This is a genomic window from Leucobacter sp. cx-328 (genome assembly GCF_014530035.1).
GTDB lineage: Bacteria > Actinomycetota > Actinomycetes > Actinomycetales > Microbacteriaceae > Leucobacter.
The window spans coordinates 402,440-458,921 of record NZ_JACVMX010000002.1; the positions used below are offsets into that span (position 1 = coordinate 402,440).

The 56,482-nt window shown below is 60.7% G+C and carries 57 protein-coding genes and 1 tRNA gene (2 of these 58 cut by a window edge); 35 read left to right on the forward strand and 23 right to left on the reverse strand.

Translation table 11 applies throughout. The features are described 5' to 3' along the window. Both ICL81_RS04440 and ICL81_RS04445 read left to right on the forward strand, forming a co-directional pair. Positions 1-577 carry the 3' portion of a GNAT family N-acetyltransferase gene (locus ICL81_RS04440; protein WP_188033743.1) on the forward strand. It extends 29 nt beyond the left edge of the window, so 577 of the gene's 606 nt are visible here — the last part of the coding sequence; its start codon lies beyond the left edge, outside the window; the stop codon is at positions 575-577. A 94-nt stretch (positions 578-671) separates the two neighbouring features. Then, positions 672-1,730 carry a hypothetical protein gene (locus tag ICL81_RS04445; RefSeq protein ID WP_188033744.1) on the forward strand — a complete coding sequence of 353 codons (1,059 nt, stop codon included), beginning with the start codon at positions 672-674 and terminating at the stop codon, positions 1,728-1,730. 509 nt (positions 1,731-2,239) lie between these two features. Here the strand turns inward: ICL81_RS04445 and ICL81_RS04450 are convergent. Continuing rightward, positions 2,240-3,742, reverse strand: a complete 1,503-nt coding sequence (locus ICL81_RS04450) for a hypothetical protein (protein ID WP_188033745.1) — start codon at positions 3,740-3,742, stop codon at positions 2,240-2,242. A gap of 94 nt (positions 3,743-3,836) precedes the next feature. On the opposite strand from ICL81_RS04450, the gene ICL81_RS04455 reads away from it, so the two are divergent. Further along, positions 3,837-4,457, forward strand: a complete 621-nt coding sequence (locus tag ICL81_RS04455; RefSeq protein WP_188033746.1) for a LysE family transporter — start codon at positions 3,837-3,839, stop codon at positions 4,455-4,457. Between the two features lie 35 nt (positions 4,458-4,492). On the opposite strand, the gene ICL81_RS04460 is transcribed toward ICL81_RS04455, so the two are convergent. Next, complete coding sequence (locus ICL81_RS04460) at positions 4,493-5,302, reverse strand: MOSC N-terminal beta barrel domain-containing protein (protein ID WP_188033747.1); 810 nt, start codon at positions 5,300-5,302, stop codon at positions 4,493-4,495. Between the two features lie 133 nt (positions 5,303-5,435). Between ICL81_RS04460 and ICL81_RS04465 the strand changes: the two genes are divergently transcribed. Then, positions 5,436-5,780, forward strand: a complete 345-nt coding sequence (locus ICL81_RS04465; protein ID WP_188033748.1) for a hypothetical protein — start codon at positions 5,436-5,438, stop codon at positions 5,778-5,780. 13 nt (positions 5,781-5,793) lie between these two features. Here the strand turns inward: ICL81_RS04465 and ICL81_RS04470 are convergent, their stop codons facing one another. Beyond that, positions 5,794-6,918 carry an FAD-dependent oxidoreductase gene (locus tag ICL81_RS04470; protein WP_188033749.1) on the reverse strand — a complete coding sequence of 375 codons (1,125 nt, stop codon included), beginning with the start codon at positions 6,916-6,918 and terminating at the stop codon, positions 5,794-5,796. 91 nt (positions 6,919-7,009) lie between these two features. On the opposite strand from ICL81_RS04470, the gene ICL81_RS04475 reads away from it, so the two are divergent. Next, positions 7,010-7,084 (forward strand) — tRNA-Lys (locus ICL81_RS04475). Between the two features lie 78 nt (positions 7,085-7,162). On the opposite strand, the gene ICL81_RS04480 is transcribed toward ICL81_RS04475, so the two are convergent. Next, positions 7,163-8,290, reverse strand: a complete 1,128-nt coding sequence (locus ICL81_RS04480) for a site-specific integrase (protein WP_188033750.1) — start codon at positions 8,288-8,290, stop codon at positions 7,163-7,165. 4 nt (positions 8,291-8,294) lie between these two features. Continuing rightward, positions 8,295-9,032: a hypothetical protein gene (locus ICL81_RS04485; protein ID WP_188033751.1), complete on the reverse strand. Its 738-nt coding sequence runs from the start codon at positions 9,030-9,032 to the stop codon at positions 8,295-8,297. A gap of 150 nt (positions 9,033-9,182) precedes the next feature. On the opposite strand from ICL81_RS04485, the gene ICL81_RS04490 reads away from it, so the two are divergent. From ICL81_RS04490 to ICL81_RS04545, 12 genes are all read left to right on the forward strand, one after another. Continuing rightward, the gene (locus ICL81_RS04490) at positions 9,183-9,380 is read left to right on the forward strand and encodes a helix-turn-helix domain-containing protein (protein ID WP_188033752.1); all 198 of its coding nucleotides are present in this window, start codon (positions 9,183-9,185) and stop codon (positions 9,378-9,380) included. A gap of 97 nt (positions 9,381-9,477) precedes the next feature. Further along, complete coding sequence (locus tag ICL81_RS04495) at positions 9,478-9,714, forward strand: hypothetical protein (protein WP_188033753.1); 237 nt, start codon at positions 9,478-9,480, stop codon at positions 9,712-9,714. Then, positions 9,714-9,995: a hypothetical protein gene (locus tag ICL81_RS04500; protein WP_188033754.1), complete on the forward strand. Its 282-nt coding sequence runs from the start codon at positions 9,714-9,716 to the stop codon at positions 9,993-9,995. Before ICL81_RS04495 ends, ICL81_RS04500 begins: the two co-directional genes overlap by 1 nt. After that, positions 9,995-10,399, forward strand: coding sequence for a hypothetical protein (locus ICL81_RS04505; protein ID WP_188033755.1), 405 nt, complete (start codon positions 9,995-9,997; stop codon positions 10,397-10,399). The genes ICL81_RS04500 and ICL81_RS04505 overlap by 1 nt, the downstream gene beginning before the upstream one ends. Positions 10,400-10,405: 6 nt before the next feature. Beyond that, the gene (locus ICL81_RS04510; RefSeq protein ID WP_188033756.1) at positions 10,406-10,732 is read left to right on the forward strand and encodes a hypothetical protein; all 327 of its coding nucleotides are present in this window, start codon (positions 10,406-10,408) and stop codon (positions 10,730-10,732) included. Beyond that, positions 10,729-11,727, forward strand: coding sequence for an AAA family ATPase (locus ICL81_RS04515; protein WP_188033757.1), 999 nt, complete (start codon positions 10,729-10,731; stop codon positions 11,725-11,727). The genes ICL81_RS04510 and ICL81_RS04515 overlap by 4 nt, the downstream gene beginning before the upstream one ends. Positions 11,728-11,914: 187 nt before the next feature. Beyond that, the gene (locus ICL81_RS04520; RefSeq protein ID WP_188033758.1) at positions 11,915-12,076 is read left to right on the forward strand and encodes a hypothetical protein; all 162 of its coding nucleotides are present in this window, start codon (positions 11,915-11,917) and stop codon (positions 12,074-12,076) included. Then, the gene (locus ICL81_RS04525; RefSeq protein WP_188033759.1) at positions 12,076-12,339 is read left to right on the forward strand and encodes a hypothetical protein; all 264 of its coding nucleotides are present in this window, start codon (positions 12,076-12,078) and stop codon (positions 12,337-12,339) included. The genes ICL81_RS04520 and ICL81_RS04525 overlap by 1 nt, the downstream gene beginning before the upstream one ends. Continuing rightward, positions 12,332-12,580, forward strand: coding sequence for a hypothetical protein (locus tag ICL81_RS04530; protein ID WP_188033760.1), 249 nt, complete (start codon positions 12,332-12,334; stop codon positions 12,578-12,580). The genes ICL81_RS04525 and ICL81_RS04530 overlap by 8 nt, the downstream gene beginning before the upstream one ends. A gap of 104 nt (positions 12,581-12,684) precedes the next feature. After that, a complete protein-coding gene (locus ICL81_RS04535; protein ID WP_188033761.1) occupies positions 12,685-12,900 on the forward strand; it encodes a hypothetical protein in 216 nt (71 codons plus the stop codon). A 2-nt stretch (positions 12,901-12,902) separates the two neighbouring features. Then, on the forward strand, positions 12,903-13,370 hold the full coding sequence (locus tag ICL81_RS04540) for a hypothetical protein (protein WP_188033762.1): 468 nt from the start codon (positions 12,903-12,905) through the stop codon (positions 13,368-13,370). A 735-nt stretch (positions 13,371-14,105) separates the two neighbouring features. Then, the gene (locus tag ICL81_RS04545) at positions 14,106-14,300 is read left to right on the forward strand and encodes a hypothetical protein (RefSeq protein ID WP_188033763.1); all 195 of its coding nucleotides are present in this window, start codon (positions 14,106-14,108) and stop codon (positions 14,298-14,300) included. A gap of 39 nt (positions 14,301-14,339) precedes the next feature. Here ICL81_RS04545 and ICL81_RS04550 read toward each other — a convergent pair whose 3' ends face one another. Continuing rightward, on the reverse strand, positions 14,340-15,287 hold the full coding sequence (locus ICL81_RS04550; protein WP_188033764.1) for a DUF2971 domain-containing protein: 948 nt from the start codon (positions 15,285-15,287) through the stop codon (positions 14,340-14,342). Positions 15,288-15,504: 217 nt separating this feature from the next. Between ICL81_RS04550 and ICL81_RS04555 the strand changes: the two genes are divergently transcribed. The 6 genes from ICL81_RS04555 (at position 15,505) to ICL81_RS04580 (ending at position 23,569) form a co-directional block, all read left to right on the forward strand. Further along, positions 15,505-15,885, forward strand: a complete 381-nt coding sequence (locus tag ICL81_RS04555) for a hypothetical protein (RefSeq protein ID WP_188033765.1) — start codon at positions 15,505-15,507, stop codon at positions 15,883-15,885. Between the two features lie 670 nt (positions 15,886-16,555). Then, the gene (locus tag ICL81_RS04560) at positions 16,556-17,185 is read left to right on the forward strand and encodes a hypothetical protein (RefSeq protein ID WP_188033766.1); all 630 of its coding nucleotides are present in this window, start codon (positions 16,556-16,558) and stop codon (positions 17,183-17,185) included. A 287-nt stretch (positions 17,186-17,472) separates the two neighbouring features. Further along, on the forward strand, positions 17,473-19,452 hold the full coding sequence (locus ICL81_RS04565; protein WP_188033767.1) for a hypothetical protein: 1,980 nt from the start codon (positions 17,473-17,475) through the stop codon (positions 19,450-19,452). A gap of 219 nt (positions 19,453-19,671) precedes the next feature. Further along, complete coding sequence (locus ICL81_RS04570; RefSeq protein WP_188033768.1) at positions 19,672-20,028, forward strand: hypothetical protein; 357 nt, start codon at positions 19,672-19,674, stop codon at positions 20,026-20,028. A 124-nt stretch (positions 20,029-20,152) separates the two neighbouring features. Continuing rightward, the gene (locus ICL81_RS04575) at positions 20,153-21,592 is read left to right on the forward strand and encodes a hypothetical protein (RefSeq protein ID WP_188033837.1); all 1,440 of its coding nucleotides are present in this window, start codon (positions 20,153-20,155) and stop codon (positions 21,590-21,592) included. 48 nt (positions 21,593-21,640) lie between these two features. Next, entirely contained in the window at positions 21,641-23,569 is a 1,929-nt protein-coding gene (locus ICL81_RS04580; RefSeq protein WP_188033838.1) for a hypothetical protein, read from the forward strand. A 79-nt stretch (positions 23,570-23,648) separates the two neighbouring features. Here ICL81_RS04580 and pstB read toward each other — a convergent pair whose 3' ends face one another. The 7 genes from pstB to mshD all read right to left on the reverse strand — a co-directional run bounded on the left by pstB (position 23,649) and on the right by mshD (position 31,892). Next, positions 23,649-24,428: a phosphate ABC transporter ATP-binding protein PstB gene (pstB, locus tag ICL81_RS04585; RefSeq protein ID WP_188033769.1), complete on the reverse strand. Its 780-nt coding sequence runs from the start codon at positions 24,426-24,428 to the stop codon at positions 23,649-23,651. Between the two features lie 35 nt (positions 24,429-24,463). Next, complete coding sequence (gene pstA, locus ICL81_RS04590) at positions 24,464-25,543, reverse strand: phosphate ABC transporter permease PstA (RefSeq protein ID WP_188033770.1); 1,080 nt, start codon at positions 25,541-25,543, stop codon at positions 24,464-24,466. Positions 25,544-25,545: 2 nt separating this feature from the next. Next, entirely contained in the window at positions 25,546-26,484 is a 939-nt protein-coding gene (gene pstC / locus ICL81_RS04595) for a phosphate ABC transporter permease subunit PstC (protein WP_188033771.1), read from the reverse strand. 144 nt (positions 26,485-26,628) lie between these two features. After that, positions 26,629-27,720, reverse strand: a complete 1,092-nt coding sequence (pstS, locus tag ICL81_RS04600; protein WP_188033772.1) for a phosphate ABC transporter substrate-binding protein PstS — start codon at positions 27,718-27,720, stop codon at positions 26,629-26,631. 166 nt (positions 27,721-27,886) lie between these two features. Continuing rightward, on the reverse strand, positions 27,887-28,849 hold the full coding sequence (locus ICL81_RS04605; protein ID WP_188033773.1) for an NUDIX domain-containing protein: 963 nt from the start codon (positions 28,847-28,849) through the stop codon (positions 27,887-27,889). Next, positions 28,846-30,972 (reverse strand): RNA degradosome polyphosphate kinase, encoded by a 2,127-nt coding sequence (locus ICL81_RS04610; RefSeq protein WP_251381748.1) that lies wholly within the window; start codon positions 30,970-30,972, stop codon positions 28,846-28,848. Before ICL81_RS04610 ends, ICL81_RS04605 begins: the two co-directional genes overlap by 4 nt. A gap of 17 nt (positions 30,973-30,989) precedes the next feature. Then, positions 30,990-31,892, reverse strand: a complete 903-nt coding sequence (gene mshD, locus ICL81_RS04615) for a mycothiol synthase (RefSeq protein ID WP_188033775.1) — start codon at positions 31,890-31,892, stop codon at positions 30,990-30,992. 133 nt (positions 31,893-32,025) lie between these two features. Between mshD and ICL81_RS04620 the strand changes: the two genes are divergently transcribed. The 3 genes from ICL81_RS04620 to ICL81_RS04630 all read left to right on the forward strand — a co-directional run bounded on the left by ICL81_RS04620 (position 32,026) and on the right by ICL81_RS04630 (position 34,418). Next, the gene (locus ICL81_RS04620; RefSeq protein WP_188033776.1) at positions 32,026-32,319 is read left to right on the forward strand and encodes a hypothetical protein; all 294 of its coding nucleotides are present in this window, start codon (positions 32,026-32,028) and stop codon (positions 32,317-32,319) included. A gap of 219 nt (positions 32,320-32,538) precedes the next feature. After that, positions 32,539-33,657: a folate-binding protein YgfZ gene (locus ICL81_RS04625; RefSeq protein WP_188033830.1), complete on the forward strand. Its 1,119-nt coding sequence runs from the start codon at positions 32,539-32,541 to the stop codon at positions 33,655-33,657. Positions 33,658-33,674: 17 nt separating this feature from the next. After that, positions 33,675-34,418: a phosphoglyceromutase gene (locus ICL81_RS04630; RefSeq protein WP_188033777.1), complete on the forward strand. Its 744-nt coding sequence runs from the start codon at positions 33,675-33,677 to the stop codon at positions 34,416-34,418. Positions 34,419-34,729: 311 nt separating this feature from the next. On the opposite strand, the gene ICL81_RS04635 is transcribed toward ICL81_RS04630, so the two are convergent. Continuing rightward, positions 34,730-34,918, reverse strand: coding sequence for a DUF3073 domain-containing protein (locus tag ICL81_RS04635; RefSeq protein ID WP_188023316.1), 189 nt, complete (start codon positions 34,916-34,918; stop codon positions 34,730-34,732). A gap of 172 nt (positions 34,919-35,090) precedes the next feature. On the opposite strand from ICL81_RS04635, the gene ICL81_RS04640 reads away from it, so the two are divergent. Continuing rightward, positions 35,091-35,735: a hypothetical protein gene (locus tag ICL81_RS04640; protein ID WP_188033778.1), complete on the forward strand. Its 645-nt coding sequence runs from the start codon at positions 35,091-35,093 to the stop codon at positions 35,733-35,735. Between the two features lie 43 nt (positions 35,736-35,778). Here the strand turns inward: ICL81_RS04640 and ICL81_RS04645 are convergent, their stop codons facing one another. Beyond that, positions 35,779-37,083, reverse strand: a complete 1,305-nt coding sequence (locus tag ICL81_RS04645) for a DUF445 domain-containing protein (RefSeq protein ID WP_251381750.1) — start codon at positions 37,081-37,083, stop codon at positions 35,779-35,781. 92 nt (positions 37,084-37,175) lie between these two features. On the opposite strand from ICL81_RS04645, the gene ICL81_RS04650 reads away from it, so the two are divergent. After that, positions 37,176-41,558, forward strand: coding sequence for an efflux RND transporter permease subunit (locus ICL81_RS04650; RefSeq protein WP_188033779.1), 4,383 nt, complete (start codon positions 37,176-37,178; stop codon positions 41,556-41,558). Beyond that, positions 41,559-43,208, forward strand: a complete 1,650-nt coding sequence (locus ICL81_RS04655) for a DEAD/DEAH box helicase (RefSeq protein ID WP_188033780.1) — start codon at positions 41,559-41,561, stop codon at positions 43,206-43,208. It abuts the gene before it with no gap. A gap of 226 nt (positions 43,209-43,434) precedes the next feature. Here ICL81_RS04655 and ICL81_RS04660 read toward each other — a convergent pair whose 3' ends face one another. From ICL81_RS04660 to ICL81_RS04670, 3 genes are all read right to left on the reverse strand, one after another. Then, positions 43,435-43,899, reverse strand: a complete 465-nt coding sequence (locus tag ICL81_RS04660; protein WP_188033781.1) for a dual specificity protein phosphatase — start codon at positions 43,897-43,899, stop codon at positions 43,435-43,437. Between the two features lie 4 nt (positions 43,900-43,903). Beyond that, positions 43,904-44,905, reverse strand: coding sequence for a hypothetical protein (locus ICL81_RS04665; RefSeq protein ID WP_188033782.1), 1,002 nt, complete (start codon positions 44,903-44,905; stop codon positions 43,904-43,906). A 78-nt stretch (positions 44,906-44,983) separates the two neighbouring features. Continuing rightward, on the reverse strand, positions 44,984-45,760 hold the full coding sequence (locus ICL81_RS04670; RefSeq protein WP_188033783.1) for a hypothetical protein: 777 nt from the start codon (positions 45,758-45,760) through the stop codon (positions 44,984-44,986). Positions 45,761-46,367: 607 nt separating this feature from the next. Between ICL81_RS04670 and ICL81_RS04675 the strand changes: the two genes are divergently transcribed. Then, a complete protein-coding gene (locus tag ICL81_RS04675; RefSeq protein ID WP_188033784.1) occupies positions 46,368-48,503 on the forward strand; it encodes an acyl-CoA dehydrogenase in 2,136 nt (711 codons plus the stop codon). 71 nt (positions 48,504-48,574) lie between these two features. On the opposite strand, the gene ICL81_RS04680 is transcribed toward ICL81_RS04675, so the two are convergent. Next, positions 48,575-49,048 (reverse strand): hypothetical protein, encoded by a 474-nt coding sequence (locus ICL81_RS04680; protein WP_188033785.1) that lies wholly within the window; start codon positions 49,046-49,048, stop codon positions 48,575-48,577. Positions 49,049-49,289: 241 nt separating this feature from the next. On the opposite strand from ICL81_RS04680, the gene ICL81_RS04685 reads away from it, so the two are divergent. From ICL81_RS04685 to pip, 3 genes are read left to right on the forward strand one after another with little or no spacing between them, the layout of a single operon-like run. After that, complete coding sequence (locus tag ICL81_RS04685) at positions 49,290-50,549, forward strand: sensor histidine kinase (RefSeq protein WP_188033786.1); 1,260 nt, start codon at positions 49,290-49,292, stop codon at positions 50,547-50,549. Next, positions 50,546-51,172: a response regulator transcription factor gene (locus ICL81_RS04690; RefSeq protein WP_188033787.1), complete on the forward strand. Its 627-nt coding sequence runs from the start codon at positions 50,546-50,548 to the stop codon at positions 51,170-51,172. Before ICL81_RS04685 ends, ICL81_RS04690 begins: the two co-directional genes overlap by 4 nt. A gap of 9 nt (positions 51,173-51,181) precedes the next feature. Next, positions 51,182-52,150 carry a prolyl aminopeptidase gene (gene pip / locus ICL81_RS04695; RefSeq protein WP_215394744.1) on the forward strand — a complete coding sequence of 323 codons (969 nt, stop codon included), beginning with the start codon at positions 51,182-51,184 and terminating at the stop codon, positions 52,148-52,150. Positions 52,151-52,233: 83 nt separating this feature from the next. On the opposite strand, the gene ICL81_RS04700 is transcribed toward pip, so the two are convergent. The 3 genes from ICL81_RS04700 to ICL81_RS04710 form a co-directional block, all read right to left on the reverse strand. Next, positions 52,234-53,136: a LysR substrate-binding domain-containing protein gene (locus ICL81_RS04700; RefSeq protein WP_188033788.1), complete on the reverse strand. Its 903-nt coding sequence runs from the start codon at positions 53,134-53,136 to the stop codon at positions 52,234-52,236. After that, positions 53,133-53,468, reverse strand: a complete 336-nt coding sequence (locus tag ICL81_RS04705) for an MGMT family protein (protein ID WP_188033789.1) — start codon at positions 53,466-53,468, stop codon at positions 53,133-53,135. Before ICL81_RS04705 ends, ICL81_RS04700 begins: the two co-directional genes overlap by 4 nt. A gap of 75 nt (positions 53,469-53,543) precedes the next feature. Continuing rightward, positions 53,544-54,266 (reverse strand): VIT1/CCC1 transporter family protein, encoded by a 723-nt coding sequence (locus ICL81_RS04710; protein WP_188033790.1) that lies wholly within the window; start codon positions 54,264-54,266, stop codon positions 53,544-53,546. A 295-nt stretch (positions 54,267-54,561) separates the two neighbouring features. On the opposite strand from ICL81_RS04710, the gene ICL81_RS04715 reads away from it, so the two are divergent. Continuing rightward, positions 54,562-55,008 carry an SRPBCC family protein gene (locus ICL81_RS04715; RefSeq protein ID WP_251381752.1) on the forward strand — a complete coding sequence of 149 codons (447 nt, stop codon included), beginning with the start codon at positions 54,562-54,564 and terminating at the stop codon, positions 55,006-55,008. Positions 55,009-55,040: 32 nt separating this feature from the next. Next, positions 55,041-56,243: a chromate efflux transporter gene (chrA, locus tag ICL81_RS04720; RefSeq protein WP_188033792.1), complete on the forward strand. Its 1,203-nt coding sequence runs from the start codon at positions 55,041-55,043 to the stop codon at positions 56,241-56,243. A 4-nt stretch (positions 56,244-56,247) separates the two neighbouring features. Here chrA and ICL81_RS04725 read toward each other — a convergent pair whose 3' ends face one another. After that, positions 56,248-56,482 carry the 3' portion of a M23 family metallopeptidase gene (locus tag ICL81_RS04725; RefSeq protein ID WP_215394745.1) on the reverse strand. It continues 614 nt past the right edge of the window, so 235 of the gene's 849 nt are visible here — the last part of the coding sequence; its start codon lies off the right edge, out of view; the stop codon is at positions 56,248-56,250.

Sequence of the window (56,482 nt, forward strand, 5' to 3'; positions counted from 1 at the left end):
GCACAGGCTCTACGCGGGGTCGGTTGGTTTGCGGGTGATCCGCCCCCGTGACGCTGCGCGGATGGGGGAACTGCTGCGCGGGAACCGGTCGTGGCTGCAGGAGTGGGAGGCCACGCATCCCGACGGTTATTCTGTGGCACCGGGCTCGACGCCCTATGGGCCGGTGATCAAATCGATGCGGCAGAACCTGAAGGCCGGCACCGGAATCCCGTGGGTGATCACCTACAACGACGAGGTTGTCGGACAGCTCAACGCGGCAGAACTCAGTGGAGGAGCATTGCGCTCTGGCCAGCTCGGATATTGGATCGCTGAGGGGTATGCAGGCAAAGGCATCGTGCCTACTGCGGTCGCCCTCGCAATCGACTACCTGTTTGACTACGTACACCTGCACCGGGTCGAGATCTGTATCCGACCAGAAAACGCAGCCTCGCTGCGCGTCGTCGAGAAACTCGGTATGCGTTATGAGGGATGCAGGCGCGCGTATATTCACATCGGCGGCCAGTGGCGCGACCATGAATGCTTCGCAATTACCCGCGAAGAACGCGAGACCACCATGCTCGAACGCCTCCGCCGATAATTCTTCAGCGGCGAAGGGGAGTGACGCGCCGATCAGCGAATATTCCTCGGCGCGCCACGAGACACGCCGTCAGGAATCGGCATATGGTTAGCCCATGAGTAGCGGCGCGCTTGGCGGGGGAATGATCTTCGTGGTCATTGCCGTGCTGTGGGGTGCCATTCTTGTTCCCGGCTGGAACCGCCGACGCGAGTTCAAAGCGGCTGAGCGGAATGCATTCCGTCTGCAGCGCACGCTCCGCGTCCTGGCAGAGACCATGGAAATGCCGGAAGAGATGCGTCTCGAAGCCACCGCAAAGGAAGCGCTCGCGCACGAGAAGATCCTGCGCTCTGAGAAGAAACGTGAAGAAGCCGAACGTTCGGCGGATCTCGCAGAGGCTCGGGCCGCACAGGTGCGTGCCGAGATCCGCGCCCAGCAGATGCAGCGGAAGCAGGCAGCGACTCAGCGCGCTGCGCGTCTGAGCAAGCCAGGCATTCGTCGAGTGCGGTCAATCGCCGCGCTCGTGACGTTGCTTGGCGTCGTCGCAGCATTCGTGAGCATCGGCCTGCTGTTTGCTGGCGCCGGTGCTGGGCCGCTCATCTGGTCACTGCTTGGTCTGTCTGCCGGTGCTGGCACGCTCGTGCTACTGGCTCCCGGTCGCGCAAAGCTTGAGCCGATTGCCGACGAGGTGCTTCCTGAAGAAGCTGTGGCGCCTGCTGCAGAGTCTGCTGTTGCAGAGCTCTCGGAAGTTGAGATCGAGGACGGGGCTGCCACTGCCGCGCACAACGCGGCACAGCGGGCAGCAGCCGAGCGCATCGCTCGCGCCCGTGCAATGGCCCGCGCCCGCGCCCGCGCATCACGTGCTGGATCGCAGCCGCGCATGGAAAACCAGCCCGACTCGATGCTGCTGCGCGAAGCTCGCGAGCAGGTCGCGCGTGAGCAGGGTCTGGCGCGAGCTGGCGCGGTTGTCCCGGATGAGCGTCCGGTGACCGCACAGATCGCCGAGCAGAAGTCCGAGGAGGCCGCTGCCGACTCGATGTTTGCGCGGTACGAGCAGAAGGCTGGCGGTGCTGGCCGCAAGAAGGTGAGCCCCTTCAGCGAGATGGGGCGCGTCGGTGACACCACCGAAGGCATGCCTGACCTTGACGACGTGCTGCGCCGTCGCCGCATTGGCTAAGTAGTCGTCTGGCGCTTGGCGCTTGGCGCTTGGCGCTTGGGCTGGGTCTGGGCTTTGGCGCTTGCCCCTGGCCGTCACTGCGGCGGGTGCTCGTGTGATTGGTCGGTCGATTTGCCGTAGATATGTAATCGGCCGCCAATATGCTGAATTGGCCGCAGAATCGCATTTTGTAGGCGAATCGCATATTTACGGGGAGTGTCTGCCGTCGCTGTTGTGAGGCTGCCGCGGGCGGCCTTGCAGCCGCCCTTGCCTGTGGCATGGTTACCTGCGGTGTTTGCCCTGGGGAGCGATGAATGGGGCGCATTGGGGAGTTTTGAACTCGCGCTGAGGTGCTTTGGCGCGCTGTCTGCTTCGTGGTCGCAGATGGCAGCGGATGATGCTCGCGTGGGTAGCAAAGAGGCCCTTCGGCCAGATGATTCCTGGGGAATTAATCTGACCGAAGGGCCTTTTGCATACCGAGGCTAACGCCGGGGTCGGGCAGCCTAGCGCCCTGGGCTGGACCCAACGCGCTAGGGGGTGAGCTCCGTGGTTTCGGTGAGGTCCGCGGTGTTGAGGTGTGCCGAGAGCTTCTTGGTATCAGCGAGCGCCTCGGCGGCAGCGGGAGCTTCGCTCTCGGCGGCAGCGGGCACCGCGTCGGGCTCAAGCGCATCGGCTGGGGCGGGATCCGCCGAATCGCGCTTCACCACCTCCAGCACCACAAGGAACACGACGAGCAAGATCACTGCGGTCCAAATGCTCGATCCGCGCACCGGGCGGTCCATAAAGACCGCGACGGTAGCCACCAACACCGCAACGATGTACAGCGCAGTGTGCCACTGGTTCACGAACAGGCCGAAGCCGCGGGTGTGCAGGCCGTGGCGATCCATGCTCTTGCGAATCCCGCTGAAGCCAGCATCGAGCAGGCTGCGGAGCTTGCGTGCGAACTTAGCCCCGCTTGCGAACCAGGCACCGACGGCGATGATCACGCTGAGCATGACGAGCGCCATGGTGGTCGACGAGATGAACGTGGTGACCTGCGTAAAGACGGCCTGTGCCGTCGTAGCTGGCATGACCGAGGGCGCCAGGGTCGCGATGAAGACTTCACGTCCGATGCCGATGCCTGCGGCCAAGGTGAGGAAGGAGATCGCGAGTCCGACGCCGGCCCATGCGAGCGCGCGCATGCGATGTCGGGCAAGGACGACACCCGCCAGCAGGCCGATGAGGATGACCCATGGGAACCAGTTTCCGCCGATGACGGTGATGTTGTAGAGGGTGCGGATCGTCACCAACGAATCTGCCGAGAACAGCGGAATGGACTGGTCTACCGTCGGAATGGCTGAGGCGAAACTGAAGCCCTGATCGATGAGGACAGTCTTCACCTCGGCGATGACCTCGTTGAGGCTGATCGCGAGGGTGCCATCTTCCTGCAGCTGCAGCATCGCGTTCGGATCACTCTGGATGAGCGCGATCGCCTGCTTATGGCTTTGTGTGAGCGTTGCCTCAAAGATCTGCGTGAACTGGTCGGAGCGGATCACCTCGGTGACGCCAGTACGCAGCATCGACCGGATGCCGTCTGCCGCGGGACCGCTCAGCAGCGGGATGATGACCTTGGTCTGCTCAGGCAGTCCAAGATCTGCGACACCGGTGAATACATCCTTGACCATGCCGTCGATATCAACGTTCGCCTCAACACCCTCCATGACCTTGTCGGTGATGAAGGACTGCACGTGCGGGTTATCCGCGAGGGGAGCAAAGGTTGCCGTGAAGCGTTCGGTATCGACGAGCTGCGAGCGGGCCCAGGTGTTGAGCAGGGCGACAGGGGCGAAGACGACGCTCAGTACGATGAGGATCGCGGAGAGCGCGCTGAGTCCGCGGCGGGCGGCCTTACCAGCGCCAGAACCGGTCTTGCCGGCGCCATCGCCGGTCACCTGTGCGGACTTCTTGAGGAGCTGCTGGTTCTCGGTTTCGAGATCCGCGACCCTGGCGCGTAGCGCCTGAAGTTCGCTGTCTGCGGCCGTGAGTTGCTGTGACATCTGGTGCCTTCCTGCGCCGCGATGCAACGCCTATGTATTAATAATGACCTAGTTCGGTCATGCTCGGTAGCGCCGACGGGAATACACTTGATTGGTGACGTTGAACGTATGGCTATCCTTGCTCGCTGCTGTGATCGTCATTAGTCTGACCCCCGGGGCAGGCGCGATCAACACGATGGCCAACTCAATGCGCGTCGGTTGGCGCGGCGCGGTCTGGGGCGTCATTGGCCAGCAGGTTGCGTTGCTTGTGCACGTCATTATCGTGGCCGCTGGCGTCGGACTCATCGTCGCGAACTCGCCAGTGTTGTTCACAGTGATTCGGTACGCCGGTGCCGCATACCTCGCGTACCTCGGCATTCGTTCGATTCTCACGAAGCCTGTCGTCACGGGCGAGGCCAAGACACAGGCCGCGATCACTCGCCGTGCGATGATCTGGCAGGGATTCTGGGTCAACATCTTGAACCCCAAGGCCATCGTGTTCTTCCTTGCCTTCATTCCACAGTTTGTGCGCGCGGATCAGCCCCAGCTCCTGCAATATGCCATCATCATTGGCACGTGCGTCCTCGTCGATGTCTGCGTCATGTGGGGGTTCTTTGCGACGGTGGCGAAGCCGTTCAGTCGGTTCTCGCGCACGCTCAAGGGGCAGCGCGTGCTGAATACGGTGTTCGGCGCGCTGTTTGTTGGCGTTGCTGTGTTGTTGCTGTTCTTGCACTAGGCCCGCGGTGCGTGTGGCGCCGGGCTGCTCATGCGCTAGAAGCTGACGTCGTCACCCACGCGGATCACACCGCCGGTCGTCGTCACACCCGGTTCGCCCACCGGCAGCAGGAAGCGACCGAGCGTCGGTTCCGCCATGCCGAGCTGCTGGGTGAATGCGGTGAGGAGCTTGGCATCGCGCACGCCGGTATCCGGGTTGCAGTGGGTAGCCAAGCAGCGCACGATGTTCTTGTCGGTCTTGAACGTGACGTCGCCGATCCGCACTTCGCCGTCCCAGCTGAGTTCGGTGCGCGGATCGACCCCCGCAATCACCACATTTGAGCGGAAGCGTCGGTCATCGACGTCGGGCTCAACGCAGGCCGCGATCTCGGCGACGCTCGCCTCGCTGTGCACAGAGATGTAGCCGCGTGAACTGTCTTGGAAACGAGAGGTTTCGCCATCGCCGACAAGCGCGAGGGGGAGACGGCCCGGCTTTGTGAGGCGACGGGCCTCCGGCGAGGCAAGCACGAAGTCCGTGATGGCCGCGGTCAGGTCGTCGCGGCCCTGGGCGTCGAGGCCAGCATCGACGAGGAGGGCGTTGCCTTCGGTGATCCGCATCCGCTTGGCCTGTTCGTCGTATGACAGTGAGAGGCGTGCGAGCGTGGGGAAGTCTTGCAGCGAGAGGCCCTTGCTCTTGGACCAGTACTCGCGGCCGTTCTTGTGCTCGGGCTCAGTTGCGTCCCCGAAACGGAACGTGAGGACGCGATCGCCCGCGATACGGCCGTCGGGCTGGACGGTGAGCTCTGACAAATTTTCAGCGGTGAAACCTTTGACAGGGAATCGGTAGAGCGCGACGACTTTGGGCATGGGTTCATCTTGTCATGAATGGAATGACTGAGGGGTCTTGCCAAAGCAACGTCTGGGTGAAGTCCTCGACAAATCCGCAGACCCGAGGCAGAATCACAGCATGGCCGTAGACAGCCGGCCTTTGAGGAGAGCGATGACATATTTCGGAGTGAATCCCGGGCCTGAGCCAGCACCCGCGCCTACGCCGCCAGCGCCGTCAGCGACGCTGTCGTGGATTGCGCTCGGACTTGGGCTGGGAAGCGTCGGTCTGTTCGCCGTGTTCTTTGGCTGGGCTGACTCGGGGATGGGGATGCTGCTTACTGCGATGGTGGTCAGTGTTGCCGCCGTCGTGGTCGGGATCATCGCCCTCGTGAAACGTCAGCGCCGTGACGTCGCGCTGATCGGGCTGATCGTTGGCGCGCTCGTTCTCCTGGTGACGGCCGGTCTCTTGTTGTTTGCGCTCTTGTTTGTTGGTGCGCTGCTTGGGGCGCATCCGTAAGTAGGGGAGATCGTTACTCGGGGAGACGGAATGCCGGCGCTGCTGTGCCCGTACCGAGCGCGATGTCAGCGAGCGTCTTGCCGATTGCCGGGACGAACTTGAAGCCCTCACCGGCGAAGCCGGCGCCGATGGTGATTGTGCCGCGACGATCGAGGATGAAATCACCCTGCGCCGAGGTGGTGTAGGTGCAGCTGATCTCTTCGGCGGAGTCGGCATCGAGCCCAGGGAAGAACTGGCTGACGTGCGCACGCAGGGCGTCACGGTTGGTGTCACTGCCACGGAACGCACGAGCATCAGGGTCTACTTCAGCACCGGTGCAGTGGAAGCCAACCTTCACACCCTCGCCAGGGGTGAGCATGCCGTAGACATCACCCGTGCCAGATGCGGGGTCAGCCGCGATGAGATGGTTGAAGGAGGGCCAGTCTGCCTGTTCGCAGTCGGTCGTCGGCTGGAAGTGTGCCGGGTGCTCCTCAGTCACGGTGAGCCTGGGGAGGCGGATCTGATCGCCCAAGAGCTTTGTCGTCCACGCTCCAACGGTTGAGACCACACCTGAAGCAGTGAAGCGCTGCTCTTCGCCAGCGGAGTTGAGGGCAGTCACTTCGACACCACCCGATGCGAGCTGGTCGACTGCGATAACCCGAACCTGGTCGCGAAGGTCTGCGCCGTGGGCTGCCGCCTGCCCACGCAGGGCCTCGAGCACCTGTGCTGACTGGATGCGACCGGCCTGGTGGCTCAGTAGAACGCGGTCTTCGAAGCGAATGCCGGGCCAGCGACGGGCAGCTTCGTCAGCTTCGAGCCATTCAACCGGAGCACCGCGTTCGGTGAGCTTGGTGAAGATTGGGGTGATCCGCGAATCTGGGCCAATCGTCACCAAGCCAGCAACCGTCAGGAGCTCTGCGCCGCTTGCCGCTTCAAGCTCGCGATACAGCGAGAGCGACAGATCATAGAGGTCGAGGTAGTGGTCTTCGAGGTACGCGTTATTGAGATTGCGGGCGGCGCCGTGTGAGGCACCGCGGTCATGACCGAACTCAAACTGCTCAAGCAACAGTGTCTTCACGCCGCGCTGCGCCAGCTGCCAGGCGGTCGCGAGGCCCATCGCGCCGCCGCCGATCACGATCTGTTCGAAGTTCTGCGTCATGCTGCCCAGTTTGGCAGAGACCACTGACATCGCAACCCGCTGTGAAATGTGGTGCAAAGTGGGTTCCCGAATGCTCTAGGCTAGAGGTCGCGCCCCTATAGCTCAGCGGTAGAGCTACGGACTTTTAATCCGCAGGTCGTAGGTTCGATCCCTACTGGGGGCACCAAATAAGCCCGAGATTTCAACGATCTCGGGCTTTTCTGGTCTTTGGGTATCGTTCAAATTCACGTTTTATTCACGGTTTTCAGGAGACCATCTCATTCAGATGCTCCGCAAAATCCGCGATCTTTTCAGCCCGCTCGATGTAGTACGCGGTCGTAATATCGTCCGACTCGTGACCCAGCTGCATCTGTGCCGCAGCGGAGCCAATACGACGATCAAGCAGCGTTGCAACGGCCTTGCGGAAGTCTCGGGGAGTAACCCCGTCAAAGTCAGTCTCATCGACAACGCGACGCCACTTGCGCCGGAAGTTGTTCGGCCACATGTAGTCGCCCGTCTCGCTCGGGAACACAGCCTCACTTGCCGCGCTCAAACGGCGCTCAATCAGTAGCGCAGTGACGCTCTTCGGGATCGTCAGGCCACGAGTAGCGGCCTTCGTCTTGCCAACGTCCTGGCGCTTCAATTGGCCAGTGTCGTGGTCTTTCACGAGCGTCCCAGTGATCCGAATTACACCATTCTCTAGGTCTACGTCTTCCCAACGGATCGCCAAGAGCTCACCAGTTCGGCAACCCGTAACCGCCAGAACCTTCAAAGGGGTAGTCATGTCCCGTTTGCGGCGCTTCGGCAGGTCATGGAACAGGTCGATCATCGTCTTAACCTGCTCGGGATTGAGCGCCTTGAAACCTGCGGGCTCAACCTTGACCGGCTTTGTGTTCCGGGCAAGATTCAGCTTTACCGCGTCGTGACGTACCGCCAACTCAAACATATTGATGAGCACCGCGCGTGCGTTCTTCGCAGCATATGGGTGATCCTGCTTCTTCGCGCGGATGACCTGATCTAGCCGGCCAACTGTCACCTGATTGAGTTTGACCTTCTCGAGAGCGTCTTTCAGGACACTGTTCCAAGTCGATTCGTAATTCGTTCGGGTGCCGTCTTTGCGTCCGTCATCCTTGAGTTCATCGAAGTGCAGGCGCGCAAGCTCGCCAAGGGTGCTCTCTACAGTGATGATCCCGTCGCCCGTGGTGGCGGCTGCTTTGAGCTTGATCGCCTTCTTTACGGCGTCTTCTGCCTTTGCGAAGGATTCACCCTGGCGCTGGATCGAAACCATGACCCCGCGACCGTCCCGGAAGCTTGCGCGCGCAGCGAAGTTACCGTTCACCATGAGGCGACGGATGGTGCCGGCTTCGCCGATCTCTAGAGGTCTACGGGGCATAGAGTTAGTCCTTCGCCTTAGGTTGCTTTTGAGGCTCGTCCACCTCAAGGGAAATGCCATATTTGGCAAGCTGCTTTAAGGTCACTTCGCTTACCATCGGCGTTTTTCCTTTGGCGAGTTGTTCGCGGATGTCGTCGTTGAAGTGAACGATATCTTCGAGACCGGGCACTGAAGGTCGGGTTAAGAAGTCTTTGGTGCGTGCTTTTGCGATCCATCGAGCGGCAGTGCGCGCAGATAAGCCAAATGCCTTTTCGACGGCTTTGGCTGGTGGCTGCGACGAGACCTGCGCAATGTTGTAGATCAGCCCGACTTGCGCGAGTACCCATTCGACGGGGCCAGCATCCTTGACCATCTTTTCGAATTCGCTGCCAACAAAGCTGATCTCTTTTGGACCCCACCAGTCGCGAATGGCCGCCGGTGGGTCATTTTTTTCAAGCTTGATGAAGATGCCGGCGCTTGCTGCGAGTCGAAGTAGTTCCGCGACCCTGATCTCTCTTAAATCAGTTCCGGTGACATCGTGGCTCTTTATGCCGACAAATTCTGCGAGATATCTGCCCTGTTCGAAATTGAAGTAGAGGGTCATGTGGACTACTGGTGCTATGAGTGAGTCCTCATAGTCGAGACCTTCTTCTTGCAGCTCGACTTGGAATTTTGGCAAAACTGCAATCCCGACATTCAGCATCAATCCGTCTTCCCAGGTTGGGGTCCTGCCGTTGGGGAGTGTTATTGATATGAGCTTCATGGGCACTATCTAACCCGACATGGCACCACTATGACAAGCCAATGCCAACACGCCTAGTGGCAGCTGCTTGACGCTCATGTGCCAACGCTCTACTATCAAGGTAGTTGGCATAGCAACGTCAGGCATATGCCACCGTTTGATAGGAGACAAATGACCACACAAGTGGCAGTAGCAATCTCGCTACTTACCGTGAAAGAAACTGCAGAGATGCTCCGCATGAGCGAAGCTTCGCTGCGATGGCACCTACACACAGGGGCAGCGCCAAAGAGTGCGCTCGTCGCCGGCAGACGAATGTTTCGCCTGAGTGATGTGGAAGCGTTCATCCAGGAGGCATTTGATGCTGAGTAGTAACAACGTAAAAACCCTCGGAGTGGAAGCCGCCAAGCAAGTCCACAACGAGGGTACAGACCGCAGTTCCAACCACCATCAAGAGGAAGAAGCCACGATGACTTCTATTGTCTCGCGTAACCCGCGCAAAGTCGAACCATTCAACGCAACAATGACAGTTGCTATCGGCACGGACGGGCTCGCAGTAGTCCAGCCAAACGATGACGGCACAGTCACTATCGCGTTCAACGACGTCGCTGCGGTAGTCACGCCAGCAGTCGCGCTCTCACTCGCGGCAGCTATCCAGGCCGTCGCGGTGCATGTTCTCGAGCAGGCAGAGGCGGTAGCCGCGTAATGAGTATTACCGCGACGTTCAGCCACGAGCTGACAGAAGAGTTCGAGCAGTACGCCTTCCGCTCGAAGGTCAACCCTGACCAGAGACACTTCATTCACCGCGATCTTAATTCGCCCTGGCAACTCAACATCGTGCAGATTGAAGAATCGTTGACCGAACGCGAAGTGCAAGAGCTCCGCATCGAGCTGACTGAGCTCAGCGCATTCATGAGCGGCCTGAACCAGCGACCACTCCGCCGATGCACCGAGCCTGGCGCTCCAGCTTTTGAGGTGGCACTGTAATGACCGAGGACATGGCAACAGACGTCGCCCGCTTCGTGGAAGTGTTCGGCGGAGACGACGACCCACTCACCCACGCGGTAGGGCTCGTGAGTGAAGACGGTGACGAGTTGATCTGGTCAGAAGGATCACCCGCAACGATCATGGAGATCTCTCGCAAGCTGGCGAGGATTGCGAAGACCATCGAGCACAACAAGTTCGGTCCCGTATTCCTGGACGTAGCCCAGGTTGCAGAACGCACGCTACGTCACCCGGTCACGGTGCGGATCGCGCTCGATAGTGGCGCACTGCATGGCATGTTCAGTGACACTGATGGGTGGATTGTCGAGTGGGAATGTGCGGAAGCGTGGAATGCGGGCCTGGTCTGTAATGACCGGCTTGATTCCTCGCTCGGGGTAGTCGAGTAGCCGACTATGACCCGGCTGACGATCAGTGACACCGCAGAGCGGTACATAGAGTCGTGGGCCGACCAGGTAGAGCGGGGCGAGCTCTCAATCGCGAGCCTGCCCCGCTCGCTCCAACGACTCATTTTCATCGGGTTTGCAGACGGCCTCGCAATAGCGAAACAGCAAGCGGCCGAGTTTGAGCACCAGCTCGATCAGGCCTATTTGCAGTCGTACTCGCCCAAGGATCGGCAGGAAGAACTCCAGCGCCGACTCGACCGACATTTCGCGCAGCAGGACGCACTATTTTTCGCTGAACCCCAGGGCTCGGCAGTAAACGAAAGGAGGGCAGCATGACAGCCGCCCCCACGATCACGGGATACACGCCCGTCTTGTACGAGAACATCCGCGAGCTCTTGGAACGTGGCCCAGTAGCGCCGCCGGCCCCTGGGATCGGGCTTCGCAGCGACGGCATCGGCACTGTGTATGCCGGTCACGCGAACTGTGTTCTAGGCCCACCCGAATCCGGGAAGACTTGGTACGCGCAGGCCACCGCCGTTGAAGTGCTGTTCACCGGTGGAAGCGTCCTCATGATTGATCTGGACCACAACGGGGTAGATGCCACTATTGCCCGGTTCCAGTCATTTGGGATCTCCGGTGATGTGCTGAGTGACCCGGCCCGTTTCCGATATTGCGAACCGGATGACCAACACGCGATTGACGGGATCGTGCAGGACGCGACCGAATGGCGGCCCACGCTCGTGGTTATTGACTCGTTCGGGGAGCTCGGTCCCATGTACGGGGCCAGCAGCAACTCTGCCGATGATTTCACCAACGTGTTTCGTCGCGCGGTGAAACCGTTCGCGCTCTATGGCTCCTGTGTTGTGGTGATCGACCATGAAGCGAAGTCGAAAGACTCCGCATCTTACGGAGCGACGGGAACGAGCGCGAAGAAGCGCGCCTACTCGGGGACGATGCTGAGGTTCCGCATTGACCGCCCGTTCACCCCTGGTGTTGGTGGTGAGGCCGAAGTGACTCTGGTGAAGGATCGCAACGGTGGTCTGCGTCGCCACTTGGCGGCCGAGAAGGAGCCCCTGGTAGGTCGTTTCACGATGACCGACACCAACGGGGCACTGGACGCGTACATCGTCGCAGCGCAGGCCGGGGAACGTCCGAAGATTCTGGGCACCATCACCGGCGCGAACCTTCCCGATCTAGTGCAGGAACTCGACAAGCTAAGCCCTGCCCCGCGCTCTGTGCGTGACGTTTGTGAGCGCATGTCCTGGGGCAAAGAAAAGGGCGCAACAGCGCTCAAAGCATGGCGTGAAATGCGCGGAATCGAACAGGCCTAATCACCTCGACAAGCGTCCCTGACTGCACTGTCCCTCAGGGACGCTCTCGGGGACACCAAGTTTGGCTCTACCACTGTCCCGGGTACGTCCCGGGGACACCAGTGTCCCTGTACCTGGACCCCTATACCCAGGGACAGGGACACTCGCCCAAGATCTCTACTTTTCGCCCTCCTGAAAGGGGAAACCAATGTCCACTATTTCTGCTCTCGAGACCGTCGCGCACGACTGCCCAGACTGCCTCTCAGACACCAACATCGTCCACATCGGAGACAACATCCACGTTGTGCAGATCTCACACGATGACCACTGCCCAACCCTCGCAAAGATCGAAGCCCGAAAGGAACAGTAATGCGGAACCTAAATGACACCCTCTACGCCGCGCTGCGGGAATCGCTCGGACGGCCTACCTCGTGGGTGCCTACTTGGGCGACCGTGCTCAGCTCGACCCACACCCCGACGGGTATCGAATACCAGACGCATCCGGCCTGGCTCACCAACCACGACATTGCTGAAATCAATGCACTCATCAAGGCCGGCTGGCAGGTAGCGATCACCTCGCCCCGCCTCAACCGGCTCCGCGTAACCATGACACAGGAGACTGGTGATGAGTAACCGCAACCCGCAAGCAGAGGCAGCGGCCTACCGCGTGAAACTCCGAGAAGTTGAACGGCAGCGCGACGCCCTCAAAAACGAGAACTCGATACTCCGAGCACAAATAATCCGGGCAGAAGCTAACACCTTCACCGCATCACTCATCCAAGACGATGGCGGCGTCAACATCAAACGACTCCGACAAGAACTCGCACAACAACTCGTGCACGCCATCACACTAGATACCCGGGAGAGTATTTGATAAACTAGAACCAGCAAGGCCCCAGCGGGGCTACGGGCGCCAGAGGCCACCGTCGAAACACACATTCGATAGGTGGCCTCAGTGCTACCCGGAAGGAACAACCAATGTTCACAGAACACACGGAACTTGACGCAGCGCGAGCACGCCGACGAGCAGGAGCAAACGCCGCGACCCTCACACCCGAAGCCATTCGGCAGCGCGAGGTAGTGAAACACCTCGAAGCCACAGGGCAGACAATCAGCCCGCACATGCGCCTCACCGCCGGATTCACAGAAGCCGCTCTCACCGACCGGGAACGCACCGAATCGGCAGGTAACTAACGATGAAAACATCTGAACAGCTCCGAGCAGAACTCGCTGCAGCAGAACAGGCAGAAGCTGCCGCCGAGCTCGCAAACATGCGACGACTTCAAGACGCACAAAACGAATGGGCACGAGACCTCATCGAACGGGCGCGAGACATAGAACTAGACCTCGAAGTACGCGAGGGCGTGGCACACAATGAAGCCGTGGAAGCGGCCAGCGCGTTCAACCTCAGCGGGGCATACCAGCACTGGGGCACCTACCACGCGACAAGGGGAGCCCGTGCTCACATTCGTATGGCCGTGCAATCAGCGGCGGAACGGCTCCAAATTAAACCCCCGTTCAAGGCAGAACTCAGGCTCATCCGATCGAGCTTCCAAGAATGGCTCGACACACAGCACAACGGCATCGAAAACCTACGACAGTCAATCGTTGCTGAACACCTGACCGCACAGCCCACCAGCCTCGAAGAAATCACGGCCAAGTAATGGCAATAGACGCACTCGATCCAGGCCCAGAAGGAAACTATCCACACCTTCCACGCAACACAGACAACACACTCAACACCGAACACATGCCAGTCGGAATAGAAATCCGCACCAACTCACACACACGACAGAAAGTAACACTCAACATTCTGCCCCTCGCCGCGAACGGTAAACCAATCACCGAGATAGCGCCTCTACCCGCAGGGCAAAGCGTGAACGACCTACTACCCCGGCCCACCAAATAACAACAGGAAGGCCCGCACGCTCCACACCGAGCAGCGGGCCTTCACCAGCTCGCACACCCACCCCATACCACCCCCCAAAGTCGCCAAAGATCGCCCCCGCGGCATTGCTAGATACCCCCGTTGATGTTTGAACTGAATGACCCTTGGAAGGGGTAAATATGAGTGAAGTTAGGGCCCCTAGGGGTTTGAGTGATGGTGGTAAGCGGCTTTGGAGGTCGGTTACTGGTGCTTTTGAGCTTGCGGAGCATGAGCTGGCTCAGTTGGAGCAGGCGTGTCGGGTGCGTGACCGTATTGAGGATTTGGATGCTGTTGTGGCTGCGGAGGGTTTGATGATTGAGTCTTCGCAGGGTTCGCGGTTGCATCCTGGGATTGCTGAGGCGCGTCAGCAGCGGCTTGCGTTGGCTCGGTTGTTGGTGACTTTGGGTGTTCCTGGTGAGGATGAGGATTTGCCGCGTTCTAGTGGTGCTCGTGGCGTGTATGGGGGTAGGCGATGAGGCGTAAGCGGGTTGATGGTTTGACGGGCGTGCCGGCTGGTCTGGCTCAGTTTGATGTGGCTGAGTGGGAGTCGTTTGATGCGTGGCGGGATGCGCGTTCTGAGTGGGCTGCTGTTCATGGCTGGCCTGGGGGCGTGCTCGCAAAGCTTTTGCAGGAGCGCGAGGTGCGCATGAAGTGGGCAGTCGGGTAAGGAGCGAGTGGCGCAGCTCCCGGTGTCCGAGGCTTCCTTCTACCCTGTAAACGGTGAAGCGCTGAACGATACTGGTATGTCTGTGTGTCCATGGAGTGCAAGGAAGCTTTTTGCGGTCTCCACCGCACTGGGTTGGTGCCCTGTCGGACTAAGTTTTACTTCGAGGATGGGCAGCTTCTCTGGTTCTGGCATGCAGTTCCACAGCACAAAATCTCCGGCATTGGATGCTTCGCCAAGCTTTTGGTCCAATGAGTACCCCACCTTAATAAACCGTTTAAGCGTTGAGCCTGCTCCTAAGAAATAGTCAAACGCCAGAGAGGGCGCGACTCGAAAAGTCTTTCGTACTTCTTCTTCTGCAGAAAACGAACTGTGTTTGATCCTGGCGAACAGATCGTACTTGTAGTCTTCAATCATCTTCTTTTGCCAGTCTTGCAGTCCGCCAGACGCTACACTTGCGTCGAACATTTTTGCATGTTTTTTAGCTGACTCCATCGTGTAATCGACCGGCTTCCAGTCCTTAAGGACCTTTGCTGCAGCGTGTGGGAAAGGCTCGTGCAGCTCTAGGCCAGGAATTGCTTCTTTCGTCAGACGTTGATCCAGTCGATCTACGTCCACTATTGGGAAAAGTGAAGCTTCGTGATCTAGCCTGATGGCGTAGCTTCCTGCGCCACCGTACGCACGCCATAGCGACAGGTTATCGCCGTTGCTGGAGGCGCTGAGAGAAAACAGGGAGTGCATTGCTTCCATTGCATCTTCGAGGCTACCGAGGCACTCGAGTAGCTCAGCTCGCGCATGGGCATTGCTGGATACCTCCGGCGGTAAGACCAGTGTGCGCACGGCGTCATAGCCTTCAATAATCTCTCGAGAATCGTTCATCTGAGAGGCGGGGCCTGCCAGAAGAAAGTCGTTCTCCACGATTCCTTTGAAGCCTGCCGCTGTGGTGTAATGCCAGGCCTCATGGACCCCTGAGGATACGCTTGCGCTCATCCTTTGAAGCTACCAGTTGTGCATTGATGGATCGCAAGGCCTCTGCTTTACGTTGTTAGAGGGTAGACGATGGGACACCGCCGGCATATCTCACCCCCCGCCCGATTTTTTCCACACGGGATAACGCATTTCACATGCTGGAATAGCCACCTTTGTTAACGCAAAGGATGAACATATATTGATCACAAAGATTCACATGTGTTGCTAATCTGAAGCCATGAAAGCGAGTTTCGTTCCGGCAGCAGCGTTGGTGGTCCTACTTGGAATTACGGGATGCGGGAGTGCTGTCGATGCCTCCAAGCAGCAGGCCTGTGAGGAGATCAGTCTGGCGGCATCCAACTTCCTTGACAAAGCTGGTCAATCAACATTCTTCACCGACCCAGAACGAGCGAAGGCGGAGCTTGATGAGGTACTTAAAGTCACTGGAGCACATGCGGATTTGGTCCCCAGATACCATCGAGCCATCCAGAGCTTCAGGGATGCGCTTCCAGCAGACCCGTTCAACCAAACGCCAGAGGAGGCGGCCTATTTCAGTGCCGCAACGTCGGATCTTGAACGCGGGATTGAAGAAGTGTCGCAGGTGTGCCCCGGCTATTGATGTATCTGGTGACCTGAATGTGTGAGAGTGGTTGTGAAGGGTTTGGAGATACTTCGACTATTTCCAAGCCTTTCACCTGTTTTAGGTGCGTCCCTAAGTCATCGGAACCATTTTCGCGGGGCCGGGAAGATGGTCGTCTGAACATCCGTCAGAGTGATGTTCAGAACTCACTGGGGGTCACTTCCGTTTTTGGTGGCGAGATCATGTTGGTTGCTTCAACGAAATGATCTGGTGGGAACCCCGCCCTGGTGCTGGATTCACGTTCTATTCACGCTTTTCAGCCAAAAACGGCCAACAATTGACCATCAATGCCAGTCATTGAATGCGTCAAATCTCTGCGCTGACCAGCATAAACAGTCATTCTCAATGATGCACAAGTAGCCAGAAGTCCTATCCGCAGGTCGTAGGTTCGATCCCTACTGGGGGCACACTCACCCGGTGCAGCTCATTGCGAGCTGCACCGGGTTTTTGTTTGCGGCGTCATACCTCGATCCGCGCCCCACTGCATCGCCCGCGATCGCCGTAACGGTTCCTGAACGCGCCACCCGCACAGTGGGTCTATCCTGGACGTCGCGCAACCGACCGCGTAGCCGACTGCGTAGCCGACTGCGCAACCGACCGTGGGGCTGACCGCGCGCAGCCAACCGCCAGTCATCGACCAGGGAGAAACGTGAGCCGAGATTTCCAGAAGCCAATGGTTCAGCCGAATCATGCGTTCAACTGGGTGATTGGCGCGGAAGATCCGAGCATCGAGAATCAGCTCGCGCACGACACGTCATGGGCGCTGCTGCACCGCGTTCGACAGACCGCTGATCCGGTCGTGATTGCACGCGTGCTGGAGATCGCAGCGGGTGATGGTATTAGCGACCTCGCCGAGTTGTGGTCGAAGCAGAGCACGCACACGCTGGCTGGCGTGCTGTGGCGGTTGTTCCTGCTGCGGCGCGTAGTTGCCTCCAACGCGGAGATGACGGCTGAGTTGTTCCGGCGCGGATCCGCCCGCATCGGTACCATCGACACCGCGGTCGCCGGCGCTATGGAACCCGTCACACCCGAGACGATCACTGATCTCTGTGACACGATCTTGACCGGCGCCTTCGTCGGGGACCTGGGTGACGCGCTCGATCGCGCGGTGGCATACGCAAAGATCATGTCGATGGGTTCGGCGGATCTCGCAGACTCACTCGACACCGACCGCCCGGCCGAGGCCTCCAAGCTCACGGCTCGAGCGCTGCGCTACGCCTCGATTGGCGCCGAGCTCGCCGCCGGATCCGAGCGCTGGCGCTTCGGCGAGCTCGAGTAGGGATGCGGATCGCCCGATCTGCATCTCACATGAGCGGTCGGGGGCCTGGCGCTACAATGTAAGTGCCGGGCCGCAGTAACCCCGGGCTCCAACTTTTGCCGCTTCGAGCGGCCTTCCGCCGAGAGGCGTTTCTGCGGTCTGGTATTTTTTATGCCCGTTTGGGCGCTGCTGCTGGCTGATTTGAGTAATGACTTGTTTCTCTTGTGGTCGCCTAGGGTGTTCTGTAGCGTTTCCTGTGTGTGACTTGTGCGCGAAGTTTCGCGCCCGCTGTAACCAAGGGAGCCTCAGTGAAGAAGAACACCGCATTAGGCATGGGTATCGCGGCAGGGCTGATCGGAATGAGCTTGGTGCCGACCGCCTCATACGCGGCGCTGTCAGCGAAGGACTGCGACGGTGTACAACGACTGGTATGTTCCGATGACGCGGTCGAATCGTACCGCGTGGATAGATCCACCGACTCGATGGCTGCTCCCGAGGTAGGGTCACTGCGCTGGGCTATCGAGCAGGCAAACTCAAGCCCCGGTTTAGACGAAATCGTGATTGACGCCGAGCTGGAGATTCAGCTTGAAGAAATGATCATGATCAGCGACGGTCTGATCTTGCGGGGCGAAGGCGATACAGAAACACGCGCCACAATTAGTTCTCAGGAAGTCGATCCCTACCCCGTGCTGGAAGTGTACGACGTGTCCGCTCCAAATGCGGTCGTGCAGGTGGAAAACCTGACGTTCGACGGTCACGGAAGAGATGGCGGTGGCATCCTTGTGGCAGACGGACTCGTCGGCTTTGGTATGTACGAAGCCAGTATGCGGGCGTTCGGGGAGTTCGCCCTCGACTTCCAGCCAGATGACACCCTTGAGCAGATCGTGATCGAGAACAGTGAGTTCACGAACATCGGAGAAGGAACTGGCGTCGTGCAAGCGATGACTGAGGACTCTCTGCTTTCCCTCGAGGTGCGGAACTCTCGCTTCGTCGACAATGAGGCCACCGCGATTCGTCTCGACGGTGAGCTATCTGGAACCGACGGTGCAGTGCCCACATTGCGTGTGTTGGGTTCAGAATTTGTGAACAACATTGCGCACTACGCAGAAGCGGGGGCGATTTCGGTTGACGGTGTAGACGTTGAGTCGGTTGAAGTAGAGGAAGTGCATTTCGAAGAGCCGATTGTCCGAATCGAAGGGAACACTTTCAGTGGGAATCTCGGTGAACGCGCAGGAGCGTTCTATCTTGGTTCCATTGACGGTGACCTTGAAGACGCGACAAACACTTCTGATTACGGCGAGCTCGTCGTCGTAGACCGTTCATCGTTTGAAAACAATACCGCTGAAGATGGCGATGTTCGGGCAAACGACATCCTCATTGAATATGCAGAACCCGAGATTGACGCGCCAACCCCAGAAGATTGCTTCACCGGTCTCACTCCGTTGCACATCTTGAACTCGACATTTAGCGCAGAGACCTCGAGCGATGCCGCGGTGCGCATCGACGATGCAGACTGTGTGGCCTTCAAAATCGATCACGCGACTTTCATTGGTGCTGGCATTGCCGTCGGCGACACTAGTTCAGAATTCAAAGCTGGTATCTTCCTCCGCAACACGGTGTTTGACACGCAATCCGAACAGCCGTTCGTGGCGGTTGGAGAGTGGACCCCAGTTGCGCTATTTGAAGATCACGTTGGCTACAGCACCGAGCCTGATGCTGGGCTCATTTCCGCTGGCCCGGGTCGTGTGGTTGCGCCGAGCAGTGATCTCGCACTTGATGCGTTTAGCTCAGTTGCGACAGAGAACGAAGGCCTGTCGTACGCGGCACGGGTGAGGATACCTGGCCTTATCGCTGGTGCAGAGACTGAGGTGGCATCAGTGTTGACTGGGGCTGGTGTGGCATCGGAGGATCCGCGCCTCGCATTCGACCAGGCCGGTGGCGCGCGCCCGGGTGCGGCAACCGCGCGCGGTCTCGAGCTGCCCACGATTGGCGCGGTTGAAGGTGTCGCGGTCACAGATACGACCCCTCCGGTGGAACCCGAAACTCCAAAGCCGGTGGATCCGAAGCCGGTCGGTCCGAAGCCTGGAGAACCAACCCCAACTGTGCCAAAGAGCGAGACCACACAGCAGGCGCTCGCGAACACCGGCTCAGCGATGAACGCGACGAACTGGTTCGTTCTCGCCGGAGTATTGGTGGTTGCGGCTGGTGCACTCTTCGGGGCTAACCGGCTGCTGCGCAAGCGCGAGGCGCGCAATGATAACGAGAACAGCCAGGACGCGGAGAAGTAACGCCCACAGTTGTCTGAGGTAAGAGCCCCTCTCCCGTGAGATCTCCGGGGAAGGGGCTCTCGCTTCGTGGCCTGGTGTTTTACGCTCGTCTGCGAACAATCGGCGTGACTTATGACTGGGCTATGTTTCTCTGGTGTTTTATCTTGCCCCGAGGTAGCGTTTCCCCTGTGTGCTGCTTGTGAGTGATCGCTCACAAGGGTGAGGGCTATGGGAGATTCAGTGAAGAAGAACACCGTACTTGGGCTGGGCATTGTCGCCGGCCTCGTGGGAATGAGCTTGATCTCGGGTGCTGCGCAGGCAGAACCACAACCACAGCTCTGCGATGGAGTCGAACGAATGGTGTGTTCAGCTGATGCCGTCACTAGCTATCGAGTCACCGACCAGGCAGACACTTTGACATCAGGCACGCTTCGCGCAGCCATCGAAAGCGCGAACCAATCGCCTGGGTTGGACGAAGTCATCATTGGCCCAGAGCTGACGATTGAGGTCTTGAGCGAAATTGAGATCACTGATGCGCTCATCCTGAGGGGGGGAGGGAAACCTCGAGACGCGATCGACGATACGCGGAAACACTAAAGACGGTGATTACCTCTTCTACGTCTCGGGTCCCGAATTCGCCGATTTTACGGTGCAATTTGAAAACCTCAACATGGAGGGCGCAAACGATGAGGCCTCGGGGGTCAGGGTATCAACCGGGCCCATGCGCTTTGCCATGTACGACAGCAGCATGCGTGGCTTCGCTGACAAGGGATTGCGGCTCAACACCGAGGGTGATTTCTCACATTTCCTGGTGGAAAACAGCGAGTTCACCGATATGAGACCGGGCGAAGGCGTGCTGCTTCTCAGCGCAGAAGACGCCACCACGCGCCTGGACATTCATAACTCCCGCTTTGAAAACAATGAAATGGCCGCGGTGGTTATGGACTCCGGCCTGGGAGGCCAACACATGGGGGACAAGACGTCTCTACATGTTTCAGGCAGTGAATTCATTGCGAACAATGCTGGCGGGTACGACGCCGGAGCAATCGATCTCGGGCGAGTAGACCTGAGACTGGAGAATACAGAAGCCGTCAAGATTGACGAGCCGTTTTTGCACCTCGAGGGTAACCTCTTCCGAGATAACATCGGCAGTCGCTCAGGCGCCGTTTACATTTCTGGAATCGATGGTGAAGCCGACGAGTTTGTGCCTGGCTCAGAGCTGGGCGAACTCGTTGTGATTGAACGCAACTCATTCGTGAACAACCTGACAGAAGAGCCAGCTGATGGCGCGAATCACCTCTACGTGGGACGCGGCCAGTCTGAGACAGGCTTTACACCCGAAGAGTGCCGTACGGAGCTTACGGGCCTGAGCATCTTGAACAGCACGTTCAGTAGCGATATCCCGGGAACATATGCCATGCATCTTGGCCGGGCGGACTGCATGGGTTTTGAAATCGACCATTCCACGTTTGTTGGTGGCGGAATTTCAACAGCTGACGCTGAAAACGCGGCCCTGTTCCTCACGAACACTGTCATTGATACTGGCAGCGACCAGCCGTTCTCGCCACAGTACCTGTCAGATCCTCTCGAGATCGTCGAGGATCATGTCGCGTATTCTTCAGAGCCAGATGATCGCCCGGCGTCGGGTGTGCCAGGGGCTCGTGTGGTCGCGTCGAGTGATGAGCTTGCGCTCGGTGATCTTGAAGAGGTTGCCGTCGATGTTGATGGGTTGCAGTACACCGCTGCCGTGCATGTGCCTGGCTTGATTGATCAGGCGGATCCGTTGAGTATTTCAAAGCTCGTCGGTGCGGCGAGTGACTCTGTTGATGCGCGTTTGGCGACTGATCAGCGTGGTTTGGAGCGGCCGCAGGCAGACCCGGTGAATACGGTCGAGCTGGCAGATATTGGCGCGGTTGAGGCCGTGTTTGCGGAAGCGCCTGTTGACCCGGTCGAACCTGTGGACCCGGTTGATCCGGTTAAACCGGTTGATCCTGTGGTTCCGACGGAGCCGGTTGATACGGCGAAGCCGGTGGGCGGGAAGCCTGTGGTATTGGCGGCGACGGGTGTGGTCAATGGTCCGAATCAGTGGATCGCGTTTGGCGCGGTGATGCTGCTTGCCGGTGGCGCGTTGATTGCCAGCCGCCGCCTCGGCCGGAAATAGTAACGTGCGGCGCTTCCTCAGCGCAACACTGATGAATACGGAGCACGAATGAAAAATAATACCTTGCTGGTCAGCGGCATTGTTGCCGGCCTGATCGGAATGAGCCTCATCCCAGTTGCAGCGCACGCTGAGGTTGTGCAGCAAAACTGTGACGGACTTGAGCGGCTGGTGTGTTCTGCTGGTCCGGGGGGCATGATTCGGGTCACCAACCCAGCTGACACCTTGGACGAGGGCACGTTGCGTACAGCAATTGCACAGGCGAACGCGTCACCCGGGCTCGACGAGATCGTCATCGATGCAGAGCTCAACATCCTGGTGAAGAGTAGGCTGGTCGTCACTGGTGGCGTCATCCTGCGAGGCGAAGGTGCCGGTGATACTCGCCCTACGATCACACGCGACTATTTGGGAAGCGGCGAATTCTTGCAGTTCGAGGGCCCAGCTTCCCCGGAATTTGTTGTGCAGCTGGACAACCTGCAATTGACAGGTTTGCTCGATACAGACGAGGGGATCTATGTAGGTGAGGACGTGCAGCAGTTCGGACTCTATGACAGTTCGCTACAGGGATTCGGGAGAAGTGGGATTTACCTTCCAGACCCTGATTCGCTTGAGTATTTCATCGTTGACAACAGTGACTTCAGCGACATGGGTCCAGGTGATGCTGTGCTGGATTTCCAGGCGGAGGACTTGTATACCGAAGTGCATATTCACAACTCACGCTTCACTGACAACCAGATGACGGCTCTGAACATCGGCTCGACTCTTACCTTTGAGCCGGGACGGCGATCCTCTGTGCATGTCTCCGGATCCGCATTCCTGCGAAACACTATTCCAGATGAAAACGCTGGTGCAATTTCCATTTTGGGCGTCGATGCTGTCTCAGAAGACGGTACTCCCTATGTTCTTGAAGAACCACTTGTACACCTCGAAGGAAACCTCTTTAGAGAGAATTCTGGCGAAGAAGCTGGGGCGATCTTTGTGGACAACGTGTACGGCGGAGAGTCCATTGGTGATGGAGGCACAGCCAACGTAGGTGACTTGGTGCTGGTCGAACGCTCCTCATTTGTTGACAACGTGGCCACAGGCCAAAACTCGAGTGTAAACGACCTAGCAATACCAAGTGGAGGCATTGAGAGCGACGGAACCGCCGGAGAACGGTGCCCTACACGCCCAAACATACTGCGGTTGCAGAACAGCACGTTCAGCTCATCAACGGAAATAGGGGTGGCCCTCAGCTTGGAACGCTCGTCATGTGCAGACTATGTGTTCGAACATACAACGTTTGTTGGAGCAGGTATCGACGCTGGCTCGGGCGTTAACTCCACTGTTCAACTGACGAACACCGTCATTGACACCGGTGAGCAGCAGCCAATCACCATGCATGCCGGTCGTCCAGAAATGGCGATGACTGTTGTCGAGGATCATGTCGCGTATTCGACAGAGCCGACCGACATCCCTGAGCCGGGTGTGTCAGGGGCTCGTGTGGTCGCGTCGAGTGATGAGCTTGCTCTCGGTGATCTTGAAGAGGTTGCCGTCGATGTTGATGGGTTGCAGTACACCGCTGCCGTGCATGTGCCTGGCTTGATTGATCAGGCGGATCCGTTGAGTATTTCAAAGCTCGTCGGTGCGGCGAGTGACTCTGTTGATGCGCGTTTGGCGACTGATCAGCGTGGTTTGGAGCGGCCGCAGGCCGACCCGGTGAATACGGTCGAGCTGGCAGATATTGGCGCGGTTGAGGCTGTGTTTGCGGAAGCGCCTGTTGACCCGGTCGAACCTGTGGACCCGGTTGATCCGGTTAAGCCGGTTGATCCTGTGGTTCCGACGGAGCCGGTTGATACGGCGAAGCCGGTGGGTGGGAAGCCTGTGGCGTTGGCGGCGACGGGTGTGGTCAATGGTCCGAATCAGTGGATCGCGTTTGGCGCGGTCATGCTGCTTGCCGGTGGCGCGTTGATTGCCAGCCGCCGCCTCGGCCGCAAGTAGGCGGGCACTGACAAGGCTGACATACACGTAGAGCGGGCCGGGGCGATTGCCCTGGCCCGCTCTACGTGATTCGTACTCGTTAGCCGAAACGGCCCGAGACGTAGTCCTCGGTGGCCTGTACGGAAGGCGTCGAGAAGATCTTTGAGGTGTCGTCGAATTCGATGAGCTTGCCCGGCTTGCCGGTGCCCGCAATGTTGAAGAACGCGGTGCGGTCGGAGACGCGTGACGCCTGCTGCATGTTGTGAGTCACAATGACGATCGTGTAGTCCTTCTTCAGGTCATCGATGAGGTCCTCAATTGCGAGCGTCGAGATCGGGTCGAGCGCCGAGCACGGCTCATCCATGAGGAGCACTTCTGGCGAAACCGCGATCGCACGAGCAATGCAGAGGCGCTGCTGCTGGCCACCTGAAAGGCCCGAGCCGGGCTTGTCGAGGCGGTCCTTGACCTCGTTCCAGAGATTTGCGCCCTGCAGCGACTTCTCCACGAGGTCGTCAGCATCGGTGCGTGAGATCTTGCGGTTGTTGAGATTCACGCCAGCAAGTACGTTTTCGCGGATCGACATCGTCGGGAACGGGTTCGGACGCTGGAAGACCATGCCAACCTGGCGACGAACAAGTACGGGGTCGACGCCGGGGCCGTAGAGATCTTCACCGTCGAGCAGCACCTCGCCCTCGACGCGTGCGCCGGGGATCGCCTCGTGCATGCGGTTGAGCGTGCGGAGGAAGGTGGACTTGCCACAGCCCGAGGGACCGATGAACGCGGTCACGCTGCGGGGCTCGATGTTCATGGTTACGCCTTCAACAGCGAGGAACTTCGAGTAGTACACGTTGAGATCTGAGACTTCGATGCGCTTCGACATGGTGTTGTCTTTCGTTTCTGGGAGTCGGTGGAAGATTAGCGGCCGAACGACGGCGAGAAGTATCGCGCGATCAGTCGGGCAATGAGGTTGAGCGCCATCACGATGAGGATGAGGAGCAGGGCGGCAGCCCATGCGCGCTCGAGGAATGCCCACGCAGGGTTACCCTGGTTCGCGAACTGCGTGTACACGTAGACCGGCAGTGACTGCATGCGGTCTTGGAACAGGTTGTAGTTCATCGAAGCGGTGAAACCGGCGGTGATGAGCAGGGGTGCAGTTTCGCCGATGACGCGTGAGATCGAAAGCATGACGCCGGTCGTGATACCCGCGATCGAGGTCGGCAAGACGACCTTCAAGATCGTGCGCCACTTCGGTACGCCGAGGGCGTAGGAGGCCTCACGCAGTTCGTTGGGAACGAGGCGCAGCATCTCCTCGCTCGAACGCACAACGACCGGAATCATGAGCACTGCAAGCGCGACGGCGCCGATGATGCCCATGCGAACGCCAGGTCCGAGGATGAGCGCGAAGAGTGCGTACGCGAATAGGCCGGCAACGATCGAAGGGATACCAGTCATGACATCTACGAGGAACGTGATGGTCTTCGCGAGCTTTCCACGGCCGTACTCGACGAGGTAGATCGAGGTGAGCAAGCCAAGCGGAACCGAAATGATGGTCGCTGCAAGCGTGATGAGCAGCGTGCCGATCATTGCGTGGAGTGCGCCGCCGCCCTCACCGGTGACGTTACGCATCGAAGAGTTGAAGAACTCAGCGTCCATGCGGCCGATGCCGTTCGAGATCACAGTGATTGACACTGAGACCAGGGGCACCATTGCGACGATGAACGCGCTCGTGACGAGTGCAGTAACGAAGCGATCTTTCGCCTGACGATTGCCCTCAACGGAGGCCGAGAGGACGGTGATGACCACCATGTAGATGATGGCGCCGACGATCGCGGTACCGACGAGCGAGAAGGCGGATCCGCCAGCCACTGCGAGCAACGCGAAGAGCCCGGCCGAAGCGAGGAAAGACGCAGCCAGGGTGATCCACGGGGTGCGCTTTGAGAGGCGGTTGCCGGCGAGCGTGGAGCCCTGCGAAATGGGACGAACGGTGATTGCCATGGTTAGTTAGCTCCGTTGAACTCGGCGCGACGGCTTACGATCCAGCGCGCGAGGGCGTTCACGAGGAAGGTCACGATGAAGAGGATGAGACCGGTCGCGATGAGGATGTTCACGTTCTGGCCGTAGGCCTCGGGGAACGTGAGCGCAATGTTCGCGGCGATCGTTGAGGGGTTCTCGGAGGTGAGGAGCTTGAAGCTCACAATGCCGGTGGCCGAGAGGACCATTGCGACTGCCATGGTTTCGCCAAGTGCACGACCGAGGCCGAGCATTGCCGCGGAAACGATGCCCGAGCGGCCGAAGGGCAGCACTGCGAGGCGAATCATTTCCCAGCGGGTCGCGCCGAGCGCGAGTGCCGCTTCCTCGTGGAGCTTGGGCGCCTGGAGGAAGATTTCTCGGCAGATCGCGGTCATGATCGGCAAGATCATTACTGCGAGAACGATTGCTGCCGTCAGGATTGTGCGGCCGGTGCCAGTTACGACGCCGCCGAAGAGCGGGATCCAGCCGAGGTTGTCGTTCAGCCACGCGTAGACCGGCTGCAGCGCCGGAGCGAGCACGCCGATGCCCCACAGGCCGTACACGACGCTCGGAACCGCCGCCAGAAGGTCAACGATGTAGCCGAGCACCGATGCGAGCTTGCGGGGTGCGTAGTGCGAGATGAAGAGCGCGATACCGATCGCGATTGGGAGAGCGATCGCGAGCGCGAGAGCGGCTGCCCAGATCGTGCCGAAGACGAGCGGTCCGACGTACGCCCAGAAGTTGCTGTCGATGAGTGACGCAGTCTGGTCGGTCGCGACGAAGGCTGGCAGGCTCTGCACGATCAGGAAGATCGCGACGGCTGCGAGCGTGACCAGGATCATGCTGCCAGCGAAGACAGCGGATCGTGAGAACACGCGGTCGCCGCGGCTGAGAACCGGTCGTGGCGCTTTGGTAGTGGCAGTCACTGGGTGGGTGCCCTTCGAAGATGTGCGGGTCAAAAGTGTGAATGGAGCGTATCGCACGGAAGTCGGAGACCCGCGTTCTGGTGTAATCTGAGGCGGTTTTGCCTAGATATGAACGCGGATCCCCGACCCTGGGTGCGAAGCGATTTAGCTGATTGCGTCGATCGCGGGCTGAACCTTCGAGCGAAGGTCTGCGGTGATCGGGGCGCTGCCCGACGAGGTCGCAGCGTCCTGCTGGCCCTCTTCGCTCACGATGTAGTTGAAGTACGACTTCACGAGTTCAGCGTTTGCGGGGTCTGCGTACTTTTCGCAACCGACGAGGTAGCTGACGAGAACGATCGGGTAGACGCCTGCCTCTGACGAGGTACGGTCGAGCTTGATCGCGATGTCGTGATCGCCGCGGCCCTCTTCGACGGGCGAAGCGTCAACGATTGCTGCTGCAGCCTCGGGGCTGTATGCCACGTAGTCGCTGCCAACCTTGATCTCGACGGTGCCGAGGTCGCCAGCACGCGATGCGTCTGCGTAACCGATGGTGCCAACACCGTTGGTGACTGCGTCAACGACACCAGAGGTGCCCTGTGCGCCCTCGCCACCGAGCTCGGTGGGCCACTCTTCGATTGAGCCTACGGTCCAGTCAGCGGGTGCTGCTGCCTCGAGGTACTCGGTGAAGTTACCGGTGGTGCCCGACTTGTCCGAGCGGTGCACTGCGCTGATGTTTGCGTCAGGCAGGGTCACGCCGGGGTTCTGGTCGGCGATTGCCGGGTCGTTCCACTTGGTGATCGAGCCCGAGAAGATCTTGGCGACGGTCGAAGCGTCGAGCTTGAGCGAGTCAACACCGTCGAGGTTGAAGATGAGCGCGATCGGCGAGATGTATGCCGGGAACTCAACGATGCCCGAGTCAGGTGCGCAGGAGCCGAAGGGGCCTGCCGCGATCTCGTCGGTCTTGAATGCGCGGTCCGAGCCAGCGAACGACGATGCGCCCTGCTGGAAGGTCTCGCGGCCTGCGCCCGAGCCGGTCGGATCGTAGTTCACGGTGACGGCCGAGTTGGCGGTCTGGAAAGCTGCGATCCAGCCTTCCTGGGCGGATCCCTGCGACGATGCGCCTGCACCGATGATCTCGCCCGACAGGTTCGACTCGGCGGGAGCGGTCGAACCGGATTCATTTGCCGCGCACGAGGTCAGTGCGAGTGCAGCGGCGCCGCTGACAATTGCGGCCTTGGTCAGAGCTGAAAGCTTCACCGTAGATTCATCCCGTCTGGAGAAGTATCGTAATTTGGTGCGACCGGAATTGGCCACATCTCTACGGTAGAAAGCTTGAGTGACCGCGGGGATGCCACAAAGTGAACAGCGGGTGAACGAACGCACTGACTCTGTGAACTGCGTCTTCACCGAGCAGGTGCAAACATTACAACTTCACGGGGTATGTTTCGACGCTCAAGATGCCGGCGCCTGGATTCTGCTTCGAAAAATGGAACACCGAGAAGGCGCCTGGTGGTAGCGCGGCGGCTTCCTGCAGGTAGCGGCCAGGCAGACTGCCGGTTGCGAGTGCGAGCTCACGGATCGCGTCAGGCAGTACCGGTCGGTGCGTGCAGATGAGCGCATTGCGAGTCTTGCGAACAATCTTGCCGATGACCGCGCGAAGCTCGGTGAGGTCGCCCGCCTCCCACGCTTCCTGGCTGAGGCCGTCTTTCTCGCGCACCCGCTTGCCAAGGTGTGCTGCGAGTGGTGCTACGGTCTGCAAGCACCGTGTTGCCGTCGACGAAATCAGTCGTTTCGGCGCGAACGGCTGCAGAATCGCGACGAGCTTCTCTGCTTGTTCTTCGCCGGCGGGCGCAAGAGGGCGTTGATGATCAATTGGGAATGCCTCCCCGCGAGGTTCTGCTTTCGCGTGGCGGAGCAGAATCACCGAGAAGGTATCGAACGCGTTTCGTGCGACGAGCTTCAAGAAGACGCTGTAGAGGTCTCGGTCTGCCGGGTAGGTAAGGCGCTCGCTCACCTGCTCTGCGGGCAACCATTCGAGCGCTTCGACTTCGCTGTTCGGGCGGAAGGTTGACGCCTGCACGGCCGAGTCAGTGACCTCGGCTGCCCAGTACTGCACCGTCTTCACCTGCTTGGGGTCTTTTTTAGACAGCGGGTACTGGATAGTGCCTAGGTTGACACCGAGGCCGACCCTGAGGCCGGTCTCTTCGAGAGTCTCGCGTACCGCGGCCTCCGGCATGCCCTCACCTGGGTCAAGCTTGCCCTTTGGGAACGAAATATCGCGCTGCTTCGTGCGGTGAATGAGCAGCACCATGATCTGCTCGACACCGTGCTCGTCGGTGACGCGTCGCCAGCAGACTGTGCCCGCCGCGAAGAGTGACTTACTCAACGGTTCCTCCGATCGCGCGCCTCCGTACGGTCGATCATGACTAGGTCTTGGAGATCGGGGAGCGGTTCGCCCTCTTCGCTCACCACACGGCGGTCCCAGCTGCCGTCAGACAGCATGCGCCACGAGGAAACCTCGTCGCTAAATGCGAACTCGAAGAAACGGTCGATACGAGCGAGGTGCTCTCGCTCTGCGATGCGAACGAGTACCTCGATGCGACGGTCGAGGTTGCGGTGCATCAGGTCAGCGCTGCCAATGTAGACCTCGCGGTCGCCGTTGTTTTCGAACGCGTAGATGCGTGAGTGCTCGAGGTAGCGGCCGAGTACTGAGCGCACCTGGATGTTCTCGGACAGACCAGGGACGCCCGCGCGAATAGAACAGATGCCGCGAATCCACACTTCGATGGGTACGCCCGCCTTGCTCGCGCGGTACAGCGCGTCAATGATCTGCTCGTCGACCATCGAGTTCGCTTTGAACTTGATGCCGCTTGGCAGGCCAGCGCGCGCGTTCTCGGTTTCACGCTCGATACGTTCGAGCAGGCCAGTGCGCAGCTGCAGGGGTGCGACGAGGAGCCGGTTGTAGTCTGTCTCGATTGCGTAGCCCGAAAGTACATTGAAGAGCTTCGTGACGTCACGACCGACCTCGGGAGACGAGGTGAACAGGCCGAAGTCTTCGTAGATGCGGCTCGTCTTGGGGTTGTAGTTGCCCGTTCCGATGTGACAGTAGTGAGTGAGTTTGCCGGCTTCTTCACGAATGACGTGAACGAGCTTGCAGTGGGTCTTGAGGCCGACGATGCCGTAGACCACGTGCACGCCCGCCTGCTCGAGCTTGCGTGCCCAGGTGATATTCGCTTCTTCGTCAAAGCGAGCCTTCACTTCAACTAGTGCGAGAACCTGCTTGCCTGCCTCTGCCGCCTTGATGAGCGATGCAACAATTGGGCTGTCGCCCGAAGTTCGGTAGAGGGTCTGCTTAATTGCGAGCACATCGGGGTCGGTCGCCGCCTGCTCAATGAACGCCTGCACGCTCGTCGCAAATGACTCGTATGGGTGGTGCACGAGCACCTCGCGACGTGCGATTGCGGCAAACGTGTCGGGCTTCTCGCTCGGTGAGCTGGTACGGAACTTCGGATGCGTCACAGGGATGTGCGGCGTGAACTTCAGGTCAGGGCGCGGAATGCTGGTGAGCGCAAAGAGACCTGAGAGGTCGAGCGGCGCGGGCAGCACGTAGACCTGCTCGGGGTCGATGTCGAACTCGCGCTTCAGCAGGTCGAGGGTGGCCTCGTCCATGTCGTCCGAGATCTCGAGACGGATGGGCGGGCCAAAGCGGCGGCGCAGGAGCTCCTTCTCGAGCGCCTGGATGAGGTTCTCCGTCTCATCTTCTTCAATCTCGACGTCTTCGTTGCGGGTGACGCGGAAGACATGGTGGTCCATGACCTCCATGCCAGGGAAGAGTCCGTCGAGCTGGTTCGCAATGAGCGCCTCAAGCGGGATGAAGCGCACATTGTCTTCGGTCTCGCGACGGTCAACGCGGACGTACCGCGGGATCATCTGCGGCACCTTCAGACGCGCAAACTCGACCTTGTCGGTGCGCGGGTTGAAGACGCGAATCGACAGGTTCAGCGCGCGGCCCGAAATATACGGGAACGGGTGCGCAGGGTCGACCGCGAGCGGCATGAGGACGGGGTAGATGTGGTGCTCGTAGTAGTCCTTCAGCACCACGCGATCAGCCGAGTCGAGGCTCTGCCAATCGACGATGCGGACGCCAGCTGCGGCAAGCTCGGGCTTGATGACCTCTGAGTAGCAGCGTGCGTGACGCTTCTGCAGCTCGTAGGCGGTATTGATGATGTCTGCGAGGACCTCAGTGGGTGCGCGACCCACATTGGTCGGCACTGCAAGGCCGGTGACGATGCGGCGCTTGAGACCTGCGACGCGCACCATGAAGAACTCGTCGAGATTCGACGCGAAAATGGCGAGGAAGTTGGCGCGCTCGAGGAGCGGCACCGAGGGGTCTTCAGCGAGCTCAAGCACGCGCTGATTGAATGCGAGCCAGCTGAGTTCGCGATCGATGTATCGATCTGCGGGCAGCGGCTCTTCGAAGCCTTCGATGGTGGGCGTATCTTCGCTCATAGTTCCCATTCTTACAGTTAGTGGGTCGCGGGGCGTAGCCATTGCGCAGATCGTGCCGCAACGGTGAAGCCATTGCGCTCGTACAGCTTGACGGCGCGAGTGTTCTCACCGTCGACGTACAGTGACACAGACTTTGGGTTGTGCGTGCGCATGTGCGCAAGCGTCTGATCGAGGAGTACGCGGCCAAGGCCACGGCCGGCCGCAGCAGGCGCCATACCCAGAGCGTAGAGCTCGGTGTCTGGCGCACCACCAGCGGGGTCACCAACAGTCTTCACCCAGCCGTACCCGGCAAGACCCGCAACACCCTCGGCCTCAAGCAAGAACAGCTCCGACGCATCAAACCAGGGCTCTTCGATCATGCGGGCAAAGTCTGAGACGGTAATGCGGCCCTGCTCAGGGTGGGACGCAAACGCCGCGGCGTTCACTGTCACCCAGGCGTTTGCATCGGTATCACTTGTCGGGTCAAGCGTGCGCAGGCTCGTGGCCTCGGGCAGCGCAGGATAGGCGGTGGGCAACATCGCTGGGTCGAGAGACATACGCAGTAGCGTGCGCACCGGGGTGAAACCCTTGCTCGACAAAATCTCTTCGGCATCAGGCTGTGAGCCATGCACCCAGACGCGGATCGCTTCTGTCACCCCAGTCAACATGCCATTCGCGAGCGCGGTACCGACACCATGCCGGCGCTGCTCTGGAAGTACAACGACGTCGAGCTCACCCTCGCCGAGAATGCCGAAGCCGATCGCATCTGCACCGACCTCGATCGCTAGGAAAAGCTCACGAGCCCCAGATTCTGCCGCGATGAACGCTTGGTCGGAAACCGGGGGAGTGCCATCAAACGTTTCTGCTGCAGCCGCGATGGAGCGGGCCGTGCGCACGCCTGAAACGAGGTCTTTCTGCGAAACGACGGTAAGCGTGAACATCGGTGCTCCTCCTTCAGGTGTGGAAACCTTTGGTGCTCATAATCTTACGTGGGACCCCTGACATTCCGAGGAGAGCGCTGCCGAGTTGAACCTTTCGAGGGTGGTTTTCACGGCGTGTGCAAAGATGGAAACTATGAGCGAAACCAACGAGGCACCCGAATCGCACCCGTGGCACATCGGGCGGCTCGTGACGGCGTGGGCAGTGGCGGCAGTCTTTGGCGTCATGGTGCTGGTCTTCGCACCAGCTGAGAGCCGCGTCGCGTGGCTCGTCTTTGCAATCGGACTCGGCTCACTCGTGACCTTTGCACTGCAGCTGGGTACCGCGCAGAAGAACGGTTTCATCACGCGTTTGGCCTTCAGCATTGCGGGCTGTGTGCTGATAACCGCTGGTGTCGACGGCATCGGCACGCTCATCGGTCGCATCTAGACCCGAAACAAATTTCAGAATTAGGAGTACACTGGCATCATGCTTCTCGCGCTTGAACTCTTTTTCCTCGGCCTGCTTGGCCTTGCGTCGCTGGCTATTGCATGGGTTTCCGGCACGGTCATCTACAAGCTCTTCAAAGGCCAGCGCTAAACAACGCGTATTCGCTTCGGCCCCTGAACCATTACGAGCTCGGAGGTCATTCCAGTGAGTAGTCCCTTCATGCATCTGCCTGGCGCTGTTGCGCTCGGCGAACGAGACGTTGCTGCGCATTACGGTTCGCCGTTGCCAGAGCAACGCGCACTCAAGACCGGTCAGGCGATTGTCGATCTGTCCGATCACGCGGTCGTGACAGTGAGCGGTCCAGACCGTCTGAGCTGGCTGCACTCGTTCACCTCGCAGCACCTGCTCGGTGTTCAGCCTGGTGAGGGTGTTGAAACGCTTCTGCTCGATCCGAACGGTCGTATCCAGCACGCGATTCGCCTCGTTGATGACGGTGAAACCGCCTGGCTGATTGTCGCACCCACCGCCGGCGACGACCTCACGAACTTCCTCATGCGTATGCGTTTCGCGCTGCGGGTTGAGGTGACGAACGTCACCGCTGATTACGCGGTCGTCGGCGCATTTGATGCCGGTGACGAGGCGGGCGCGGATCACGCTGCCGCCCACTTGCGTGCTCTCGGAACCGCGGCCGCGCAATGGCGTGACCCCTGGGCGAGTCTTCAGCGCGGCGGCGTCCAGTACGCTCGCGGCGAGCACCCCGGTACGGACTGGTCATTCGTCGCATCCATCTTCCCTCGTGTTGAGCTCACTGGTGTTGTCGAGCTGATCGAAGCCGGCAAGGTTTCGGTAGCTGGCACGCTGGCGCTCGATCCGCTAGAGATTCGTGCCTGGCGCCCGAACTTCGCAAGCGATGTTGATGAGCGAGCGATCCCGCACGAGTTTGATTGGCTCCGCACGGCAGTGCACCTGAACAAGGGGTGCTACCGCGGCCAGGAAACGGTTGCCAAGGTACATAACCTTGGCCATCCGCCGCGCCGCATCGTCATGCTGCATCTCGACGGCTCTGCGGGTGAGCTCCCCGCGGCTGGCGCGCTGGTGTATCGTGCGGGCGAATCAGCCAACGACGAGGCTCGTCCAGTAGGGCGGATCACCCGCGCCGCCAACCATTACGAGTGGGGTCCCATCGCGCTCGCACTGGTGAAACGTGGAATTCCTGAGGACGCCGCGCTCGAAGTGCGTACCGAAGACAGCGGTGAAATCATCGCAGCCACCCCTGAGGTGATCGTTCCCTCAGATGCTGGCGCAACAGCCAATATTCCGAAGCTCAAACGAATCTGACTGAATAGACTGGAACCATGACCAATACCCTGATCCTGCTCCGCCACGGCCAGAGCGAATGGAACGAGAAGAACCTGTTCACTGGTTGGGTGGATTGCCGCCTCACTGAGAAGGGCAAGGGCGAGGCTGCTGCAGCCGGCAAGCTGCTTGCAGACGCCGGCGTGCTGCCCGACGTCCTCTTCACCTCGCTGCTGAGCCGCGCGATTCAGACCTCGAACCTTGCGCTCGACCACGCTGATCGTCTGTGGATCCCGGTAAAGCGTTCGTGGCGTCTCAACGAGCGTCACTACGGTGCGCTCCAGGGACTCGACAAGGCTGAGACCCTTGAGAAGTACGGCGAGGATCAGTTCATGGAGTGGCGTCGCTCGTTCGACACCCCGCCCCCCGCGCTCGACGATGCGAGCGAGTGGTCGCAGGCAAACGATCCGCGCTACAACGGCATTGACGGCGAACGCCCCAACACCGAGTGCCTCCAGGACGTCATCACGCGCCTGGTTCCCTACTGGGAGGGCGAGATTCTTCCCGAGCTCAACTCGGGCAAGACTGTACTTGTCACCGCCCACGGCAACTCGCTGCGCGCACTGGTGAAGCACCTCGAGGGCATCTCGGACGAAGACATTGCTTCGCTGAACATCCCGACTGGCATGCCGCTCGTGTACGAAATCAACGAAGACGGTACCCCGACTGGCAAGGGCCGTTACCTCGATCCCGAGGCTGCTGCTGCCGGCGCTGCTGCTGTCGCAGCGCAGGGTAAGAAGTAAGCTTCTCGTTACTGCGCCAAAAGGGGAGTCCCGTACGGGGCTCCCCTTTTGCTGTCTGCTGCCGCTGCCTGCTTGCTGCCTGCCAGTCCGCACTTCGCGAGCGTCAGAGATCGAGCTTCCGTAAGACGAATTCCCCTGAATCAGTCATACCGAAGCGACCTTTCGCTACCGAAGGTGAGGTGGCCCGAGGCGGTGAGCACAGGGCACAGGCGCAGAACAGCGCGCGGGCACGCAAAAGACGCCATCGGGGTGGTGATGGCGTCGAATTTGCGCGGTCGTTCTCGGAACGGCCGGAAGCAAAGAAGAGAGAGTTAGTTCTCGTCCTCATCGTCGTCGATGTCGTACTTGTCGGCGTACTCAGCCCACATCTCCTCCTCCGACTGTGTCGGAGACTTCGTCGCGAGCTCGCGCTCGAGCGCCGAATAGTTCGTCTCTGGACTGAAGTACTTCAGCTCCCGAGCGACCTTGGTGTGCTTTGCCTTTTGACGGCCGCGCCCCATGCGTGACCCCCTTACCAACTCAGGCCCCGCGAGCGTTAATCCCGCGAGGCAAAACTCATTCAATATAGACGTATAGGGCAGATTCTAGCACGCGATATCTATCAGACCTATCGCTCGCAAGCTCTTCGAACCTGCTCTTCGGTAATCTTCGATGGAGCATTACGATTGAGGCATGACTACCGCTTCCCGTCGCCGCCCTACCGTGCGGGCGCTACTTATTTCACTGCTAGTAATTGCAGTTGTGGTGCTTGGTGCGGTCGCGGTGGTGGTGATTCCGATCTTCACGCACCAGAGTGCGGGTCTGTCCGGGCAGGTTGTTCCAGATTCTTACGTAAGTCGGGATTCCGCGCGTGGCGAGGACGGTCGTAATCGCACGGTCGAAGTTCGCAGTGCGAGCGGTGATGAGCTCGATATGTCGGCGCTCAAGCCGGGCGATCGGATCGTTGTGACGGGTTCCGGCTTCGATGCCGGAATTGGCATATACGTCGGGTTCTGCGCCATTCCAGCGACACCCGATGTGAAGCCTGGCCCGTGTCTTGGCGGCCTCCCCGAGGGTGCGATGGACGGGGAAGTTGACGCTGAAGATCCGCTCGCGAGCGCCTGGGTCACGAGTGACTGGGCGTGGAAGAGCTTCGCAACCCACTCGTATCTCGACACCAAGGCTGGCACCTTTGAGGTGGTGCTGACTGTTCCTGAGGCTACCTCTGAGGGCGTCGACTGCAACGTTGATCGGTGCGCGGTGACCACCCGTTCAGATCACACCGCGGCGAGCGATCGCGTGCAAGACATTCTGCTGCCATACGGCTACGCCAAGTAGCCACGCCTGACGGTGAGCACGGCGCGTGTGCGCGCCGTCAGTCCTAGTGCACGAGCGGGCCAATGACGAGTGTTGCGATCGTGTAGATAGCGAGCCCAGCGAGCGCACCGATCACGGTGCCATTAATGCGGATGAATTGTAGATCTTTGCCGACCTGCAACTCAATCTTCTCGGCAGCCTCCGAGGCGTCCCATCGTTCGACCGTGTCAACCACCACTTGTGACAGATCGTGGCGGTACTTGCGCACGAGGTAGCTCGCGCCGGTGGTCAGCCAGGTATCGATCTTCTCCCTGAGGGCTTCGTCGCTTGCGAGGCGGATACCAAACTGACTGAACGCGGCGGTGATGTGGCGGCGGAGATCGCTTTCGGGATCCGCCAACATTGCAGTGAGCGCGGATCGCACCATGTCCCAGGCGTTCTCAGCAAGGGCCCGAACGCGTGGACTGTCGAATACCTCAGCCTTCAGCGACTCAACCTGTTGCTGTAGCGCGGGTTTGGTCTGGAGGTCGTTCCCGAGCGTGCCAATGAATTCGCCAATGGTTGCCCGGAAGGGATGATCTGGGTCGGTTGCGAGGTTGTGAGCAAACTTCACTGCTTCCGCGTGGAGTTTGCTGTCAACGAAGCCGCTCACGATGCTCGGAACCCAAGCGGGGAGCTGCGCAGAGACCATGTTGTCGAAGACGTGTGGGTGCTCGACGAGCCACTGTTCGAGGCGATCGGCAGCGATGCTCACAACCGCCTCGTGGTGACCGCCCTCGACAAATGTGGCGGTGGCGCGGCCAATTGTGGGAGCCCAGTCTGGCTCGATGATGTTCGTACGAACGAGCGACTCAAGGAGCTCCTGTACGTCGCGGTCGTCGAGCACGTTGAGCACCGCTGTGAGTGCGTCTGCGGTGAGCGCGGTGGCGCGATCCGCGTTCTCAGGCACGGTGAGCCATTCGGCCGCGATGCGTGACCCGCTGATTTCTGCGAGTTTGGCGTCGATAACGTCGTCAGCGAGGAAGTTCTCTTCGATGAAGGAGCCGAGCCCTTCGCCGATCTCGTCCTTGCGTTCAGCAATGATGTTCGTGTGCGGAATTTTGATTCCGAGGGGATACCGGAACAGCGCAGTAACGGCGAACCAGTCAGCGAGCGCGCCAACCATTCCGCCTTCACTCGCCGCGCGAACGTAGGAGAGCCACGGGTAGCGGGACTCGAGTGAGAACGAGATGACGAATAGTACCGCCATGAAGCACAGCAGTCCGAGTGCGATGCCCTGCATGCGGCGGAGGGCGTGCAGACGGTCCCAGTCTGCGGGGGTGACGGCGCCGAGCGAGCGGCGAGAGCGACGGCCTGACATAGGAATCATTATCCTCGCTACGGGATTCCAAGCCCAGTATTGGCTGCTCAGACTGTGGATACGTTGAACGCTCCGCAGGTGCGGGTGGGATACTGGTAGTTATGCAGTTTCTCACAGCGTTGAGCCTCAAGAACCGCGCGTTGATCGCACTTGTCACGATCGTCGCCGCGGTGTTTGGAACGCTCAGCATGAGCTCCCTCAAGCAGGAGCTCATGCCATCCGTGCAGTTCCCTACGGTTGCCGTCATGACGACCTACCCTGGCGCATCGCCCGATGTCGTGAATAACGACGTCTCGACCCCGATTGAAACTGCGCTGCGCGCGGTGCCAAACCTGGAAACGACGACGGCGACTTCGTCGACTGGCTCATCGGTTGTGCTCGCTCAGTTCACCTATGGCGTGGACCTTGCGAGTACTGAGCAGAAGGTCGAACGCGCGGTAAGCCGTCTCTCACGTGTGCTCCCTGACTCTGCCGATAGTCAGGTCATGTCGGGCAGCATCGATGACTTCCCCGTGGTACAGATCTCGGCGACACCGGCATCAAACATGGACGCTGAAGAAGCAGCTGATCTGCTGCAGCGGGTCGCTGTTCCCGCGATTAAGGATCTGCCAGGCATTCGTGATGCCCAGCTGCTCGGCTCGCTTGGCGACCGTATCTCGATCGTTCCGAACGATACGGAGCTTGCGAACCGTGGGCTGACGCGCGATAACCTCACGGCCGCGCTCCAGCAGAGCGGCATCCTGATGGCCGCTGGCACTGTTAACGATGAGGACCGCACGCTCGCTGTCCAGCTCGGTACCGAGGTTGACTCGGTCGAGCAGGTAGGTGCGATCGCGATCCCGCTTCCTGCTTCGGCAATGCTGCCGCAGGTGCCTGTCGAAACTGACGGCGTATTTGGCGACAGCGGTGACGAAAGCGAAACGGCAGAGCCCGAGCCTGAGCCGATTGCGACGCCAGCGACGATTGCTGACGTTGCTGACGTGACCCTCGAGAAGAACCCCGTGAGCTCGATTTCGCGCGTGAACGGTGAGCCCGCGATCACGATTGCTGTCACCAAGACCTCTGCTGCGAACACGGTCGACGTCTCGAAGTCGGTACAGGCCGAACTCGATACGCTCACTGACAAGCTCAACGGCATCGAGCTCAAGGTTGTCTTCGACCAGGCGCCCTATATTCAGGATGCGGTGCACACGCTGACCACCGAGGGCCTGCTCGGCCTGATCTTTGCGGTCATCGTGATTCTGCTGTTCCTCGTATCGGTGCGTGCAACACTCGTAACTGCGATCTCGATTCCCGTTTCAGTGTTGCTCACATTTGTCGGCCTCAACTTCGCTGACTACACGCTCAACATGCTCACGCTTGGCGCGCTCACGATCTCCATCGGTCGCGTCGTTGATGACTCGATCGTGGTTATTGAGAACATCAAGCGCCATTTGAAAACAGAAGAGAATCGTGCCGCCACAATTGTGCACGCGGTACGTGAAGTTGCTGGCGCAATCACCGCATCGACCCTGACGACTGTCGCAGTGTTCCTGCCGATGGCGTTTGTGGCCGGCATGGTTGGCGAGATGTTCCGACCGTTCGCGTTCACCGTGACCTTCGCACTCATCGCGTCGCTGCTGGTATCGCTCACGATCGTGCCCGTGCTTGCGTACTGGTTCGTGCGGCCAGCAGACGAAGAAGCTGCGAAGCTCGCAGAAAAGCCGCGTCGCTACACCGAAGACAGCGTCAGCACGAAGATGCAGTCCTGGTATCGCCCGATCATTGAATGGACCCTGCTGAAGCCCGGCGTCACGATCATCATTGCGGTTGCTGTCTTTATCGGCACGATGGCGATGACTCCGCTCATGAAGACGAACTTCATGGGTTCAGACGAGCAGAACTCGATTGGTCTGACGCAGACACTCGAGCCCGGCACCAGCCTCGACGCGCAGCTTGATCAAGCGCAGCGTGTCGAAGATGCGCTTGTTGACATGGCCGATGTTGAGACCGTGCAGGTCACGATCGGTGGCTCTGGCGGCATGAGCGCCATGTTCGGCGGATCGAGCGACGGTGTCGTCACCTACTCGATCACGACCAATCCTGATGCAAACCAGGAGAAGGTGCAGAACCGAATCCGTGCGGCGGTCGACGATCTGAGCGACGCAGGGGAATTTGCTATTGCCCAGTCGGGTGGCGGCATGACGATGTCGTCGGCGATCGAGATCTACGTGACCGGCCCTGATCAGGAGACCATCGAGCAGGCCGCTGAAGCGGTCACCGCCGAACTCCAGACGCAGAAGGGCATCAAGCAGGTCGAAAGTGACCTTGCTCAGTCGCGTCCCTACCTCAAGGTAGCTGTTGACCGGACGAGCGCCGCAAAGGTTGGCCTCACCGAGAGCGCTGTCGCCGCAATGGTGGTGAATCAGATGCAGCCACAGCAGATTGGCCAGGTCACGATTGACTCCACCGCGGTCAGCGTTTATCTCACCGACCGTGATACCCCGAACGACAAGGCAGCGGTCGAAGCTCTGATGATTCAGACCCCGCAGGGCGAACGTACGCTTGCATCGCTCGCGACGGTCGAGGTTGCCGACGGCCCTGTCTCGATTCGTACCGAAGACACCGAACGTATGGTGACCGTATCTGCACTTCCCGATGGCGATGACCTCGGCAGCGCTGGCACCGCGGTGAACAATGCATTGAAGTCGGTCAAGCTGCCCGCGGGTGCAAGCGCCGAGATCGGCGGCGTTATGTCGCAGCAGTCGGAGGCGTTCGGCCAGCTCGGTATCGCGCTCCTCGCGGCGATTCTCATCGTGTACGTCGTGATGGTGGCAACCTTCCGCAGCCTGCTGCAGCCGCTGCTCCTGCTCATTTCGGTGCCGTTCGCGGCGACCGGTGCGGTGCTGCTGCTGCTCGTGACGGGCACTCCGCTCGGCGTCGCATCGCTCATCGGCGTGCTCATGCTCGTCGGTATCGTCGTGACCAACGCAATCGTGCTCATCGACCTCGTAAACCAGTACCGAGACCAGGGTGAGCCACTGCGCGACGCCGTGATCCACGGTTCGTTGCAGCGTCTCCGCCCGATCGTGATGACTGCACTCGCCACGATTCTCGCGCTCCTGCCTATGGGACTCGGTATTAGCGGTGGCGGCGGCGGTTTCATCTCGAAGCCCCTCGCGGTGGTCGTGATTGGCGGTCTGCTGACATCGACGGTGCTCACGCTTGTCGTGTTGCCGACCCTGTACTACCTTGTCGAGCGGCGCCGTGAAAACGGCCGCGGTGGCCGAGGCCCAGTTGTTGATGGTGGCGGATCCGCGCCCATCGGCGGCGAGAGCTTCGGGCGCAGACGTCGTACCGGCTTTACCCAAGTCGCTGGCGCAGAAGGTGCGGTCGCGGGTGTTGGTACCGGCGCTGGCCTGATCACCGCAGGCACTGGCCTCGAAGCGCCCTCGTACGCGTCTGCTGCGGCTGAGGTGCGAGGCGCGGGGGGCGCGAGCGCCGCTGTTGGTGAGGCGATGAAGCGTGGAGCATCGCTGTTCCGCCGTCGCGCGGCTGATCGCCCGCCGGTTTCACCCGCAGATCTCGAGCTGACCGCTGATGAACTGAACGCGCTCGCTGGAGATCCTGGCGTGAAGCTTCCCGATCCTGAGACGAACCCCGACCCGATCTCGGTGGCCTCGTCTGAGGTGGCAGAGTCGGCCGATCGACCGTTCGACCTCGCCGCGGCTGCGGCTGTTGCTGCCGAAGCTCTCGAAGATGAAGCACGAGTGGCGGAGCGCGACGCGATGCCCGAAGTGGCGGAAGATCTCGAACCCGAGGTGCCGTTCCCGACCGAAGTTCGCAGTAGTCTGATCGACGTTGACGCCCAGCAGGCGCTGCTGAAAAACCTTGTGCAGGCGGGCCTCAACGCTCCCGCGAGCGATGTAGCTGCAGCTGAAAAAGCTGAGGCTGTTGAGGCTGTTGAGAACGTTGAACCGGTTGAACCGATTGAGTCGGTTGAGCCGGTTGAAATTGAGGCCGACGAGGAGCCCGCTACGGTCACCTCTGCGCTTCGATCGCTCGGTCTCAATGTGACGAGCGAGCCCGCGACTGGTGGCATTGAACGCATTGCGATCCACACATCGGAGATTGAGGTCGTGCCTCCGTTTGCCGAGACCGAGGTCATTGACGCAGATGTAGCGAATGACATTGCTGAAGATGAGCTGCTCGTTGAACCCGAGCCTGTTCCTGAGCAGATCGAAGCTGCTGGTTGGGAGCTTGTCGAGCCTGATCCAGCCGAAGACGAGGGCGCTGCAGCCGACCTGAACGCTGCAACGACCTCCGATCCGCTCCCCGGGCACCGCAAGCCATCGGTCGAGGACGTGCCCGCGAGCGCGATCCCGATCACTGGTGAAATCAACTGGGAAGAACTCATGTGGCAGGCCGCGCAGGAAGTCGATGGCGACTCAGAACGCGAGACAGAATCTGACAACGACTCCGAAACGGAAAGCGGGCGCGCGTAAGTGGCAAAGAAAAAGAGTGGCGGCTTCAAGGCACCCGGCAATTACGACCCGCGTCGTGGCAAGCGCCCAACCAAGGCAGGCCGGTTTGGCGTTCCTGATGGGGAGCGCGCCACCGACCGTTCCTCTGGTGGCCGAGGGGCGGATCCGCGCGGCGAAAAGCGAGGCGATTTCACCCCGAAGGGCGCTGGCCGTGATGGCTCGCGCCGTGATGATTCGCGTCGTGATGGTGCGGGTCGTGGCGATTTCGGACGTGATGGTGCGGGTCGTGACGGGGGCGCGAAGGGCGCACCCGTAAAGAGCGGTCAGGCGAAGAGCTTCCCCGCACAGGGCGGCGCCCGTGGCGCGCAAGGTCCCGTGGTGCTTGATGCTCCGCGCCAGGATTCAGGCACAAAACTTGCGAACATCAAGACTCAGGTGACAACCGCGGCTGACGCTGCGCACGCGACGTGGGAAGGCCTCGGCCTCGGCGGCAACATTGTGCGGACCCTCGGTGAGCTGGGTGCGAGCCAGCCGTTCCCGATTCAGGTCGCGACGATTCCCGATGCAATCGAGGGACATGACATCCTCGGCAAGGCTGCGACCGGCTCGGGCAAGACGATCGCCTTCGGTGCCGCGCTGGTTGAGCGCATGCTCTTCCTGAAGGCTGCGGGCAAGATTCCGCCCGCGCCAAAGAAGCCCAAGCTGAAGCGTGGCGAGCGGATGCCGAAGGCAGAAATCCGCAAGCCCCGCGCCGTGATCCTCGCGCCGACGCGTGAGCTCGCGCTGCAGATTGACCGCACGGTGCAGCCCATCGCGCGCTCGGTCGGCCTGTACACCGCGCAGCTTGTGGGTGGCGTGCCCATCGATCCGCAGGTGGTTGCGCTCGAACGCGGCATCGACATTGTGATCGGTACGCCCGGTCGCATCATCGACCTCGTGCAGCGCCGAAAGCTCGACCTGCGTGAGGTGCTCATCACTGTCATCGATGAGGCAGACCATCTCTGTGAACTCGGCTTCCTCGACTCGACACAGAAGATCATGCGCCAGACCGTTCGCGGTGGCCAGCGCATGTTGTTCTCGGCGACGCTCGACCGTGACGTGCAGGAGCTCGTGGAGGAATTCCTGAGCGAACCTCGCGCACACGAGATTGAGGTTGATGCGCGTGCTGGCAAGAACGTTCCTCACCGCGTGCTGCTCGTGCAGCGCGAAGAGAAGGACGCCGCGACCGTGCAGCTCGCTGAGCTCAAGGGCAGTGTCATGATGTTCTGCCGAACCCGTCTCGGCACCGAGCGCGTTACCGAGCTGCTCACCGTCAACGGTGTCTCAGCCGTGGCGCTGCACGGCGACCTGAGCCAGGCTCGACGTGAGCGCAACCTCGAGAAGTTTGCGACGGGCAAGGCCCGCGTTCTCGTTGCGACCGACGTGGCTGCCCGCGGCATCCACGTCGATGATGTTGACCACGTTGTACAGGTCGACGCTCCGCACGATCACAAGGCCTACCTGCACCGCTCGGGCCGTACTGGTCGCGCGGGCAAGCGCGGCAACGTGTTCACGCTATCGCTGCGTAACCGCCAGAAGCTTACGAAGGCGCTGCTCGATGAGGCTGGCGTGAAGCCCGTCTTCTTCGGACCGTTTACGCCGGGCATGAACCCGACGAAGCTGCGCGACTAGGCGAGGGAGCGCGGTGGCGCGCGTTGCGCGTCGCCGGCCTTTAGGAGGGGCGAAGCCTGTGGCTTCGCCCCTCTTTTGCGTCAGCTCTTGCCTCAGCGTTTCGCTTCGGTCAGAGATCGAGCTTCGGTAGTACGAAATACCCCGAATTCGTCTTACGGACGCTCGATCTCTGATCGAGGCGAAGACTTCGGGTGAAGTGGCTCGCTAGATGCCGGGCGCGCAGGCGCTAGCTCGTGTACCAGTCGTACCACTCAGCGGCATCCGCGAAGTAGGCGCTCGTGGCCTGATCACGCGAAGTGAGAATCTGATTCTGGGCTTCCGACAGGGGTACCCCGTCGGTGAGTAACACTGCCAACATGAGCGCAGGGCTCCGGGCGGCACCAAACTCGCAGTGGACCAGCACGTTCGAGTCGTGCAGCGCGAGGTGCTCGTGGATATGCTCGATGCCGTCTGAGAAGTACCACTGGGGGAGCGGATCACCAGCGTCTTCAACTCCGAGGTTTAAGTAGGTGACCCCGTGGGGCTGCCAGAGTGCAGAATCGTCGGTCCCCTTTCGGCAGTCCACGACGAGTCCAATGCCGAGTTCGAATGCTTCCCGGAGTTGAAGCTCGCGTTTGTGCTCGTCAAGGTTCGTCGGGGCAGCTCCAAGGAACAGCCGCGGAGTGATCTTGGAGATGTCTAGCTGAGTCAAATAATCACTCTCCTTCTTCCAACGAGTAGTCGTAGGCGATGCGCTCGAAATCGACGGGGTAGAGGTCGTGCGTGGGGGCATCGGTCGTCGCCGCGCAGTGGGCTTCATCGATTGCCTTGACTGCCTCCTCGAGAAGAGGAGTGGGGACGAGCGGGATCCAGTTCGCGTTGTCAGCGAAGGTGCCTGGTTGAGCTGCCTCGGCCAGAACGAAGAAGTCTGAGCTCACGCCACGGGAAGACTCATTCGTCCATACGGTTTCACCACGGTATTCGGCCAAGGCTTCGCCCATGCGCTGACGGAGGTACCCGATCTCTTCTCCGTCAAGCTTGACCGTGTACGCCTCCGGGACATGGTGCCCCTGGTCGTGGAGCTCGTAGTGCCGTGCCGCCCGGGCGAAGCTCGAGTAGCTCGCGGAGACGGTGTCGTATGTCACGACTCGTGGGCCTGCAGCGGAAGCAGTGGGGGCAGCGGAGGCAGCAGCCGCGGGGAATGCGACAGGTTCGATCTCGACCGTGCCGGCGGGCGTTCCTACTGGAACGCTGGAGCCGTCATACACCGGCAGCTCCCGTAGCCAGTCGAGCAGCTCACCGTGCTGCGAAGTGACGAGGCCCGCGATGAGTACGCTCGCCTGTACAGTCTTCGCATCCTCACTCACAAAGTCGAGTTGCTCGGAAATGGTCAGCAGATCGTTGAAGCTGCACAGGCTCCGTGCGGTCTTGAGGTGAGACCATTCGCTGAGCCAGGCTGACTGGGCGGCAGGGTCTTCGAGCCAGTTGAGTAGGCTGGCTTCCTCACTGCCGAGGTAAGAAACCACCTGGTTGGGGAATTGCTCTGTCAGATGCTTGGCAAAGTGCAGGCAGGCAGCACCGTCTTCACCAGTTCCAAAGTAGCCACCGAGAAGGACGAGCCGGTCGTCTTCAAACCGGTCGAGACCGAGAGCCGAAACAAGGCGCGAGAAGTGCGCGAAGTCACCGTTTGCTTCGGGGATCACACGGATTCTTGTCATCTTCCCTCCTTCGAGTCTGTGATGGTCAGATTAGCTGAGGCTTTCGAGCTTGGTACTGGCAGTGCTTTCGTGCTGGGTCTAGAGGGCCGCGAGAGTAGCCTCGCGCTGCTTGATCGCGCTGCAAACGTTGGCCAGGAACTGGATAACATCTTCCTTCGTCTGAGGGAGCTGAACAGCCTTGTCAGCGAGGTGACCCTCCCACAACGGGCGAACCGCACCGGCTTCGTCCACATACGCCTCAAGGTGGTTCTGCTTGATGAAGTCATCGAAGCCGCCGGGCATTGCCTCAAGGTTGAACTGGGGAGCTACGAGGTCGCCGCTAAAGAATTCCTTGAACTTGTCATTCCGGATATCCCGGAGGGCAAGATCCCAGTAGTCATAGTTTCCCCGAAGACGGTTGAAGCTCCGATAAGTCTTGAGGCTTTCGAGCTGACCGGTATAGACCGGAACCAGCATCATGTTGCCGCGGGTGTGAGTGAGCACTGCAAACTCGGCAAACAGCTCGTTAACCTCGGCATACTCTCCGACAAGGCAACGTTCCAAGAGCTGCTTAACGCCATGGGTCTCGTGTGTAACGTTGTAGGTCTCGCCGTACCAAATCTGGATAGCGCGCTTGTAGGTGTTCCAGAACGAATTCATCACATCGGGCGACGCTGAAAAGCCAGTCGCTTTGAGAGCTTGAAGCTCAGCCGCAAGCGCGATGGTGTCGCATTCCCTCCCCACGGCCTTGAATCGAAGGAAGCTCAGCACGGGCTCGTTCGGGTCATACACATCACCCAGGATCTCCTGCTTGAAGTCGTAGCCAGTCGGGTACTGCTTGAACGAAGCAGCAGTGGAACGGGGAGTGACAGCCATGTCTGAAACCTTTCGCGACGGGTGAATGCGTTGGGTTCATGGAGCTGTTCGCTGCAGAACCACGCTGCCCTCTAAGTCTAAAAACGAGCACTGACATTTCAAGGTTCGGAAGAGTCTGGGCATGTCGACGAGAGCAGAATTCCGGAGGCGGACGCGACAACGCTGAGCCCTTGACCTTCGGTCAGAGATCGAGCTTCGGTAGTACGAAATACCCCGAATTCGTCTTACGAACGCTCGATCTCTGACCGAGGCGAAGCGTGGAAGGGCCGGGTGCTGTTGCCGTAGATATGCGAACGAGCATCAATATGTCAAAAGCCGCCCCAAATCGCATATCTACGGCCGATTGCATATCTACGGCGAGCGTGGACCCGAGGTCGCGGCAGTGGATCTGCGGGGGAGCGACACCCATGTGTGCCCATTCAACACCGAGAACCCCCAACCGTTGTGCGCACCATACAGAAGTGTGGCCAATCATGCGCAGCGCGCATGTGGGAACCCCAGACGTCTGGGATCCGAGAAGGGTCGAAGACCTAGCCTGGCGATAACGCCGGCGCGCTGACACGAACGAGCCCGGCTCCGAGAGTTTGAGCGTCAAGGAGGACCTCCGATGAACGAGCACGCACGCACGACCGCACCCGCACCCGCACCCACTGACAACCAGCACAACCCCTACACGGGCCCGACCCCGACCCAGGTCCCCAAGATCAACGCAGAAGAACTCACGAATCTCCTCCTTGGCAAGTGGCAGAAGGAGCGCCTCGAGTCGCGAGAAATCGCCAAGAACCCAAGATTCCAGGGCATCCCCGGCCTCCCGATGGACGAGCATCGCGAGCGAGTTCTCGAACAGCTGCACGGTCTGGTCGAGCACCAGGCGATCCAGCGCGCGTTTCCGTCTGACCTCGGCGGATCAGACAACCAGGGCGGCAACCTCGCCGCGTTCCAGGAGCTCGTCCTCGCTGATCCATCGTTGCAGATCAAGGCTGGCGTACAGTGGGGGCTGTTTGGCTCGGCTATTCTTCACCTCGGCACGCGGCAGCACCACGAGAAGTGGCTGCCGGATGTGATCAACCTCAAGATCCCCGGGGCATTCGCGATGACCGAGATCGGTCACGGCTCTGACGTGGCTTCGATCGGCACGACCGCAACATATGACCCAGACGCCCAAGAGTTCATCATTCATACGCCGTTCGCTGGCGCGTGGAAGGAATTCCTCGGCAATGCCGCCCTCCACGGCGAAGCGGCAGTCGTCTTTGCTCAGCTCATCACGCAGGGTGTGAACCACGGCGTGCACGCGCTGTTTGTCCCGATCCGCACCCCCGGTGGACAGAAGTTGCCGGGCATCCAGAGCATGGACGACGGTGTTAAGGGTGGCCTGAACGGCATCGATAACGGTCGGCTGGCGTTCGACCACGTGCGCGTTCCACGTGAAAACCTCTTGAACAAATACGGCGATGTGGCACCTGACGGCTCGTACACCTCGCCGATCGAAAGCCCGGGCCGCCGCTTCTTTACGATGCTCGGCACCCTCGTGCAGGGTCGCGTCTCGCTCGACGGCTCGGCCGTGCGCGCGATGCAGGCCGGCCTCACGATCGCGGTGAAGTATGCGAGTGAGCGCCGCCAGTTCCCCGGCGCATCGGGCGCTGAGACGGTGTTGCTCGACTATGGCCAGTACCAGCGGCGCATTATTCCGCGGATCGCAGAGACCTACGCCATGGGCTTCGCGAGCGAACGGCTGCTGACCGTGTTCGATGAGGTGTTCTCGGGCACGAACGACTCGGATGCCCATCGCGAGGACCTCGAGACCCTGGCTGCGGCGCTCAAGCCACTGTCGACCTGGGGTGCGCTCGATACGCTCCAGGAGGTGCGCGAAGCGTGCGGCGGATCCGGCTTCATGGCCAAGAACCGGATCACTGGTCTGCGCTCCGACCTCGATGTCTACGCCACGTTCGAAGGCGACAACCACATCCTGCTGCAGCTCGTAGGCAAACGCCTGCTTACCGACTACGCAAAGCAGTTTAGAGACGGCGACCGGGCCGCACTCGTGAAGGCAGCCGCAGCTCAGCTGGGTGATCGCGTGAGCCGCTTCGGGCTGCGACAGGTCGGCCAGAGCATTGCTGATCTCGGCCAGGTAGGTCGTTCGGTCGACAGCCTGCGCACGAGCGAGGCGCAGCACGCGCTGCTCGCAGATCGCGTGCAGACCATGGTCGCCGATATCGCGCTCGCGATGCGAGAGGCAACCAAGCACGTCCCGCACGGCGACAAGCGTGCGAAGGCCATCGCGAGCGAGCAAGCCTTCAACGCGCAGCAGGCGAAGCTCATCGCCGCTGCCAGGGCGCACGGCGAGCTGCTCCAGTGGGAAGCCTTCACCGACGCACTCGGCCGCGTCTACGACAGGGACACCCGCCAGGTCCTCACCTGGTTGCGCGATCTCTTCGGATTCTCGCTCATCGAGCGGCATGCTGCCTGGTACCTCATCGAGGGACGCCTCTCAGGGGCGCGGATCGAGGCCGTCACTGCCTACATCGACCGGCTCATTGGCCGGTTGCGCGTGCAGGCACTCAACCTGGTCGATGCCTTCGCGCTCACGCCCGAATTGCTCCGGGCAGAGATTGCCACCGGCATCGAAGCTGAACGCCAGGCGGAGGCCGCCGACTATGTTGCAGCGCAGAAGGCGGCGGGAACCTGGCCGATACACGAGAAGGAGCTGCGCGCTCGGGAGCGCGCAGCTCGATCCGCCGACTAGCTGCGGCGTTGGCCGTGAGACCTGCAACGGCAGAGCGCCCCGGAACCCCCGGGGCGCTCTGCCGTTCGTGACTAGCTAACGACCGCGACACCGAGCGATGCCAGCACGCCGAACAGGACGCCCCAAATGATGATCGAGATGATCTGCCAGAAGATGACGAGGTTCTTCGAAGCACCGAATGACACCATTGCTGCCGAGGTGATCTGGCTGGGCAGGAAGATCTGGCCGGCCAGACTCACGACGGGGACGCCGAAGCGGTCCATGCGGTCCTTCAGCTTCTGACGCTTCGGGGTGAGGGCGACGGGCTCGCGGTTTGCGGTGGCCTTCGAGCGGATGCCGTGAGCCGAGAGCACGAAGATCAACATCGAGAGGATGTTGCCGCAGATCGCAGCAGCGACGGCGACGATGGGGTTGATGCCAGCGAGCACGCCGATCGCCGACCCGAAGTAGGACTCGACGAACGGAATTGCCGCGACGAGGAAGACCCCAAGCCACTGCAGGGCCTCGGGAAGTGAAGCGGCGAAGTCCTGGAACGTGGTGAGCATGATGACCTTTCGTGGCCGGAAGTGTGCGGCCTGGGTTGTGCCTGGGCGATGGCGCCTGGGGATGTTGCTTGGGTGATCCTGGCCGGTGAGGCGGATCCCGCAGCGGCGATGTATCTATCTTTTCGAGTGCTGGCCTGCCGGTGTAGTGCCGCCGATCACGTGATCGCGAGTGAATCTGCACGGTGTTTGTGTGACATTTGTCATGGGTCGTAGGGATGGTCACGCCATAGGCTGGAACGCGATGGATACGCAGAATTTCCCCCAGACACGTGAGACCGGCGCAGGTGTCAACGCGACGTGGAACTATACGCTCGCATCGATCGTGATGTTCTTCGTCGTGATCTGTGGTTTCACCCTGCTGATGCTCGCCGAGCGGATCGCAGAGGGGTGGAGCCCACTGCTTGCGGTGCTCGTCGTGCTCATGCTCGTGACGTGCGTTGTTCAGGTTCGGTGGTCGTGGTTCTTGCGTGCAGGCATCGACGGTGGACTGCCATCTCGTGCGTGGGTCACAGCGCTTGTGGTGCCGAGCGTGCTGGCCTGGGCGTGCGGATTCTTCGGCGAGGGACTGTCGCTGCTCGCCGCGGTACCGCTCTGGTTGTCACTCTCGCTCATGAGCTGCCTCGTGTCACGTCGCGCGCGGTGGTGGCTGCTGACGCTGGGTGCGGTGTTCTGCCTGATTCCGCTGTGGACACAGGAGGCTGCGGCGTGGGCGCCGATGCTGCAGGGGCCGATCTGGTTCGTGCTCATCTACGCGGCGTTTATGCCAACCATGCTGCTGCTCAGTCTGTGGATGTGGGGCATCGTGAAACAACTCGATGACGCCCGCAAGGCAGCGGCAGAGCTCGCAGTCACGCAGGAGAGGCTGCGCTTCGCGAGCGACCTGCACGATATTCAGGGCCACCATCTGCAGGTCATCGCGCTGAAGGCAGAACTCACGGAGCGCCTCTTGGAGCGCTCGCCAGCACCGGCGAACGAGCAGGCTGCGGCGCAGGTGCAAGAGATCCGCCTCATCGCCAAGCAAGCGATGGAGGAAACCCGTGCGCTCGTCGCCGGATTGCGTGAGGTGAGCCTCGCGGAAGAACTGGAGAACGCGCGCGACGTGCTCACCCTGGCGGGCGCCGAGTGCACCCTCGACCTGGTGGCAAGCCCGCGTGACACCCGCGCGCAGCACGCGCTCGCGCTGGCGGTGCGTGAGGGCACGACAAACATCCTGCGACACAGCGAGGCCACCACCGCGGCGATCTCGCTCAGGAGTGAGGGCGGCAGCTGTGTGCTCCGCATGACCAACAACGGTGTCGCGACGGGGGAGCCGACCGCGGCGCTCGGGCGCGCACCGGGCTCTGGCTTAGCCGGACTGCGACTGCGGATCGAGGCAGCAGGCGGATCACTCGTGAGCGGGAGGGACGCTGACACCGGTACATTTGAACTCCGAGCGGAGGTGCCGCTCAGTACCGGGCAGCTGTCTGGAATCTCAGACTCTGTGGAAGGAACAGCGAAGTGACCGGTGCGGCGCAGGAGAAGATCCGCCTCCTTATCGCAGACGACGAACACCTCATCCGGGGCGCACTCGAGGCGCTGCTCGGGCTCGAACCCGACATTGAGGTCGTGCGTGGGGCTGGTGACGGCGCCGAAGCGATCGTCTTCGCACGCGAGACCCAGCCTGACGTGTGCCTGCTCGATCTCGAAATGCCGAACGCAGACGGTATTGAAGCCGCGATCCGCATCGCCGAAGACGTGCCAACTGCCCGCACCATCATCGTCACCAGGCACGCACGCCCAGGCGTGCTGCGCCGCGCGCTCGCCGCAAAGGTCGCCGGGTTCGTGCCGAAGTCAACGCCAGCCGGTGAGCTCGCCGACGTCATTCGCGATGTGGCCGCTGGCAAGCGCTACATCGATCCCGAGATCGCGGCGGCCGCCCTCACTGCCGAGCGCTGCCCACTGACCGATCGCGAGCTTGATGCCCTGCGCGCCAGTCGGACGACGGAGAGCGTTCAAGACATCGCGGATCAGCTCTTCCTCTCACCGGGCACCGTGCGCAACTACCTTTCGGCGGCTATGACCAAACTCGGGGTGAGCTCGCGGCACTCGGCTGCAGAGCACGCCTGGCAGCAGGGCTGGATCTAAGCTAGCCACATGACCGAACTGCGCAGCCTGTACCCACCGATCGAGCCATACGACCACGGCATGCTCGCCGTGGGTGACGGCCATGAGCTGTATTGGGAAGCGTGCGGCAACCCCGAGGGCAAGCCCGCAGTCTTCCTGCACGGTGGACCCGGCGGCGGCTGCACCCCCGACTCGCGTCGCTTCTTCGACCCTGAGAAGTACCGCATCATCGTCTTCGATCAGCGCGGCTGCGGCCGTTCGACCCCGCACGCGAGCGCGCCCGAGGCCGACCTCGCCACCAACACGACCTGGCATCTCGTCGACGACATCGAGCGCCTGCGCGAGCACCTCGGCATCGACGCATGGCTCGTATTTGGCGGATCATGGGGCTCGACCCTCTCGCTCGCGTACGCACAGAAGTACGCGGATCGCGTCACCGAGCTCGTGCTGCGCGGCATCTTCACGCTGCGCAAGCAGGAGATCAACTGGTTCTACCAGGAGGGCGCAAGCTTCATCTACCCCGATATGTGGGAGGACTACCTCGCACCCATCGCGGAGGACGAGCGCGACGACCTCGTTGAGGCGTACAACCGTCGCCTGTTCGACACCGACCCCGCGGTACACGTGCCCGCTGGCGTCGCGTGGACGGTCTGGGAGAATTCGACGATCAAACTGCACCCTGACTACGAGGGCATCGAGGAAGCGCGCAACGACGTCGCATCGGCCGTCGCATTTGCGCGGATCGAGAACCACTTCTTCAAGAACGCTGGCTGGCTCGAAGAGGGCCAGTTGATTGCCAACGTTGACAAGATTCGCCACATTCCCGGCTTCATTGTGCAGGGTCGTTACGACGCGTGCACGCCCATCCGCACCGCATGGGACCTGCACCGCGCATGGCCCGAGGCTGACTTCAGCATCATCACCGAGGCGGGTCACACCGCTGGTGAGCCCGGCATCACCGATGCGCTTGTGCGGGCGACGGACCGCTTCGCTGGCTAACGCCTAATGCCTGGCGCAAAGCGCGCCGAAGCAGGAAGGCCGGTCAGCTCCATGCTGACCGGCCTTCCTGCTTCGCTACACGTTTAGCGGCGCTTGCGGCGCTTCGCCGCAGCCTTCAATGCGCGGTTGCGTTCTGCGCGCTCACGGCTTGCCTGCAACTGAGCGCCGCGCGAGCCGGGCTTGAGCTTCGGCTGCTGCTTCTTGGGCTGCTGCTGCACCTTCTTTTTGGGCGCTTCGACCGGTGCATCCGCGTCCGCGCCGGGGCGTGAGCTGCGGGCCGTGCGACCGCGGAGCACGCCCACGAGCGCCTGTACCTGAGCGTTGTCGCGATCCGCGCCCCACGTTGCCCAGATGTGACCGCCGTTGAGTCCGGCGCTCTCTGCAACCGGGATCACGCGGTGCTCCTTCTTCGACACCGCATGACGCGCGTAGGGGAGTGGGAGCAGGATTGCGCCGGCGCCGGTCGCGACAATGTCGAGTGCAACGGCCGCCTTCTTCGGCATCCACGCGGGATCTTCCCAGCGCTCGGGCTCGGGCCAGTCAGCGACGTGGTCAGGGTGATCAAGGAGCTTCACGAGCGCGAGGTCTTCGAGCGTGACCGAGGTTGCCTCGGCGAGCTCGTGATCTGCCGCGACGACGAGGCCGACGGCCTCGGTGTAGAGGCGGAGCGAGCGGCGTTCCTCGTTGTTCGCGCCGCGATCGGCGGGCATCTCGCCGGGACGGCTGCGCTCGAGGAGTACGTCGTAATTGACCTCGCTCGGGATGCGGTGGCCGAACACGGCGTTCACCGGCACGAGCTCGAGACGTTCGCCGGTGATTTCTTTCCAGCGCTTCGCCCAGCGGCTCGGGGCTGCGCCGCGAACGAATCCGAGGCGGATCCCAGTCGGTGCCGCCGGTTCTTCTGCGACAGCGTCAACCGCAGGTGCGGTCTCGACGACCGGATCCTCGGTCGCTGCTTCGCCGGAGTTCTCGGGTTCGGTGTTCACAGGGCGACCTCCGCGTATATTTCGTGCGTGTAGGGGAGCCGAGCCGACGACAGCGCGATGCGATAGTCGTCAGACTCCGGCCGACGGAGGGGCGTGCCCTCCGCAAGGTAGTGGGGCAGCGCCGGTCGCTCGTGACCCTGCGGCGGCAGACCGCTCGCGGGAACCACGCGCCACCAGGGCGATGCGTGCCCAAACAGTGCCATAACGCGACCGATCGCGCGGGGTGCCTCGACCCCGATCGCAATCCCAACATCGCCGTACGTCATGACCCGGCCAGGAGGGATACGTTCGACGACGTCAAGGACGGCGTCAACAAGCTCCTGATTTGGCATGTATCAAGGGTACTTTGTGTACGGCGCTTACGGTGACACGAGTCGGCGGATCCGCCCCCACATGCCGTGTCCCGACTACATTGGCGTTTCGACCCCGAGGAGTTTGCCAATGGTGAACGTCGCGATCACCGCGATGCCACCGAACGTGAGCTGGCGAAGGCCGCCTGCGAACCAGTTGCGGCCGGTGGTGAACGCAGCGAGGCTACCCGCGATGATGAGGCCGGCGCCACCGAACGCGAGGGCAAGCCATAGGTTGCCGAAGCCGAAGAGGAACGGGAGGATCGGAATGAGCGCGCCGACGCTGAAGGACATGAACGACGAAACAGCAGCCACCATCGGCGACGGCTGGTCATCGACGCTCAAACCAAGCTCTTGTGAGAGGTGGACCTTGATCGCCGATTCAGAATTCGCGTGCACCTGCTCGGCTGCGTCGCATGCCGTCTGATGCTCCATGCCCAGTCGCTCAAAGAGTGAGGCGAGCTCAGCCTGCTCGCCGACCGGATTCCGAAGGTGCGCCGCCTGCTCGGTCTGGAGCTCCTTCGCGAGCTGCTCATTTGAGGTGCGCACCGAGGTGTACTCGCCAAGGGCCATCGAAATTGCACCCGCGATGAGGCCGGAGACACCGGTGAGCAACACCACGGAACTGTGTGCGCCTGCAGCAGCGATACCCGCGATCAAACCGATGTTTGACACGAGACCGTCCATCGCGCCGAACACCGACGCGCGAAGCCACCCAGAAGACACATCTGAGTGGGTGTGGTCCCACTCATGCGGACGGGAAATGTCGATCTCACTCATGATCTAAATATCTTCCCCTCTGCTCAAAAACCCAACTGTAGCAACGATTTTGAGCGAGGGAGAAGCCGTGTTTTGACCTCGTTTGCGGTGCAAACTGAACTTCGACGCGGCGAAGTTTTGTCGCAGGTTGTGCGGGTTTGGAGTGTGCGGATGGCGAAGCTGTGATCCGCACCCGATGAGTGCGGGCCGACCGGATAAACTACACAGCGCAGCGCATCGCGCGCGGCAGTTGGGAATGAGGTCAGAAATGACGTATGTGAGCGGTCGCCTGGTTCGAACAAGCCGGGGAAATGATTTGCAGCTGTTCCGTTCCCTCGCACTGCCAGCTGAGGAAGCGTGGGAGTATCTCACCGATCGCGATTTCACCGACCGTTGGTTCGGTCCGTTCGAAGGCGATGCGCGACCGGGCGGTGCTGTGCAGGTGCACATGCGGTTTGAAGCGGGGGAGCCGTCGATGCGGTTCCGGATCGACGCGTGCGAGGCTCCGCACCGTCTCGCGATCACCTCTGACAACGAATCGGGTAACTGGCGTCTCGAGCTGCTGCTCGAAGAGGATGGCTCTGACTCGGTACTGACCTTCATTCATCACCTCAACGGTGACGAAGAGATCGGTGAGATCGGTCCTGGCTGGGAGTATTACCTTGACCTGCTCGTAGCTGCGACTGAGGAATCAGAAGAGCCGATGCTCGATCAGTACTTCCCTGCCCTGCAGGAAGAATACGAAGCGCTCGTCGCTGAGTAGCAACCCACACAGGTCGGTATCGGTGAGTAAACGTGCGTGAAGTTCGTGCCGTGTGGGAGGTCTTTTGTATCTTCCTGAAGCTGGGTCTGACTTCGTTTGGCGGGCCAGCGGCGCACCTTGGCTACTTCCGAACTGAGTTTGTAGACCGCAAACGGTGGCTGACCGATCAGCAGTACGCGGATCTTGTAGCGCTGTGTCAGTTCCTTCCGGGGCCGGCTTCGAGCCAAGTCGGGTTCGCGATTGGCTTGCAGCGTGCGGGATTCGGTGGCGCGATTGCGGCTTTCCTTGGCTTCACGCTCCCCTCAGCAGCCGTGCTCGTGGCGTTCGCATACGGAGCAAACATGTTCGGCGGCTCAGTGGGTGCTGGTCTACTTCTTGGGCTTAAAGCCGTTGCCGTCGCGGTCGTTACTCACGCGGTCGTTGGGATGGCGCGCACGCTGACGCCTGATCTGCAACGCGTGGGCATTGCCCTTGGCGTGGCGGTTCTGTCGGTGCTCGGGCTGTTTGGGGTGCCGGGTCAGGCACTGCTCATTGCCTTGGGCGCACTGGCCGGACTGCTGCTGTGCCGCAACGCCCCGGCGACGGTTGTGGCACCTGTTGCGACACGAATCTCGCGCCGTGGTGGTGCGTGGGCACTCGCGATCTTCGGCGGTGTCCTCGCCGGTGGCGCGGTAGCTGCGGTCGTTGCGCCACGCACTACCTACGCGCTGTTCGGCGAGTTTTACCGTGCTGGTGCGTTGGTGTTTGGGGGTGGACACACGGTGCTCCCACTCCTCCAGGCAGGGGTGGTGGACTCAGGGTGGGTGAGCGGACAAGATTTTCTTGCGGGGTACGGCGCGACACAGGCGATGCCTGGACCGCTCTTCACATTTGCCGGTTTTCTTGGGGCCGTTTCCAGTGTCGGACCAGGGGGTGTGCTCGGCGCAGTGATCGCTCTGGTCGCCGTCTTCTTGCCGGGCATGCTCTTGCTCATTGGCGTGCTTCCGTTCTGGACGCGGGTTCGCTCGAACGAGCGCGCGCAACGCGCAATGCGTGGGGCAAACGCGGCAGTGGTTGGCATCATGGCTGCGGCGCTCATCTACCCAATCGTGCCTGCCGGGATTACCTCGATAGGAACGCTAGTGCTTGCGGTTGGATGCCTGGTCTTATTGCTCACCACCAAGGCGTCACCTTGGATCGTTGTGATACTTGGCGCAGTCGGCGGTGTGGCCGTGAGCCTGCTCTCGGGGGCATAACGTTTCAGAGCGTGAGGTGTTGCTGGTTCTTTGGCATCCCAGACTCGAGAACGTCGCCGTCATCAATAGCGATGTGTGCGAACTCAACGGGAATGCCCTGCCCGGTCCAGAATGAACCACGGTCCATAAGCTGGGCGTGCACGTGGGGCTCTGAGCTGTTGCCCGAGTTGCCGCAGTTGGCGATGTGGTCGCCCGCTTCGACGCGATCCCCCTTGCGAACTTGGAGCGATCCGCGCTGG

Coding starts and splice junctions, on each gene's coding strand:
- ICL81_RS04705 (WP_188033789.1), bottom strand. CDS start 53,468: ATGCCAAATCAGGAGCTTGTTGACGCCGTCCTTGACGTCGTCGAACGT.
- pstB (WP_188033769.1), bottom strand. CDS start 24,428: ATGTCGAAGCGCATCGAAGTCTCAGATCTCAACGTGTACTACTCGAAG.
- ICL81_RS04520 (WP_188033758.1), top strand. CDS start 11,915: ATGTCCACTATTTCTGCTCTCGAGACCGTCGCGCACGACTGCCCAGAC.
- pip (WP_215394744.1), top strand. CDS start 51,182: ATGACCGAACTGCGCAGCCTGTACCCACCGATCGAGCCATACGACCAC.
- ICL81_RS04575 (WP_188033837.1), top strand. CDS start 20,153: ATGCGCTTTGCCATGTACGACAGCAGCATGCGTGGCTTCGCTGACAAG.
- ICL81_RS04510 (WP_188033756.1), top strand. CDS start 10,406: ATGACCCGGCTGACGATCAGTGACACCGCAGAGCGGTACATAGAGTCG.
- ICL81_RS04685 (WP_188033786.1), top strand. CDS start 49,290: ATGGATACGCAGAATTTCCCCCAGACACGTGAGACCGGCGCAGGTGTC.
- ICL81_RS04540 (WP_188033762.1), top strand. CDS start 12,903: ATGAAAACATCTGAACAGCTCCGAGCAGAACTCGCTGCAGCAGAACAG.
- mshD (WP_188033775.1), bottom strand. CDS start 31,892: ATGTTCACGCTTACCGTCGTTTCGCAGAAAGACCTCGTTTCAGGCGTG.
- ICL81_RS04505 (WP_188033755.1), top strand. CDS start 9,995: ATGACCGAGGACATGGCAACAGACGTCGCCCGCTTCGTGGAAGTGTTC.
- ICL81_RS04550 (WP_188033764.1), bottom strand. CDS start 15,287: ATGAGCGCAAGCGTATCCTCAGGGGTCCATGAGGCCTGGCATTACACC.
- ICL81_RS04625 (WP_188033830.1), top strand. CDS start 32,539: ATGCATCTGCCTGGCGCTGTTGCGCTCGGCGAACGAGACGTTGCTGCG.
- ICL81_RS04680 (WP_188033785.1), bottom strand. CDS start 49,048: ATGCTCACCACGTTCCAGGACTTCGCCGCTTCACTTCCCGAGGCCCTG.
- ICL81_RS04630 (WP_188033777.1), top strand. CDS start 33,675: ATGACCAATACCCTGATCCTGCTCCGCCACGGCCAGAGCGAATGGAAC.
- ICL81_RS04640 (WP_188033778.1), top strand. CDS start 35,091: ATGACTACCGCTTCCCGTCGCCGCCCTACCGTGCGGGCGCTACTTATT.
- ICL81_RS04710 (WP_188033790.1), bottom strand. CDS start 54,266: ATGAGTGAGATCGACATTTCCCGTCCGCATGAGTGGGACCACACCCAC.
- ICL81_RS04525 (WP_188033759.1), top strand. CDS start 12,076: ATGCGGAACCTAAATGACACCCTCTACGCCGCGCTGCGGGAATCGCTC.
- pstA (WP_188033770.1), bottom strand. CDS start 25,543: ATGGCAATCACCGTTCGTCCCATTTCGCAGGGCTCCACGCTCGCCGGC.
- ICL81_RS04675 (WP_188033784.1), top strand. CDS start 46,368: ATGAACGAGCACGCACGCACGACCGCACCCGCACCCGCACCCACTGAC.
- ICL81_RS04480 (WP_188033750.1), bottom strand. CDS start 8,290: ATGCCCCGTAGACCTCTAGAGATCGGCGAAGCCGGCACCATCCGTCGC.
- ICL81_RS04535 (WP_188033761.1), top strand. CDS start 12,685: ATGTTCACAGAACACACGGAACTTGACGCAGCGCGAGCACGCCGACGA.
- ICL81_RS04545 (WP_188033763.1), top strand. CDS start 14,106: ATGAGGCGTAAGCGGGTTGATGGTTTGACGGGCGTGCCGGCTGGTCTG.
- ICL81_RS04460 (WP_188033747.1), bottom strand. CDS start 5,302: ATGCCCAAAGTCGTCGCGCTCTACCGATTCCCTGTCAAAGGTTTCACC.
- ICL81_RS04620 (WP_188033776.1), top strand. CDS start 32,026: ATGAGCGAAACCAACGAGGCACCCGAATCGCACCCGTGGCACATCGGG.
- ICL81_RS04445 (WP_188033744.1), top strand. CDS start 672: ATGAGTAGCGGCGCGCTTGGCGGGGGAATGATCTTCGTGGTCATTGCC.
- ICL81_RS04555 (WP_188033765.1), top strand. CDS start 15,505: ATGAAAGCGAGTTTCGTTCCGGCAGCAGCGTTGGTGGTCCTACTTGGA.
- ICL81_RS04580 (WP_188033838.1), top strand. CDS start 21,641: ATGAAAAATAATACCTTGCTGGTCAGCGGCATTGTTGCCGGCCTGATC.
- ICL81_RS04490 (WP_188033752.1), top strand. CDS start 9,183: ATGACCACACAAGTGGCAGTAGCAATCTCGCTACTTACCGTGAAAGAA.
- ICL81_RS04665 (WP_188033782.1), bottom strand. CDS start 44,905: ATGACAAGAATCCGTGTGATCCCCGAAGCAAACGGTGACTTCGCGCAC.
- ICL81_RS04450 (WP_188033745.1), bottom strand. CDS start 3,742: ATGTCACAGCAACTCACGGCCGCAGACAGCGAACTTCAGGCGCTACGC.
- ICL81_RS04515 (WP_188033757.1), top strand. CDS start 10,729: ATGACAGCCGCCCCCACGATCACGGGATACACGCCCGTCTTGTACGAG.
- ICL81_RS04495 (WP_188033753.1), top strand. CDS start 9,478: ATGACTTCTATTGTCTCGCGTAACCCGCGCAAAGTCGAACCATTCAAC.
- ICL81_RS04645 (WP_251381750.1), bottom strand. CDS start 37,083: ATGATTCCTATGTCAGGCCGTCGCTCTCGCCGCTCGCTCGGCGCCGTC.
- ICL81_RS04670 (WP_188033783.1), bottom strand. CDS start 45,760: ATGGCTGTCACTCCCCGTTCCACTGCTGCTTCGTTCAAGCAGTACCCG.
- ICL81_RS04470 (WP_188033749.1), bottom strand. CDS start 6,918: ATGACGCAGAACTTCGAACAGATCGTGATCGGCGGCGGCGCGATGGGC.
- ICL81_RS04530 (WP_188033760.1), top strand. CDS start 12,332: ATGAGTAACCGCAACCCGCAAGCAGAGGCAGCGGCCTACCGCGTGAAA.
- ICL81_RS04635 (WP_188023316.1), bottom strand. CDS start 34,918: ATGGGGCGCGGCCGTCAAAAGGCAAAGCACACCAAGGTCGCTCGGGAG.
- ICL81_RS04500 (WP_188033754.1), top strand. CDS start 9,714: ATGAGTATTACCGCGACGTTCAGCCACGAGCTGACAGAAGAGTTCGAG.
- ICL81_RS04610 (WP_251381748.1), bottom strand. CDS start 30,972: ATGAGCGAAGATACGCCCACCATCGAAGGCTTCGAAGAGCCGCTGCCC.
- ICL81_RS04485 (WP_188033751.1), bottom strand. CDS start 9,032: ATGAAGCTCATATCAATAACACTCCCCAACGGCAGGACCCCAACCTGG.
- ICL81_RS04465 (WP_188033748.1), top strand. CDS start 5,436: ATGACATATTTCGGAGTGAATCCCGGGCCTGAGCCAGCACCCGCGCCT.
- ICL81_RS04650 (WP_188033779.1), top strand. CDS start 37,176: ATGCAGTTTCTCACAGCGTTGAGCCTCAAGAACCGCGCGTTGATCGCA.